The following is a 56,533-nucleotide window of genomic DNA, read 5'->3' on the forward strand; positions in this document are numbered from 1 at the left end:
ACGTATGTTCGAATATCAATGCTTCTACTGCTTCAAACTTTCTGGCAGGCAGTGGAGGAACTGTTGCGATGGCGCCGCGTCGGCGGGACCGAAGAGGGGTCAACGCGACACCGCCGGCCGATCAGCCCGCACACCCCTGCCAGACGACCTGACTGTGATTCACCCAGCCACTGCTGACCAGGTGTTGTAGCTTTCACACGAAACTGACACGCCAAGGAGTGCTGGGTGGAGCCGACACGATTCGGGCAGTACGAGCTGCGCGAACTGATAGGCCGCGGCGGCATGGGCGAGGTCTACGTCGCTTACGACACGAATACCCAGCGCACCGTCGCGCTCAAGGTGCTGCCGCCGCACCTCGCCAAGGACCCCGTGTTCCAGGAGCGGTTCAAGCGCGAGTCGCAGGCCGCCGCGGGCCTCAACGAGCCGCACGTCGTCCCCATTCATGGTTACGGCGAGATCGACAGCCAGCTCTACCTGGACATGCGGCTCATCGAAGGGCGCACCCTCGCCGAAATCCTGGCCGACACCGAGCATCGCCCGAGCCCCGACTTCTCCGTCCGAATCATCGAGCAGATCGCCGCGGCCCTGGACGCCGCGCACGGAACCGGGTTGATCCACCGGGACATCAAGCCCTCCAACATCCTGGTGACCGATCACGACTTCGCCTACCTGATCGACTTCGGCCTCGCCCGCACCGCCGGTGAGCACGGATTGACCACGGCCGGAAGCACTCTCGGCACCTTGGCGTACATGGCGCCCGAGCGATTCGAGGGCGGCCAGGCCGACCCCCGCTCGGACATCTACGCACTGACCTGTGTGCTGTACGAATGCCTCACCGGCCGGCGGCCGTATCCGGCCGACAGTCTCGAGCACCAGATCGCCGGGCACGTCAGCGCGCCCGCCCCGAAGCCGTCCGACGTCGATCGGCGACTCGTCGCATTCGACGACGTCATCGCCAAAGGCATGGCCAAGAAACCCGGCAAGCGCTACCAGCACGCCGGTGAACTCGCCGCGGACGCCCGCGCCGCACTGAGCGCGCAGGTCCGCGTCTCGGGCCGCACCGGCACGCGCACGGGCTCGGGACGCCATGCGGTGCAGACCGACGAACCGAAGCGCCGCACCCGGCAGATCGTCGTCGCCCTCGGCGCGGTGATCGTGCTGGCCGCCGGTGCGGGAACGGCATGGCTCTACTGGTCCCGGCAACACCAGGTCGGGCCGTCGGGTTCGGTGCCGTCGATCGCCGCCAAACTACCTGCCGATCTCAAGGATTCGGGCCGACTGGTCGTCGGAGTCAACATTCCGTATGCGCCAAATGAATTCAAGGCGCCCGACGGCAAGTTCACGGGTTTCGACGTCGACCTGATGACGGCGGTGAGCCGGGTCCTCGGGCTCGAGCCGGAGTTCCGGGAGATCGGCATCTCCAAGATCGTTGCTTCGGTGCATGACGGCCTCATTTCGGTCGGGGCGTCCTCGACCACCGACACCAAACAGCGGGAGAAGTCAGCCGACTTCGTGACGTACTTCAAGGCCGGCGTGCTGTGGGCCAGGCGGGCCGGATCGAGTGTGGATCCCAACGCGGCGTGCGGATTACGGGTGGGCGTGCACCTCGGCTCGGTCGAGGAGACCGACCATCTGCCGGCCCGCAGTGCGGCATGCGTGGCGGCCGGCGTGGCACCCATCGAGATCGTCCCGATCGCCGGCCAGGACGGCGTCACTGCCGCACTGCTTGCCGGCACCGTCGACGCCATGGCAGCCGACTCGCCCGTCACCGGCTACGCCATAAAACTCAGCAGCGGCAAGCTGGAAGCGGCCGGCGGCATCGTCGATGCGCAGCCCTACGGGTGGCCGGTGGCCAAGGGCTCGGCGCTCGCTGCCGCGTTGCAGGCGGCGCTCAAACATCTGATGCAGACCGGTGAATACCGGGAGATCGCCACCAAATGGGGTGTGGAGATGGGCATCATCGACAAGCCGGTCATTAACGGCGCACTGCGCTAGGCCGGCTACTTCGGCCCGATGTCCGCACCCAGCCACCTGCGGCTGACCGCCGCGTAGCTGCCATCACCTTGAATAGTGCTGAGCCACTTGTTGATTCACTGTTGCAGCGCCACGGCATCCTTGGGCATCAGGTAGGCCTTCTGCGCGACGGTGAACGGCTGGTCGGTCGACACTCCGCACAATTGCGGATGTTGTGTCACCTGCCAACGGATTTCGCTGCCGTCGGTGATCATGACGTCAGCCTTGCCCTCTATGACCTGATCGAAAATGGTGTTGTTGTCCGGATATTCGATGATGGTGGCCTGGTGCAGATTGGCGCGGTCGAATTGTTCATTGGTACCGCCGGGATTGGCGACCACTCGCACTCCCCCACGGTCGATGTCGGATAGCGAGCGGTACTTCGCGGCATCGGCGCACCGCACTATCGCAGCTTTACCGTCGCGCAGATACGGGTCGGAGAACAGCGCCTTGGCGGCCCGCTCTGCGGTGACGCTGATGCCGCCGACCGCCAGTTCACATTTCTGCCCCAAGTCGGCCATGAGCGTCGGCCAGGTGGTGGGCACCAGATGCAGCTCCGCTCCGGATTCTCGGGCGAAATCCCGGACCAGATCGATGTCCATGCCGCTCCACTCGCCGGCGGCGTCACGGTAGGTGAACGGGCGATAATCGCCGGTGCTGCACACCGTCAGCGCCTTCGGCGTGGATTTCTCCTGCGGCGAGCTGCATGCTGCCACCGCCGTCACGACCAGCACCGACGCCGCCGCGAACACTGTGCGTCTCATACAGCCAGACTCTCACGCGACCGCCAACTCGCCTACGCTGGCTATATGCGTCGAATCGCGGCACTCGCAGTGGCAGGCGTACTGCTCAGTGCCTGCACGCAGACCGTGCCGGGACAGGCAGGCGCGCCAGATGACCTCAAGTGGCAACGCCCCATCACCGATTCGGTTTCCAGCCTGGGAGGCACGCTCGGCACAGTCGGGGAAGCCATGACCGCGCACGACTTCGTCGCCATGTCGCGGGATTGCACGAAACTGCAAGGCACGTTGGACGATCTCGGCAAGAATCTGCCGACTCCCGACGCGGACGTCAACTCGTCGTTGCAGGACAGCATCGACAACTTCCGGTCGTTCGCCCGCGTCTGCACGATGATGACGCCGGGCACGGCGGACGCGTCGCTCGACCAGCTGAGCGGCTACCTGGACCGCGGCGACAGCTCCATGCGAAAAGCCTTGCAGCAGATGGGCATCGAGCTGCCGGCCGCCCGCTAGCCGGCCGGTTTGCAGGCAACCAGCCCAACGGCCGCCAGATGCGCGCGATGTCGTGCATAGGACACCCGCAACTGCCTGACCCGGCGACGGGCTTCCGGATGCCCCGCGAGCTTCGCGACGAAACGGATTGCGCCCCAGACACCTTCGTCGGCGATCTGGCGTCGCAGCGCCAGCGGTGAGGCGCGCGCGATCCGCACCCGCTCGACCGTCAGCCCCGCATCCGCCAGCAGTTGCTCCCACCCTGCCACCGTCAGCGGCCGGATCTTGGTCAGCGCGGCGCCGGCCAACTGACCCGCGATGTCGGCAGCCTCGGCGTGGGTGTCGGGCGCCATCGCCAATTCGTGCACCGCATAGCGACCACCCGGGCGCAGCAACCGCGCGGCTTCCGCGACGATCGCCTCTTTGGCGTCCGCGTCGTGCAGGGTGAGCAGCCACTCGCCGATCACCACATCCGCGCTGCCGTCGGGCAAGCCCGTATGTGCGGCATCGCCGACCCGCACATTGTCTTGCCCCGCCACCAGAGCGGCGGTGTCGGCGGCATCACGGTCCTGTTCCACACCCAGGTACGAACGCGGGGCACGGGCCAGAATCTCGGCCGCGGTACGCCCCATGCCGGGCGCGAATTCGACGACATCGGCATTGCTGACGTCCACATCGTCCAGCAACGCGCGCGTCAAATGCATGCCGCCGGGCCGCAATACCCGTTTCCCGAGTCTGGCAAGGAGCCAATGCCCGGCCACCGTGAAGTCGCCCCGGTCCGCTCTCGGCAGTGCCGGCGGGATCGGGTGCGGTGGGGCGTAATTGCCGTAGTGCCAATGGTTCATCGTTATTGCGATTCCCGCTCAGCCCGCCCGCAAACGTGTTCCGGCCAATGGCGTTCCACCGCAGGTCAACCCGTTGCCGCCCATAGTTCGTCAACTCCCAGTATGTTGGCCCTGTCGTTCGGTCCTACGTTGTGCCCGAAGGAGCCACATGACCATCGCGTCCCAGCGTCATCGCGTCGTCGTCATCGGATCGGGATTCGGTGGCCTGCAGGCCGCCAAGGCCCTCAAACGTGCCGACGTCGACATCACCTTGATCTCACGCACGACGACCCACCTCTTCCAGCCGTTGCTGTACCAGGTCGCCACCGGCATCCTGTCCGAAGGCGAGATTGCGCCCACGACGCGACTGGTCCTGCGCAAGCAGAAGAACGTCACGGTCCGCCTCGGCGAGGTCGAGCACATCGACCTGAAGGCACAGACCGTCACCTCCAAGCTCATGTCGCAAGTGACGGTCACGCCGTACGACAGCCTTATCGTCGCGGCCGGCGCCCAGCAGTCCTACTTCGGCAACGACCACTTCGCGACGTTCGCGCCCGGTATGAAGACCATCGACGACGCCCTCGAACTGCGCGGTCGCATCCTGGGGGCGTTCGAGGCCGCCGAGGTGGTCACCGACCCGGCGGAACGCGACCGCCGGCTGACGTTCGTCGTCGTGGGCGCCGGGCCGACCGGCGTCGAACTGGCCGGGCAGATCGCCGAGTTGGCGGAGCGCACCCTGGCCGGAGCGTTCCGCAGCATCAAGCCGCAGGACTGCCGCGTGATCCTGCTGGACGCCGCGCCCGCGGTACTGCCCCCGATGGGTCCCAAGCTCGGCGCCAAGGCGCAGAAACGCCTGGAGAAGCTCGGCGTCGAGATCCAGCTCAACGCGATGGTCAGCGACGTCGACTACAAGGGCATCACCGTCAAGGACAAGGACGGCACCGAGCGCCGCATCGACTGCGCCTGCAAGGTCTGGTCGGCCGGTGTGCAGGCGAGCCCGCTGGGCAAGCTCATCGCCGAGCAGTCCGACGGCACCGAGACCGACCGGGCCGGGCGCGTCGTGGTCGAACCCGACCTCACGGTCAAGGGGCACCCGAACGTCTTCGTCATCGGCGATCTCATGGCCGTCCCAGGCGTGCCGGGCATGGCGCAGGGTGCGATCCAGGGCGCCACCTACGCCGCCGACATCATCAAGCGGTCCCTGGCCGGCCAGGACGACCCGGCCAACCGCGAGCCCTTCAAGTACTGGGACAAGGGCAGCATGGCGACCGTGTCGCGGTTCGACGCGGTCGCCCAAGTGCCGGTGCCGTTGACCAAGAAGAAGCTGGAATTCGCCGGACCGTTCGCGTGGCTGTCGTGGCTGGTGCTGCACCTGGTCTATCTGGTGGGATACAAGAACCGCGTGACGACACTGTTCACCTGGTTCGTCACCTTCCTGGGCCGCGGGCGCGCGCAGATGGCGATCACCAGCCAGATGATCTACGCGCGCACCTCGATGCAGCTGCTGCAGAACCAGCTGAACGCATTGGCCGCAGCCGACAAGGTCGAGAAGAACGAATCCGCCTAGACGCGCATGGAGATCCGTTGGAACACAGACCATACGGAACGGCTTCGCCGCGTTGTGGTCGGCTGGGACGGCACCGAGGCCGGTGCGCCGTGCTTCCCGCCGGGCTGGGAACCTGAGCCCGACGATCTGCACCTGCTGCGGATTGCAGCTGCCCACGGCGGGTGCGCGACCGGCACGTATCGATATCGGCGACCCCCGGCCGATATCGGATATTCGCCGTTTGTCGCGCAGCTGACCGACGAAGCGGACTTCGACTTCACCGACCGACACCGCGCCCTACTCGCGCGAATGAGCTGGGAGCTGTCGGATCCCTACGACGACGAGGACATCCCCGGCGCCGACCCCAAACGGCCGTACGGCGACTTCACCTTCTACCAGATCGAAATGGCGCTGACGCTGGGCCTGATCCCGGCGCAGAAGCCGCCCGACCACGATCCGATGACGCCCGAGATCGCGCAAGCCATGACGGACCTGCATTTCCAGATGCAGCCGGCCCTGCAAATCTTCCTGCGGCACTTCGATATTGACGATGGTCGGGTGTTCCGCGGTGAGGAGTGGGGCGGCTGGGTGTCAGCCTGACCGTCAGTCGGCGTGATCGGGACTCCAGGTGCTCGGCAGCATCGGCGCACGCGCGCCGTCGCCGAACTGGTCGCCGGGCACCGCCGTCAATCCGGCCGGGGTCGTTCCCGCCCTCGATACGGCTCCGGTGAACCCCATAGGGCCGGCGCCGCTGTCCGATGCGCCGGATGCCCATTCCGGGGCGACGTCGAGGTCCATATATTCGACAGCGTCACCTTCTTGTTGGCGTCGGCGCGCCTGCCGGGCCGCCGCCGCAGCAGCCGAGGCTTCTCGGGCCGTCGCGGACTCCCGCGCCGACGCGGCGGCGTCGACACGCGTCTGACGCTGAAGCCACGCGCTCGCGCCGATTCCCGAACCGTCACCGACCGCATACGGGAAGCCGGGGTCGCCCACTGGCGGCGGTGCACTGGGTGCCGGTGTGGCGGGCGACGACACCGTGCCGGTCGGCGCCGGTGCAGAGGCACTTGCCGGGCCGGACGCGGGGGCGGCCGTTGACACCGGACTCGGCGTCGGGGCCGTGGCGATGGCGGGCATGGGCGTTTCCTGCGCCGCGGGCAGCGGCTCCGCACCGATCGCCGTCGGGGGCACCTGGATGCCCGCCAGCCCCGCGAAACCGGCCACCCAACCGAGGTTGGCGATCGCCAGGCCAAGTGCCGGCTGAATCAACGCCGGCGCGAACTGGCCCAGCACCGAAGCCAGTTGAGAGGCATGGAAAGTCACGTCCGCCAACACCATCGGCAGATTGGTCAGCAGCGCGGCGGGGTCGGTCAGCAAGTTGTTCCACAACAGTTCGAGGTGCTCGCCCATCTCGGCGCCGACGTCGAACCACCATTCCAGATCGGTCGGGTCCAGATCGCCGTGGCCATGGTCGTGGTCATGGTCATGGTCGTGGTCGTGATCGTGGTCGTCGTGCGCCACGATCTGCGGTGCGGGCGTGGAGTGCGGCGCGGATGTCGTTGCCACCTCAGAAACGGCTTCGTACGTCGCCATCGCGGTCGCGGCCTGTACCCACATGCGGACGTAGTCGGCTTCGGTGACCGCGATGGGAATCGTGTTGATACCAAAGAAGTTTGTGGCCACCAGTGCTGCCTGCGTGGCGTGGTTGGCGGCCAGTTCGGCGAGTGTGGGCATCGTGGCCAACGCGGCGCTGTAGGCGCCGGCGACGGCCTCATGTCGGGCTGCGCGGGCGTGGCTTTCCAGGCCGCTCTGGGTCAGCCACTCCAGATACGGAACGTGTGCGGCCACATATCTCTCGACGGTCGGCCCCTGCCACGCTCCCGCGTGCGTAGCCGCGAGGACGGCCCGAAGCTCCTCGGCGACTGCCGTGTAGGTCGCGCCGAGCGAGGACCATTCGGCGGCGGCCGCGAGCAATGGACCCGGACCCGGACCGCTGCTGAGCAGTGCCGAATGCACCTCCGGCGGCGACGCCATCCACACCGGCATTGCCATCACGCATCCCCCGCCCCGTTAACGATAATGAAAACTATATTCATTAAGGCTAGCAGGCGGGTGCCGCAGTCCGAGAAAATGCGTTGCCGATCGAGCGAAGGCTCTGAAAGATGCGACTTGTCCAGGTCAACCCGCCAGCGCCCCCGGGAGTTCAGCCGTGTCCGACTTCTCGCCGGTCATCACCGACTACTGGGCCGCCGCATTCAGCGGAAAAACGTTGCACACCAACGAACATCTGACGATCACCGTCAACCCCGACCGCGCCCACGACGATCGCGCCGCGATCCTGCGGACGGCCGACGACGACCTGGTGTCGATCGCCGTGAGCCCCGCTGTCGCCGACGCGCTGACCAATGACATTGCCGCACTCGGCAATCCGACCGAGGCCGACATCAGAGCCACACTGGCCACCCGGGGCGTCATGCTGAACGGCGCCGACAATGTGTTTTATCTCTCAGAATCGGCGGCCGACGACATTCTCCGCGACACCGGATCAGCAAACGTCCGCCCACTGACCGATCGCGACGCCGACATCTTTGCGTCGTTCAAAGCGGCTGTGCCGGAACGGGACTGGGACGAGGCGTACGTCGAGCTCGACCACTGGGCCGTGTTCGGCGCATTCGACGGACACGGGCGCCTCGCCAGCATCGGCAGCATGTACCCGTGGGACGACGTGGTTCCGCTGGCCGACATCGGAGTACTGACTCTGGACTCCGCACGAGGCCGAGGACACGCAAACACGTTGGTACGTGAGATGTTTCGCTACGCGCTCACGCAGGGATTCGAGCCGCAATACCGATGCCGGCTGGACAATGCCGCCTCGATCAAGCTGGCCGTCAGTGTGAATCTGCAGCAGTTCGGGCAATGGGAAACCGTCATGCCCGACGATGCGTGACGGTGGGATTGTGTGGTGGTCCCGACTGGGATCGAACCAGTGACCTTCCGCGTGTGAGGCGGACGCTCTCCCCCTGAGCTACGAGACCGGGGAATCTCACCGACCGGATCGGTGCGACGACAGACACTAACACGTCCCGCGACCCGAACGGGAATCGCGTCCCGCCGACGCCGGACCACGCCCGCCGGGACCGACCGAACCCACCACCACGCCGCCTCAGGAGTCACGGGACACAACGCCCGAAACACCGGCCAAGACGCCGTCACCTCTGCGAACCAGGCCGTTTACCAGCGGTTTTCACGCGATTTGTATCTGCTCGCATTCGTGCACTAATGTCTTGCATCGCAACGGACGAACAAAGTTCAACCGGAGCGAAACGCGGATGTAGCGCAGTTGGTAGCGCATCACCTTGCCAAGGTGAGGGTCGCGGGTTCGAATCCCGTCATCCGCTCGAAGGTGCGAATGGCATCAGCCCCAGTGGTGGAGTGGCCGAGTGGTGAGGCAACGGCCTGCAAAGCCGTGCACACGGGTTCGATTCCCGTCTCCACCTCCAAGAGTTTCAACCCGGCGCGATTAGCTCAGCGGGAGAGCGCTTCCCTGACACGGAAGAGGTCACTGGTTCAATCCCAGTATCGCGCACCAGAGTTTCACGACAGGCCCGGTTTTCGAATCGGGCCTTTCTTTTACCCGCACCCAGCAACCCGCAATATATTCGTACCATCGCGCTGTTTTTTCTCGAATCCACGTACAGGCCAGTGATGATGGCTGTAACGTCCAGCTCGCAATATCGGCATATTGCCGAACCGAGCTAACTCTCCGAGGTCGAAATGTTGCGTGCGTTGATCGTTGCTGCCCTGATCACCTCTGCCGGCGTGGCCATCGCCCCCGTCGCGCAGGCATCCGGATACAAGAACTGTTCGGCAGCTCATGCCGACGGTCGGTACAACATTCCGCAGGGCGATCCCGACTACAAGGCGTCCCAAGATCGCGACAACGACGGCATCGCCTGCGAGGGCTGAGCAGAGCCCGCCGCAGCGGGCTCAGACCGCGGCGGCCCGCCGGCCTTCATCCAGTTCTTCACGGACGTGTCGCTCGACAAGAAGTGGCACGAAATCCCGCACCGCGCAGGACGCGAAGGCTTCATGCGCGCGCCGAACCGCAATGGCAATCTGCGCGGGATCAAGGGCCGGATAGCGCGCCGCCAGGCGTGCCACGACATCGTCGATCGCTCGCTCTTCGCTGAACTCGCGCATCGACATATTCTCGCGCAGCGCTCCCCCACACGAGGCCGAAACGAGATAACAGAGTCCGGTCACCGACCGGCGGCCACCTCGTCGTAGAAGATGCCCAGCCGGTCGATCCGCCAGAGCTGACCGTACACCACCAGGACGGCGCCGAACACGGTCGGCCAGATGAGCAGCGCGCCGAGCCCCCACGTCAGCAACACGGCACCGGTCACCGCGCCGGCGACCCAAATTCTTTGGACGACAGCGAATCCCGCCGGCATCTGCGACCGGTCCTGCATCCACAGCCGCTCGCCGTAGATGCCGCGGGAGGACCAGGCGACCGGCTTGTCGACGGGCGCGAACGCGTGCGGGTTCCACCACAACCACGCGATGACCACGCCGACGGGCACCAGGGCCCACCAGCCGATCCAGACGCGACTCCAGATCGCGAGCATCATCAGCGGGATGGCGGCGAATCGCGTCCACACGCTCCATGGGTTGGCGTGGCGCCGCCAGGCCTCGTCGCTCATGCCCGCGGCGCGGGCGTACTTGTCCAAGAGCTTCATCGCAGCATTCCCCTCGCCAGAGTTCGGATGGTCGCCTCGAGCACGTCGTCGTAGCCGGCGCCGAACCGGTCACGGTTCATCACCAGCAGACCGACGGTCCGGATGACGCCCAGCAGGGTGTCCGGGGCGATGTCGTCGACCAAGACGCCATCCCGCTGGCCGGCCGCGAGGTAATCGAGCACCGGGCTGACGATCTGCGGCATGACGCGCGCGAGTTGCTCGGGCCCGACGCGGCGGCTGACCGCCGTCAGCTCGTCGGCATGCGTCAGCAGCCTCCGATAGAACGGATCGTCGACGAGCACATCAGTGATGGCACGCATGAGGCAGACGAGGTTCTCCTCGTCGACCGGCCGACCCAGCACCTCTCTGAGCCGAGCTCCCATCCGGGGCGCCCGCCGCAGCATCACCTCGAGATAGAGCGACTCCTTCGAGTCGAAGAACGCGTAGAAACTGCCCTTGGCGATCCCCGCCGGCCGGACGAGTTCATCCAGCGACGTCTTCTTCAGCCCTTGGGCGGCGAAGAGCTGCTCGGCCGTATCGACCAGGGTGCCCGCAATGCGCGCTTTCTCGTCGGAAGTGAACGCCACCGCCATAGCTATGACTCCTTTGGTCAGACAGTCATAGACTACGTGTTTGCGGCCGTCTCCGCCAGGGCATCCCACCACCACTCAACGCCCCGAAGGCGCTGCCACAGTGAACGCTGACGGATTTGCCTCAGCCGGTGCGTAACGATTTACTGCCGCACTCCGATGATCTGGTTCAGGACGGTGCTACCAATGGCCATCGGCCGATGTTGACGGGCCGGCCAGCTAATTCACCGCGCATACCTGCGCAGCCTCGCGCGCCGGTCGGCGGGCCGCCCACTCAATTGACGTAACGAAACCGGCATCGGCGCAGTTCAAATCACTTGCCGTCCAAATCTCCGCGATCGGCCGAGTGAGTCTGCCCCGTGCCACACCAGCCCCATCAGGCAACAGACGGGCCAACTCGCACTTTCAGTCAGCAAATCCGAATCTGTTACATGAACATTTCAGCAAAGTTCGCTCAATTGGTTGCACAACGCCCGAATGTGGACTACAAATGTTTGCTGTAAGCGAGTTTCGCTCCAGGAGGGACACCAACCATGGCTAACATCACCACTCGCATCGCAGGATCGATCGCTCTCGCTGGAGGCGCCGCGGTCATCGCGCTCGCCGGTGCGGGCTCAGCCGCCGCAGACACCACGCCCGACCAGCAGATCGGCCAGTTCGGCACGCAGATCAACCAGGCCCTCGGCCAGTTCGGCACCCAGAACTTGCAGGCCCTGGGCCAGGCCGGCACGTACTACAACCAGCAGGCCGGCACCGCGGGCACCTTCTACAACCAGGGCGCCGGCCAGCTCGGCACCTTCACCACCCAGCAGCTCGTCGGCCTCGTCGGCGGCGTCTTCGCACCGCAGCACTGATCTCGCGAGAGACATTTCAGGGCGTGGGCCACAGCGGCCCACGCCCTGCGCTGTTTTCTCCACCACTCAGCGCCCCACACACATTGCTAGAAGAGCTAAACTTTGTCGTCATGAGCTCAAAGACGTCGATCGCCGCCGCCGCGGCACTGGCCGTGGTGAGCTGGGGCGCATCGACGGCGGTTGCCGTGGCCGACCCCACGCCCGCTTCCCCGGGTCCCGCGGCTCCCGCCGCAGGCCCGAAGACCAGCATCGACGGTGACGGGCTGTTCATCGTGGGCAAGGACATCGCGCCCGGCACCTACGCCACCGCCGGACCGGTCGGCGACAAGCGCTGCTACTGGCGGCGGATGAACAACGTGGACCCGCACGCCAAGAACAACGTCATCGACAGCGCGATGACCGCCAAGGCGCAGGTCGTGCTGATCGATGAGACCGACAAGGCGTTCAAGACCAGCGGCTGCCAGCCGTGGCACGTCACCGATGCCGCGCCGGACTCCGCCGGACCGGGTCCCAACATTTCGCCGCAGGCGCGCGCCGCGATCGCGATTCTCGGCACCCTCGGCGGAGGCGGCGGCGCTCCGGCGCCGGCGCCCGCACCCGCACCGGCGGCGCCCGCACCTCCAGCTACGCCGTAGTAGTGCATCCTTAGCGGCATGGACGTCGACGCGCTGCTGCAATCGATCCCGCCGGTGGCGGTGTATCTCGTGGTCGGGCTCGTGATCGGGCTCGAAAGTCTGGGCATTCCCCTGCCGGGCGAGATCATTCTGGTCACGGCCGCCGTCATGTCGTCCCGCCACACGCTGGACATCGACCCGATGGGCGTCGGACTGTCCGCCGCGGCCGGCGCCATCATCGGCGACTCGATCGGCTACAGCATCGGCCGCCGGTTCGGCATGTCACTGTTCGAACGCCTGGGCCGGCGGTTTCCCAAACACTTCGGCCCCGGCCACGTCGCACTGGCCCGCCGACTCTTCAGCCGCTGGGGCGTCTGGGCCGTCTTCTTCGGCCGCTTCGTCGCACTGCTGCGCATCTTCGCCGGGCCGCTGGCCGGGGCGCTCAAGATGCACTACACGCGCTTCCTGGCCGCCAACGCGGCCGGCGGCATCGTGTGGGCCTGCGGCACCACGGCCGTCGTCTACTACCTGGGCGTGGCCGCCGAGAAATGGCTGGCCCGGTTCTCCTGGGTCGCACTGCTGGTCGGTGGCCTGCTCGCCCTGACCGTGACCATCGTGCTGAAAGAGCGCACCGCCAAGGCGATCGAGCAGTTGGAAACCGAGCACGACTGGGACACCCTGCGACAGTCGTAGCTTCCGTCAACTTGCGGTTGACGAATTCCATGCGTCAACCTACGGTTGACGCATGGCCACATCTGCTGAATCCGCGCACACCTCCACCCCCAATCCGATCGCCGGCACCATCCGCCTCGACGACCTCATCGAGGCAATCAAGAAGGTGCACACCGAACCGCTCGACCAACTCACCGACGCGATGCTCGCCGCCGAGCATCTCGGCGACATCGCCGACCATCTCATCGGCCACTTCGTCGACCAGGCCCGCCGCTCGGGAGCGTCGTGGACCGACATCGGCACCAGCATGGGCGTCACCAAACAAGCCGCCCAGAAACGCTTCGTCCCCAAGGAACCCCGATTCGACACCATGGATCCCAAGGACGGGTTCAGCCGCTTCACCCCGCGCGCCCGCACCGCTGTCGTCGAAGCCCAGCAGGCCGCGCACACGTCGCGCAGTGCCGAGATCACCACCGACCATCTGTTGCTCGGGCTGCTGACCGACCCGGGTTCACTGGCCATGGTGCTGCTGAGCAACCAAGGCGTCACCGCGGACCAGATCCGCACGGCCGCCGCCGTGCCCGTCGGCACTGCCGAGCCCAAGGCGCTGATCCCGTTCGACGGCGCCGCCAAGAAGGTCCTGGAACTGACGTTCCGCGAGGCACTTCGATTGGGGCACAACTACATCGGGACCGAACACATCCTGCTGGCTCTGCTCGAATCCGAGGACGCCGACGGCCCCCTGCACCGGCTCGGTGTCGACAAGGGTCGTCTCGAAACCGAGCTCGAGAAGATGCTCACCGACTTCGTTGCCGCCCAGCAGTCGGCCGGCGAGCAGTCCGGGCCCGCGTGAGTGTCCACTGACAGGGACAAAACGTCCCACTGGCCTCGGCCGAGTGGCGAGATCTACTCCATTCCGGCGAGGTCATGATGGCGGTATGCCATCATGCGATGCAGTCATAACGGAGAGGACGCGATGAGCACGGGCGTGAATGGCAACAGGACCTACCGCTGGCTGGCGGGTTTGCTCGGCGCGTTGACCCTGCTGGCGGCCACGCTGGCGCCCGCCGCGGCGGCCGAGACGAGCATCGGCAACCTCGGCCAGACGCTCCGCGTCGACTACAAGGGCCTCGTCGCGGACGTCACCGTCCACAACGTGCTGCCGTCGGACGAACCGCCGGGCTGGACCTGGAACGGCTCGCCGCGCTGGCGCGCCCAGGGCGGCCCGTGGAAGGCCGACGTCACCGTGCACGTCATCGCGACGCCCAATCCCCACTGGATGGCCACCGGGGTCACGTTCAGCGGCGTCACCCCCTACGCCGACGCCTACGCCTCCAAGCACACCGACGACCCCAACGCGCTGGAACTCAAGCTGCTGAGCGCGCCCGCGGGCTCGACCGTCGACGGCGTCGTCTACTGGGACGTCTACCGCGGCTTGGTGACCAACGTGGTCATGCTCAACCCGGCCACCGGTACCCATCTCGCGCAGTGGAACATCTGGCAGCCGGGCGACCAGCTGCCCTGAGACTCATACGTCCGGACATAAACTGCCCCTGCCCCGTGCGGACAGGGGCAGTTTTGTGTTTCCGGACAAGGAGATCCCGATGACGGTGCAGGTTCGGCAGGCGCAGACCGACGATCTCGTCGAACTCGCCGACGTGGCCGCCGCGACGTTCCCGTTGGCCTGCCCACCGTCGTCGACGCCGGAGAACATCGCGGCCTTCATCGCCGGCAACCTGTCCGCCGATCGGTTCGGCGACTACCTGCGCGATCCCGAGCGCGCGGTGTTCGTCGCGCACGACGAGGCGCGAATCCTGGGCTACACCATGCTGATTCGCGGGGTGGCCGATGACGCCGACGTGCAGCGCGCCGTGCCGGACCGGCCGGCCGTCGAACTGTCCAAGTGCTACGTGCTGCCCGACGCCCACGGCGGCGACGTCGCGGCGACGCTCATGGATGCGTCGGTCGCCTGCGCGCGGGAGCTCGGCGCCCGCTGCGTCTGGCTGGGCGTCAATCAGGAAAACGAACGCGCCCAACGCTTTTACCGCAAGCACGGGTTCGAGGTCACCGGCACCAAGACGTTTCAGCTCGGCGCCCGGACCGAGAGCGACTACGTGTTGGTGCGGCCGCTGTAGACCTCAGGCGTGCAGCTGCGTGCCCTCGTGGGTCAGCGCGAGCAGGCGCGACGTGGCGCGCAGGTACTTCTTGCGGAAGCCGCCGGCCAGCATCTCTTCGCTGAAGACGGTGTTCATCTTCTCCCCCGACGCCACGACGGGAATGCCCGCGTCGTACAGCCGGTCGATGAGCGACACCAGGCGCAGCGCGACGGACTGGTCGTACACCATGTGCACGCCCGTGATGAAGACCTGGTGCACGTCTTCGATCAACGCGTGATAGCGCGACGGGTGCATGGTGGCCAGGTGTGCGCACAGGGCATCGAACTCGTCGAGCGTGGCGCCGTCGACGCCGACCGCCCAGGTCCGCACGTCCTCTTCCGACGGCGGCACCGGGGCCGACGGCAGCGCCCGCTGCCGGTAGTCGGGTCCTTCGACGCGGACGGTGGTGAAAATGCTTGACAGCGTGTTGATCTCGCGCAGGAAGTCCTGCGCGGCGAAGCGGCCCTCACCCAGCTGTTCGGGCAGCGTGTTCGACGTCGCCGCAATCGAGACGCCGCGCTCGACGAGCGCCGAGAGCAGCCGGGAGATCAGCGTGGTGTTGCCGGGGTCGTCGAGCTCGAACTCATCGATGCAGACCACCACATAGTCGGACAGCAGGTCGATGCACTCGGTGAAGCCGAAGACGCCGGCCAGCTGCGTCAGCTCACCGAACGTGGCAAACGCGGCGGGGCCCGCGTTCGCGCCGGCCAGCGTGTAGTACGTCGAGGCCAGGAGGTGGGTCTTGCCGACACCGAAGCCGCCGTCGAGGTACATGCCGACCCCGGGCAGTGCTTCACGCTTGCCGAACAGCTTCTTCTTGCCGGCCCGCTGGCGGACCGCGTCCTCGCAGAACTTGCGCGCCGAGACCACCGCGGCGGCCTGCGACGGTTCATTGGGATCGGGCCGGTAGGAGTCGAAGCTGACGTCGGCGAATGTGGGCGGCGGCACCAGCTCGGCGATCAGTCTTTCCGGCGTGACGGTCGGATGACGATCGGTCAGGTGCGCGACTTCGCTGGCCCCAGGCATTAACGCACCATAGCGGCGTGTTGCAATGATTCACGTGTCCGATCCCGACGCTGCGACGCAGCTCACAGAGCTCAGCGCGGTAGGCGCTGCCTTCCCGGCCGGCGGCGAGACCGGCGACGACACGCTGCTGGCACCGTTCTACAGCTACCCCGCGAACCTGGACCGGCCGTGGGTGCGGGCCAACATGATCTCCAGCCTGGACGGCGGCGCCACCGACGACGGCCGCGCCGGCGGCCTGGCCGGCCCCGGAGACCGGGCACTGTTCGGCTATATGCGCCAGCAGGCCGACGTCATCCTGGTCGGTGCGGCGACCGTGCGCATCGAGAACTACTCCGGCGCCCAGATGTCCGCGCCGCAACGCCAGGCCCGCCAGCTGCGCGGCCAGGCCGAGGTGCCGCCCATCGCGGTCATCACGCACAGCGCCGACATCCCGCACGACGCCAAGTTCTTCACCCGCACCGAGGTACCGCCGCTGGTCCTGACGAGCCGCGACAGCATCGACGACACCTGCCGGCGATTCACCGGCCTCGCCGAGGTCATCGACGCCTCCGGCGCCGCACCCGACCGCGTCGACCCGCACGTCGTGCTCCGCATCCTCGACGAGCGCGGGCTGCGCCGGGTGCTCACCGAAGGCGGACCGTCAATCCTCAACATGCTCGTCGAGGAAGACCTGATCGACGAGATGTGCGTGACCATCGCGCCGATCCTGGTCGGTGGATTCGCCCGGCGGATCGCCTCGGGCCCCGGCGAGGCACACACCCGGCTACGCCGCAGCCACGTCCTCACCGATACCGCGGGCTACCTGTACACGCGCTACGTCCGCTGACCGGTCTCACCCACCGGCATCGCTACTGTGGTGGCCATGCGTCGCCGCCTGCTGCTCCCGGCCCTGAGCCTGTCGACCGTGGTGCTGTCTACGGTCGTCGCGGGATGCGCTCCGTTGCTGGCCGCCAACCCTCGCTACGTCACCGACTCCGGCGCCCGCCCGCAGGGCGCGGCGACCACCTCCAAGACGCCCGAGGGGCCGCCGCCGATCGCCGTGCCCAAGAAGGACATGACGTGGCATGAATGCACGTCCCGGGTGTTCGGCGACGCGACGGTGCCCGCCGTGCCCGGCGTCATCCTGGACTGCTCCGACTACGACGCCGATCTCGATTCCCTGGGCGGCTCCGCCGGGACCGTCAGCATCGGTGTAGTGCGGGCCCGGCTGGCGACGACCCCGGCCGATGCCGGACCGATCGTCATGACCACCGGATCGGACATCCCGACGTCGCACCAACTGCCGGTGTGGCTGCAGCGCGGCGGCGTCGACCTGTTGAAGGCGCGCCCGGTCGTGGCCGTCGACCGCCGCGGCATGGGCATGTCGGGCCCGCTGAGCTGTGTGTCGAGCAATGATCGCCAGGACCTGCTGGACCAGGCCCAGTTCCTGTCGGGCGACGACCAGGTGGCCAACCTGGCGAAGGTCGCGACCTCGGCCACCACCGACTGCACCGACAGCATCGCGCCGGGAGAGTCGGCCTACGACAACGCGCACTCGGCCGAGGATCTCGAGCGGCTGCGCAGCACCTGGGACGTGCCCGCACTGGCCGTTCTCGGCATCGGCAACGGCGCCCAGATCGCCCTGGCCTACGCGGCGTCGCACCCCACCAAGGTCGCCCGGCTCGTGCTGGACTCCCCCCTGCCACTGGGCATCTCGGCCGAAGCCACGGCCGAGCAGCGCGTCAAGGGCCAGCAGGCGGCGCTCGACGCGTTCGCCGCACAGTGCGTCGCCAACAACTGCCCGCTGGGCCCGGACCCCAAGGGCGCCATCGACGGCATGCTGGCCGACGCCCGCGCCGGACGCGGCGCCGGCGGCGCCTCGACGGCCGGCCTCGTCGAGTCGATCACCACGGCGCTGGGCTACCCGCGCGGCGACGGGCTGGCCAACACCCTGTCCCTGGCCGGTGCGCTGGCCGCGGCCCGCGGCGGCGACGCGACGGCGCTCAACGCGCTGAGTGCGACGGCCGAGGCGACGCGCCAGACCGACGGGCAGTTCGTCAACCGGTGCGACGACTCCGTCAACCGCCCCACGCCGGACCGTGTCCGCGAACTGCTGGTGGCCTGGCCCAAGAAGTACCCGCAGTTCGGCGCCGTCGGTGCGCTCAGCCTGGCGCCGTGCCTGAGCTGGCCCAGCAGCCCCGCGCCCGCGGCCCCCAAGGAACTGAAGGTGCCGATCCTGTTGCTGGGCACCCACAACGACGCGATCGTCGGCGGCGACGGCGTCGCCGCGGTGGCGGCCATGGCGATCAACGCGGGCAACAACAGCCGCCGTGTCATGTGGCAGGGCACCGGCCACGGCACCCTCGTCTACACGACGGCGTGTGCCCTACCCCCGGTGCAGGGCTACCTGACCACCGGCAAGCTGCCGGACACCGACACGTTCTGCCCGGCCTAGCAAGCCGGTCCGACACCCCGTTATAGGGTTCGGTGGTGACGCGCCCTCTATCGCTCCTGAGCGTCTTCGGTCCCCGCACCGGCCCACAGAGCACCGCGAATATCGTTCGCAATGCGCTGTGGCCCATCGCGATCGTGTCGATCATCCACCGCAGCTACGTGCTGACGACCAACGGTTACATCACCGATGACTTCGGTCCGGTGTACCGCGCGGTGTCGAACTTCCGGCGGCACTGGGCCATCTACAACGAGCACTTCAACTATGTCGACCCGCACTACCTGTACCCGCCCGGCGGCACCCTGCTGCTGTCGCCGTTCGGGTTCCTGCCGGAGTTCGCGTCGCGGTTCTGGTTCGTCGCGATCAACTCGATCGCGATCATCATCGCCGCCGGCCTTCTGGTACGGCTGTTCAAGTTCTCGTTGACGTCGGTGGCGTTGCCCGCCCTCCTGCTGGCCATGTACTGCACCGAATCGGTCACCAACACACTGGTTTTCACCAACGTCAACGGCTGCATCCTGCTGGCCGAGGTGCTGTTCTTCACCTGGCTGCTGGACGGCAAGAAGAACCACGAATGGCTGGCCGGAGCCGCCATCGGCCTGACGCTGGTGCTCAAGCCACTGCTGGGCGTCCTGCTGCTGCTGCCCCTGCTGAACCGGCAGTGGCGGGCCCTGGTCGCCGCGTTCGCGGTACCCCTGGTCTTCAACGCCGTGGCCTGGCCGCTGTCGGCCGACCCGATGGGCTTCGTGCGCAACACCGTGCCGTACATCTTCCAGACCCGCGACTACTTCAACAGCTCGGTGCTGGGCAACGGCATCTACTACGGCCTGCCGATGTGGCTGATCATGCTGCTGCGCATCGCCTTCGTGGTGCTGGCCGCCGCCAGCCTGTGGCTGTTGTACCGCTACTACCGCGAGCGCGACCAGCTGTTCTGGATGCTGACGTCGTCGGGTGTCCTGCTGATCACCTCGTGGCTGGTGCTGTCGTTGGCGCAGGGCTACTACTCGATGATGCTGTTCCCGTTCCTGATGACGGTGGTACTGCCGCGGTCGACGATCCGCAGCTGGCCGGCGTGGCTCGCGGTGTACGGCTTCCTCACCATGGACCGCTGGCTCATGTGGCGGTGGCCGACGACCGGCCGGTTCCTCGAGTACATCAAGATCACCTACGGCTGGTCGCTGATGCTCGTCGTGGTGTTCTGCGTGCTGTACTTCCGCTACCTCGACGCCAAGAAGGACGGCCGGCTGGACCAGGGCATCGACCCGTTGTGGTTGTCCAAGCCTCAGCCCGCTCCCCCGGGTAGCGTGAGCGCATGAGCATTCCGCCGCCGAAAGTTGAACTCACCGACTCTCAGTGGCGGGAGAAACTGACTCCCGCCGAGTTCCACGTGCTGCGCGAGGCCGGGACGGAACGCCCGTTCGTCGGCGAATACACCGACACCAAGACCGAGGGCGTCTACCAGTGCCGGGCCTGCGGCGCCGAGCTGTTCCGCAGCACCGAGAAGTTCGATTCCCATTGCGGCTGGCCGTCGTTCTTCGACCCGGCCGACTCGGACGCGGTGATCCTGCGGGCCGACAACAGCCTCGGCATGCGGCGCGTCGAGGTGCTGTGCGCCAACTGCCACAGTCACCTCGGACACGTCTTCGAGGGCGAGGGCTACCCGACCCCGACCGACCAGCGCTACTGCATCAACTCGATCTCGCTTCGCCTGGTTCCGGCCGAGAGCTGAGACGTGGTCGCGCAGCCCACCGACGCACAGTTGCGGCGGTGGCGGCAGCACCTGGCCAATGAACGTGCCGAAGCTGCCGTCTACCGCGATCTGGCGCAGCGCCGTCAGGGCGCCGAACGCGACATCCTGCTCGAACTCGCTCTCGCGGAGGGCCGGCACGAGAAGCACTGGCTGACGCTGCTCGGCGACCAGGTCGGCAAGCCGCATCGGCCCGACCTGCGGACCCGGGCCCTCGGGTTTCTCGCCCGGCACCTCGGCTCGGTGTTCACCCTCGCGCTGGCGCAACGGGCCGAAGCGCGCTCGGAGTACGAGACCGACGTCGACGCCACGCCGACCATGGCCGCCGACGAGCGCATCCACATGGAAGTTGTTCGCGCCCTTGCCAGTAGAGGCCGCGACCAGCTGTCGGGCAGCTTCCGCGCCGCGGTGTTCGGCGCCAACGACGGGCTCGTCAGCAACCTGGCGCTGGTCCTGGGCATCGGCGCCACCGGGGTGTCGAGCGCGACGATCCTGGCCACCGGACTCGCGGGGCTGATCGCCGGGGCCCTGTCGATGGGCGCCGGCGAGTACGTCTCGGTCAACTCGCAACTCGAACTGCTCGAGGCGTCGACACCCAGCGCCACGGCGGGCACCGCCGTACGGGCGCTCGACGTCGACGCCAACGAACTCGAGCTGGTGTACCGGGCCCGCGGGATGAGCCCCGAGGACGCGGCCGCCCGCGCCGCCGACGTCTTCGCGAGCCTGCGGGCGGGCGCGATGGCCGACTCGCCGCTGGGCGAGGTGTCGAGCGAGAAGCACGAAGCCGTCGGCACCGGTTTGCGCGCCGCGGTGTCCAGCTTTCTGTTCTTCGCGTCCGGCGCACTGATCCCCGTGCTCCCCTACCTGTTCGGGCTCACCGGCATCACCGCCGTCGTCGTCTCGGCGGTCCTGGTCGGGCTGGCGTTGCTATCCACGGGCATGATCGTCGGCCTACTCTCCGGCGGTCCGCCGCTGCGACGGGCGTTGCGCCAGTTGATGATCGGCTACGGCGCGGCCGCGGTGACGTACGTGCTGGGCCTGCTGTTCGGGACCGCGGTCGGCTGATGAAGCAGTCGGTGCAGGAACGCCGCGACGCCGGGCGAGCCGCCCGCGCCAGGCTGCCCCGAGCGGCGCTGGCCGACGTCCACATCACCGCCGACCGGCCCGACCCGGTGGCTCTGCTGCAGTCGCAGGCGACCTCCCGGATCGCCGACCTCGTCCCCATCCGATACGGCCGGATGCTGACCTCGGCACTGGCGTTCTATCGTGGCGCGGCCCTGATCATGGCCTCAGATTTGGCGGCCGGCCCACACACCGGACTGACCGCGCAACTGTGCGGCGATGCCCACCTGTGCAACTTCGGCCTGTTCGGCTCACCCGAACGCAATCTGGTGTTCGACGTCAACGACTTCGACGAGACCCTGCCCGGGCCGTGGGAATGGGACGTGAAGCGGTTGGTGGCGAGTCTGGCAATCGCCGGCCGGGACAACGGCTTTCAAGCAGACGCCCGCGCAGAGGTTGTCCGCAGCTGCGTCAGCGGCTACCGCACCCGCATGCAGGAGCTGGCCGGCATGGGCGAACTGGCGGCCTGGTACACCCAGACCACCGTGGACGCCGAGTTGCAGAACAGCGTCGACACCAAGTTCGCCCGCGAGATCCAGCAGACCGCGGCCAAGGCCCGCGCCCATGACAGTCTCCAGGCCGTCGCCAAGCTGACCGAAACGGTCGACGGCCAGAGCCGGCTCATCAGCCGACCGCCGTTGGTGGTCCCCATCGAAGAACTGGTCGGCGCCGACCGGGCCCGTCAGTACCAGCAGCAGATGACACCGTTCATGCAGCGCTACCGCGACAGCCTGGAAGACAGCCGGCGGGCCCTCATCGAGCGGTTCGACTACGTAACCATGGCGCGCAAGGTGGTCGGCGTCGGCAGCGTCGGTCTGCGGGCGTGGATCGTGTTGTTGACCGGGCGCGACAGCGGCGACCCGCTGCTGCTGCAGATGAAGGAGGCCCAGCCCTCGGTCCTGGAGCGTTTCGTCGGCGCCAGCGCGTATGCGAATGCCGCCCAACGGGTTTCGGTCGGGCAACGGCTGATGCAGGCCAGCAGCGACATCCTGCTCGGGTGGCTGCACGCCGTCGGGCCGGACGGCTACGAGGCCGACTATTACGTCCGCCAGCTCCACGACTGGAAGGGTGCGGTGTCGGTGCAGACATCGAGCCCGAAGCTGCTGGCCGACTACGGGCGGGCCTGCGCCCACGCGCTGGCCCGGGCCCACTCCCGTACCGGCGATCGCATCGCGATCGCCGCCTACCTCGGCAGCAGCGACGCTGCCGATACCGCATTGACCCGGTTCGCCGAGGCCTACGCCGACCAGAACGAGCGCGATTTCACCGCGCTGCGCGACGCTGTCGCCGCTGGGCGGGTGACCGCAGAGTCCGACCTCTGACTCGTTCAGGGCAGGTTGGCGACCAGCTGCTCGATGCCGACCCGCGGACCGGTGAAGAACGGCGTCTCCTCGCGGACGTGGCGACGCGCGTCGGTGTAGCGCAGCTTCCACATCAGCTCGACGATGCGGGCCAGGTCCGGACCCTCGAAGGCGAGAATCCACTCGTAGTCACCCAGCGCGAACGCCGGCACGGTGTTGGCGCGGACATCGGGGTACTCGCGGCCACCCATGCCGTGCTCGACCAGCATGCGGCGACGGTCGTCGTCGGGCAGCAGGTACCAATCCAGCGACCGCACGAACGGGTAGACGCAGATGTAGTCGCCCGGGTCCTCGCCCGCGATGAACGCCGGCAGATGGCTCTTGTTGAACTCGGCCGGACGGTGCAGCGCGACGGCGCTCCACACGGGCTCGGTGGCGGCACCGAGCGCGGTGCGACGGAAGCCGGTGTAGGTGGCCTGCAGGTCCTCGACGCGCTCGGCGTGGGTCCACATCATGAAGTCGGCGTCGGCCCGGAAGCCCGCCACGTCGTAGAGCCCGCGGACGACGACGCCCGCGTCTTCGCGCTTCTTGAGGTACGCGGCAGTCTCGGCGGCGATGCCGGCCCGCGACTTCTCGTCCGCCGGCAGCTCATCCGGCTGCACGGCGAAGACCGAGATCATCATGTACCGGGTCACCGCGTTGAGGGCGTCGTAGTCGAGCTTGGCCATGCGTCTATCGTGCCCTATCGCGGAACGCCGCCACCGACCACCTCCATGGCCGCGCGGGTTCCCGACGCCACACATGCGGGTACCCCGATACCGTCCAGATAGCCGCCCGCGACGGCCAGTCCCGTCGGCAGCCCGGCGCGCAGCTCGTCGACCAGTTCGAGGTGACCCGGACCGTACTGCGGCATGGCGTCGATCCAGCGCTGCACCAGGTAGTCCACCGGCTCGGCGGTGATCCCGAACAGCGCCCGCAGGTCCTCCAGCGACCACGCCAGTAGCCGGTCGTCGCCGACGTTGCGGGCCAGATCGTCACCGAACCGGCCGTACGACAACCGCAACAGCTCGACGTTGCCGCCGCGTCCCCACTTGCGCGACGTGAGGGTGATCGCCTTGGAATGCAACGCTTCTCCCGCGGCCATCAGAACGCCGGATTGCTGCGGCAGCGGTGTGCCGCCGGGCAGCGCGAGGGCAACGACTGCCGCGGACGCGATGGGGATCAACCGCGCCATGGCCGCACTGCCCGGGGCGATGTTCTCGAGCAGCTTGGCCACGCGCGGCGCCGGCAGCGCCAGCACCACGGCGTCGGCCGACCAATACTTGCTCTCGTCGTCACGCAGTTGCCAGGCCCGGCCCACTGAATCCAGTGCCTCGATACCGACCTGCGCCCACTGGGCGCCGGTCCTCCGGATCAGTTCGTCGAGGAGGACGCCGTACCCGCCGTCAACCGCGCCGAACACCGAGGCGCTCGTGGGTGGCGCCGCGGCCAGCACCGAGGCCACCGCGGCCGTCAGACTCGGGGCACCGCGATCGAGCGCGGCGGCCAGCGCGGGCACCGCACTGCGGATGCCGATGGTCTTGGCCGAACCGGCATAGACGCCGGCCAGCAGCGGGTCGACCGACCGGGTCACCACCTGGGCGCCGAACCGGTCACCGACCAACTGTGCGACGGTCGGGTCGGCATTCGGTTGCCAGCTGAGGGGTCGGTTCGGCTCGCTCGCGATCTGCGCCAGTGTCGCGTCGTCGACCAGGCCGCGCAGGTTCGCGCCGGGCCCTGGGATGCCCTGCATGGTGCCCTCGGGCATCGGGTGCAACCGGCCGCCGCTGTAGATCAACGGGCGCACGCCGGTGGTGCCGACCTGCCGCAGGCCCAGTTCTTTCAGCAGCGACGTGACCTCGGGCCGGCGGGCCACGAAGGCCTCGGCGCCGACGTCCAGGGTCTGACCGGCGAGCCGTTCGGTGCGCAGGACACCACCCAGCCGGTCGGCCGGATCGAAGATCGTGATGCGTGCCCCCGGGTCGGCCTGGCGCAACCGGTAGGCCGCGACCAGACCCGAAATGCCGCCGCCGACAACGCAATACGTCTTACTCATCTACAGACTCACAGCGAGTGGGCCAGCGCCACCGCTTCGGTGACCACACCGGGATCGGTCGACGGCAACACACCGTGGCCGAGGTTGAAGATGTGCCCGGCGGCACCGGCCTCGACGGCACGGCGCCCGTCCGCGACCACCTGGCGGACGGCGTCGTCGACCACGCGCCAGCCCGCCAGCAGCACGACCGGATCGAGGTTGCCCTGCAGCGCCTTGCCCGGACCGACCCGGTGCGCGGCGTCGACGAGATTGGTGCGCCAGTCGACGCCGACGACCGTCGCGCCGGCCTCGCCCATGGCACCGAGCAACTCGGCGGTGCCGACGCCGAAGTGCGTCATCGGGACGCCGTGGTCTTTCAGGGCGGCGAAGATGCGGGAGCTGTGCGGCAGCACGTAGTCCCGGTAGTCGGCGAGTGACAGGGTGCCGGCCCAGGAGTCGAACAGCTGGATCGCGTCGACGCCGGCGGCCAGCTGGGCGCTCAGGAACTCGATGGTGAGGTCGGTCAGCTTCTCCATCAGGTCATGCCACGTCGCCGATTCGCCGAGCATCATGGCCTTGGTCTTCTCATGGTTACGGCTCGGGCCGCCCTCCACGAGGTAGGACGCGAGCGTGAACGGCGCACCGGCGAAACCGATCAGCGGCACGTCGCCCAGTTCCCTGGTGAGCAGGCCGATGGCCTCCGCCACCGGCGCCACCTGATGCGGCTCGAGCGGCTTGATGCCCTCGACGTCATCCGGGGTGCGAATCGGGTGAGCGATCACCGGGCCGACGTCCGGCACGATGTCCAGATCGATCCCGGCGGCCTTGAGCGGCACCACGATGTCCGAGAACAAGATGGCGGCGTCGACGCCGTGACGGCGCACCGGCTGCATGGTGATCTCGCAGACCAGCTCGGGGTTGAAACACGCCGAGAGCATGGTGTGGGTGGCGCGCAGGGCGCGGTATTCGGGCAGGGACCGGCCGGCCTGCCGCATCATCCACACCGGGGTCCGGTCCGGGGTGCGGCCGGTGGCGGCAGCCAGATAGGGCGATTGCGGCAGTTCACGACGGGTGCTCATCACCGCTAATGCTGCCATGTCCGCATCGGCCGCTTATACCCTGTCGCGCGGCCAAATATCGGGCTATCGGCGCGCCTGCTTACGCGACCGGCCTGATCGGGCTAGCGTCCCAGAATGTGACCTCCGCCGAGCCGGCCCAATTCCGCACTGCTGTTGCGGCAATGAACGCCGCCACCGTGCGCCCGGAGATCGAACTCGGCCCGATCCGTCCGCCCCAGCGGCTGGCTCCCTTCAGCTACGCGCTGGGCGCAGAGGTGCGTCATCCCGACGCCTCCGTGGTCCCGGAAAGCTCGGAGGGCGACGCCTTCGGACGTCTGATCCTGCTGCACGATCCCGAAGGCGCTGAAGCCTGGGACGGCACCATGCGTCTCGTCGCCTACATCCAGGCTGATCTGGACTCCACCGAGGCCGTCGACCCACTGCTGCCCGAGGTGGCGTGGAGCTGGCTGGTCGATGCGCTCGAGTCGCACGCCGACGGCGTCACCGCGCTGGGCGGCACCGTCACTGCCACGACGTCGGTGCGCTACGGCGACATCTCCGGCCCGCCGCGCGCCCACCAGCTGGAGCTGCGGGCGTCGTGGACCGCGACGTCGCTCGAGTTGGGACCGCATGTGCAGGCGTTCTGTGAGGTGCTCGAGCACGCCGCCGGACTGCCGCCTGCGGGCGTGACCGATCTGGGTTCGCGCACCCGCGCGTGACCGCATGACTGACGCTGATCCGGTCGAGACGTCTGACGACGATCCCGACATCACTCCCCTGCTGGCACCTGCCGACGGCGTGCCACCCGTCGCCGTCTACGCGAGCGACATCGCCCGCGCCGGTGAGCTTCTGGCGTCCGGCCACGGCGCATTCGCGATCGATGCCGAGCGGGCTTCGGGCTTCCGCTACTCCAACCGGGCCTACCTGATCCAGATTCGCCGTGCGGGTGCCGGCACGGTGTTGATCGACCCCGTCAGCCACGGCATCGACCCGCTGAAGGCGCTGGCGCCGGTGGCCGAGGTCGTCAACACCGACGAGTGGATCCTGCACGCGGCCGACCAGGATCTGCCGTGCCTGGCCGAACTGGGCATGAGGCCGCCGTCGCTGTACGACACCGAGCTGGGCGGACGGCTCGCCGGCTACGACCGGGTGAACCTCGCGGCCATGGTGCAGCGGTTGCTGGGGCTGGGGTTGAAGAAGGGCCACGGCGCCGCCGACTGGTCGAAGCGCCCGCTGCCGGCGGACTGGCTGAACTACGCAGCACTGGACGTCGAGGTACTGCTGGAACTGCGGGCCGCAGTGGCCGCGGAACTCGAGGCGCAGGGCAAAACCGAATGGGCCGCACAGGAATTCGAGTACATGCGGACTGTCGAACCGAGCCCGACTCGGCGCGACCGCTGGCGGCGGACGTCGGGCATCCACAAGGTTCGCAACGGTCAGGCCCTGGCCGCGGTGCGCGAACTGTGGCAGACCCGCGACCTGATCGCGCAGCGGCGGGACATCGCGCCCGGCCGAATCCTGCCCGACGCGGCGATCATCTCCGCGGCCGTCGCCAATCCGGACACCATCGAAAAGCTCACGGCGCTACCGATTTTCGGCGGCTCGCGACAGAAGCGCAGCGCGCAGGTGTGGCTCGACGCGTTGGCCCGGGCCCGGGAGGCCGATCCGCCGGCGTCCGAACCGAACAATGGGCTGCCGCCACCGGCGCGGTGGTCGCGCCGCAAGCCCGAGGCGTTCGAACGGCTGGAGGCCTGCCGCAGCGGGCTGACGCTGCTGTCCGAGCGGGTGTCGGTACCGACCGAGAATCTGCTGACGCCGGAGACCGTGCGGCGGCTGTGCTGGGACTGGCAGCCGGTTCCCGACGTCGCCGCCGCGGTCGATGAGTTCCTGGCCGCGGCCGGCGCCCGGCCCTGGCAGCGGGAACTCTGCGGCCCGGTCCTGGTCGCTGCCCTGTCTTCCTAGCCTTTTCCCGCGAGCGGCCATTGCTCCTATGTCAAGCAGCGAGTGCTGTTTCGGGTTTTTGGTGTGATCGGTTGAGGTGCAGGTCGGTGTGGAGGCTGCGGTAGACGGTTCGGCTGAGGTGGCGTTTGAGGCATCGTAGGGCTTCTTTGGTGGCCTTGCCGTCGGCGATGCGACCGCGGTAGTACTGCTGGCCGGCGCTGCCGGGGATGCGCAGCTGGGTGATGGCGATGCGGTGTAAGGCCGCGTTGAGTTGGCGGTTGCCGGACCGGTTCAAGCGGACGCGTCCGGCGGTGTTGCCCGACCAGACTGGGATCGGTGCGGTGCCGTTGTGGCGGCTGAAGGCGGCTTCGCTGCGGAAGCGGCTGATGCCGGCGGTTTCGGCGATGATCTTGGCGGCGGTCAGTTCACCGCATCCGGGCACCGTCAGTAGCGTCGGGGCGATTTTTTGGACGCGTTCGCCGATGCGTGCGGCCAGGGTGTTGATGGCCTCGGTCAGGCGCATGACGTCGGCGAGTTCATCGCGGGCCAACTCGGCCAGCAGTCCGTGCTGGGTGTCGAGCCATTTTGCGAGCGCGGTGCAGGCCTTGGTGCGGTGTAGTGAGCCCGGTTTGGGTTCAGCAGCGGGGTCGAGTTCGTGGATCCGTTGACGTAGCCGGTTGATCGTCGAAGTGCGTTGTGCCACAAGGTCTTCACGACGATCAATCAATAGTTTCAGTTCGCGCGAACTCTGATCATGAGAGGCGACGGGCAGATCAGGATTGCGCAGCACAGCCTGAGCCACGGCCAGCGCATCGATGGGATCGGACTTACCGCGGGTCCGTGCCGAGGCCCGGGCCTGCGACATGAGTTTGGGGGCCACCCGTACCACGGACTGGCCGGCGGTGAGCAGATCGCGCTCCAGGCGAGCTGACAGGTTGCGACAGTCCTCGATACCCCACAGCAATTCTTCCCCGAACTGCTCGCGGGCCCAGGCCAACGCCTTGTGGTGTCCGATGGTGGTGGCTTTGACGACCTTCTCACCGAGCTTGCGGCCGACCTCGTCGACCGCAACAAAGGTGTGGGTGCGCTTGTGGACATCGGTTCCAACGACGACCATGAACGGTGCCTTCTTTCATCAGAGGTGGATGAGGCGAAGGTCGGGCCGGCCGGCAGGACACATCTCAGTGGGGGCGGTGCCACGCTCCTATCAAGTCACGCCGGTCGGTCCTTCCCGCCTGGTATCGGCACAACGGCCGAATGCCAGCCCGCAGGCGGCAGTGTTTGCAAGAGCCAAATACCAGGTGAGAAGTAACCCAACCACCGCAACAGCGGCAACTCGAGAATGACACTGAGTGTCTGCACACGGTCTCGCGGCGTGTCGCGTGCATTTTGCGCACCCTCACCGCCGACGAGCGGTCACGGACTCCCGATGGCCGGCACCGTGTCGCGCGGATGGGCGTCCTGATAGCCGGGGCACGCGGTCTGGATTTTGAACGTGTGCCACCCCGATTCACCGCGATTCGGCGGCATGCGCCCGCTGACGGTGTAGGTGTCGTCGACCTTGATGCCGGTGATCTCTGCTGGGTCGGCGACGAATCCCGTCGCGTCGCCGTCACGCAGCCCGACCTTCTGGACGACGATGCGGCCCACCTGTGTGAGTTGAATCCGCACCACCTGACCCGTCTTGCCCCGCGCCAGGATGACCAGGCCTCCCCCGGCCGGCTGGCGGGTGCAGACGACCGTGCCGGTGTTGATGGTGTGCGGTTCCCCGTCGAAGACGATCGAGGTGACGGTCGGCGTCCCGGACTCGCACGCACTGATCAACAGCACACCGAGCACCGCCACCAGATCCGGGCGGTGGACGCGCATGTCGCAAGTGAACCAGTTCGCTTCGCGTTGTGCGCGCAAAAGCGAGGGGTCAGCGCGCGCCGAACGGCCGCCACAACAGCGGCGTGACGAACTCCAGGAAGTGCTCGAGCACCGCGTCGGGCGCTTCGATCTGCGGCCAGTGCGCGATGTCGTCGGCCAGCATCACGATGTCGGGGTTCGGGATGACCTCGCGGTACCTGGCGGCCATGTGAGCGCCGGAGTTCGGATCCGACGGGCCGTCGATCAGTCGCATGGGGATCGTCGTCTCGCGCATCGCGCGCACCCAGCGGTTCCGGTGGACGTAGCGGTCATTGATGAAGCGGCCGACCTGGTGCATGACTTTCTTGCCGTCGTTGTAATCGAGGATTTCGTGGAACTTGTCCATCAGCTCCTTCGACGGTTTGGTGTTGACGCCGAACATCTCGTTGATGGTCGGGTCGGCCAGGCGCCGTGACAACGGACTGCCCTGCAGCGGGCGCATGAGGTCGCCCAGCGGGGTTTGCGACATCGCCTTCTGCAGCAGGCGCGGGGTGTAGGACTCGACGAACAGCCCGCCGTTGAGCCACGTGACCGATTCGATGTTCAGATTGCCGTATACCTGATCGCCGAAGTGGTTGCGCGCCAGCAGTTCCTGGCCCACCGAGTCACCGAGGTCGTGGGCCAGAATGTGGACGGTCTGTGCGCCCAGGTGGTCCAGCAGTGCCTCGTGCATGTCGGCGTGATCGTGAATCGAGTACTGATACGCGGACGGCTTGGTGGAGAACCCCATGCCGATCATGTCCGGCGCGATGACGGTGAACTTCTCGCTGAGCGTCGGCCAGATCAGGGACCAGTCCCAGGAATTGAACGGGTAGCCGTGGATGAGCAACAGCACTGGGCCGGTGCCGAGTTCCAACCCGTCGCGGCGGTAGAAGATGTCGAATCCGAGGTAGTCGAAATACTGGCCGGCGGACTTCCAGGCTTCGAGTTCGTCGTGCATGGGGTTGAGCGTAGGCCGCGGACAGTCTGACGTCTCCGCACCGCGTCAGCCAGGCAAGTTGGCGCGCCGAATTACCATTGAGAGCACTGGACAGAGAAGGACATCGGGATGATTCGGCTCCTGCTAGTGCTCGGCGTCGTCGCGGTCATTCTCGCTGTCATCATGATTCTCGGCGGCGCCGCGCTCGGGGCGGTCTTCACCTCCGATCGCAAGGCGCGCCGCCCCCTACCGGCCATGACGCGGGCGTGGCTGTTGTCCATCGCCGTGGTGATCCTGGTCGGTGTCGCGACAGAGGGCATTCTGCTGCTGCCCGCCATGGGCATTGCCGCCATCGGATTGTTGATCACGCACATCGTGATCGACAGTCGGGCCGGGTCTGCGCGTGAACCGTCATCTCAAGAGCTGGAACGTGCCCGGCTCGTCGAAGAATTCGGAGTCGACGGTGTCGAGCTGCTCGACGGTGCACAGGCCGCCATCGAGCAGATCGAACGGTCGGAAGCCGCGGTCGACGGATGGCTCGGTAATGACCTCGACTTCACTGGCGACCTGACGGCGATCCGCGAAAACTGCCGGGCCACACAGGAACTCAATGGCTTGATCACGGAGCTCGGCGGGATCGCCGAGCCCGATTCGGACGATCTGGCGATGCTGGAGGATGCCCGGGCGAAAGTGCGGGAGCTGGGGTCGCGGTCGTGGGCGCGGGTGTATGCCTTGCAGGGCTGCGCCGAGAAGGCCGAGGAGATCGACCGGTCGCTGCGCGACGACCGCGCCCAGGCACAGCTCGCGGAAAAGCGCGACGATGTCCGGAGCCGCATGGCTGCCAAGCTCTATGGGATTGACGCGACGCCTTCGCAGACGCCGTCATCGTCGGTCGACAAGATCACCGCGCTTGCCGCGGCGTTCGCGGAGATCCGGCGCCAGTCCGGAAGTGGCTGACGGAATAGCCCGCTACTCCGTCAGGTGCGACGGTCATCCCTTAGCGGCCGCTTAGCTCAACACATCGGCGTCACAGGTGGTCCTCATCGACCGCGTCGACCGCGACGCACTCCCTTTATGAGTTCGTCCGCACGGTCAGGTTCGACCGCCGGCTCGCAGAGCGGCTCCGATCGGGCCATCTGTAGCAGCTCATCGATGCGATCGGCTTCCTGCCAGACCCTCGATGCGCGGCCAGTCGCAAGCTCGATGATCCGGCCGTCGTCACCCAACGTCACCGTGGTGATCCCACGAGAGGCGAGCACGGCGCCATAGTTGGTGTGGGCGAGTTCTCCTCGACCGCCGCAGCGGTCTCGGCGTTGAACACCACACCTTCCTCGATATTGAGAGCATCGACGTCGATCTCGCCGGCCAGGGCAGCCTCCACGCGGCGCCGCGATGCGGTGTGCTGAGTCGATACCGCCCTACCGATGCGGGCCCAGTGGTCGAGTTGTGGCTTGGCGGAACGGCGCTGTCGGGCGCCCTCGACGGCTGCCGCCTCGAATAGGTCCGCGGCCACTCGAATGACCCGATCATCGGCGTCAGCCATCACACACCTCCGCGTAGCGAGTTACTACAAGGGAAGTAACTCGCTAGCAATAAGGCGTTACAACTGTTCAGGGCGTGGCGAGGGACCGACCCCGACACTCACAGCGCGGGTAGATCGGCTGTTGTCGGTGGACTCCTATATACAGTCCTGTTCAGGTTTGTATGGGGAGGAAAGGAGCGCCGTGATCACCGGTGAGTTGAAGAGCAAGGTCGACCGTGTCTGGGATGCCTTCTGGTCTGGCGGCATCTCCAACCCGATCGAGGTGATCGAGCAGATCACGTACCTGCTGTTCATCCGCCGTCTCGACGACCTGGAGACTCTCGCCGAGAATCGCGCGCGGCGAACTGGATCGTCCGAGGGACTGCGGTTCGGGCCCGACCAGCAGGACCTGCGCTGGTCGCGGTTCAAGAACGACGAGCCAGGTGTCATGTTCGGCCTGATCGCCGACGGTGTGTTCCCGTTCCTGCGGGCACTTGGCGGTGATGGGTCCACTTATTCCGAGCACATGCGCGACGCCCGCTTCACCATCCCGACCCCGGCGCTGCTGTCGAAGGTCGTCGACATGCTCGACGACATCCCCATGGCCGACCGCGACACCAACGGCGACCTGTACGAGTACCTGCTGTCCAAGATCGCCTCGGCCGGCGTGAATGGCCAGTTCCGCACCCCGCGCCACATCATCGAGCTGATGGTGAAGATGACCGCGCCCGGGCCGACGGACGAGATCTGCGACCCGGCATGCGGTACCGCTGGCTTCCTCGTGTCCGCCTCGGAGTACGTGCGTGACACACATGATTCAGTCTTGACCGACGCCGCCCAGCGGAAGCACTTCCACAACAGCATGTTTCACGGCTACGACTTCGACTCGACAATGCTGCGCATCGGGTCGATGAACATGCTGATGCACGGCATCGAGGCGCCGGATATCCGCTACCGCGACTCGCTGTCCGAGGGCGCCTCGGAGGACGCCGAGAAGTACACGCTGATCCTGGCCAATCCCCCGTTCGCCGGCTCACTGGACTACGAGGCGACGTCCAAAGACCTGCAGCGGGTGGTCAAGACCAAGAAGACCGAATTGCTTTTCGTAGCACTGTTTTTGAAGCTGCTGAAGCCCGGCGGACGGGCGGCAGTGATCGTGCCCGACGGTGTGCTGTTCGGATCGTCCAAGGCGCACAAAGACTTGCGACGAATGCTGATTGAAGACCAGAAACTCGACGGCATTGTGAAGCTGCCGTCGGGCGTATTCAAGCCATACGCTGGGGTCTCGACGGCGATTCTCTTGTTCACCAAGACCAATTCCGGTGGCACGGATCATGTTTGGTTCTACGACGTTTCGGCTGACGGTTTTTCGCTCGATGACAAGCGGAACCCTATCGAAGCCAACGATCTGCCGGATGCGTTGTCGCGGTGGGCTTCACGGGACTCGTCGGAGTTGGAGCGGGCGCGCACCGAGCAGTCGTTCTGCGTGCCGGTCGCCGACATTGTGGCGCAGGGCTATGACCTGTCGCTGAACCGGTACAAGGAGATTGTGCACGACGAGGTCGAGCATCGACCGCCGCTAGAGATCATTGCGGAGATCGAGAAGCTGGAAGGCGAAATCGCGAGTGGGCTGGCCGAGTTGAAGGCGATGTTGTCGTGATCAGCGTGGGAGACATGCTCTTCGAGTACAAGGAACTGCCCGGAAACTCGTCAGAACCTCCCGTGTTGACGTTGACTGAGAAGAACGGATTCGTTCTACAAAGCGATCGCTTCAACAAGAGACTCGCGACCAACGACGTGAGCAAGTACAAGGTTGTTCGGCGCAACGATGTCGCCTTCAATCCATACTTGCTTTGGGCTGGGGCCATCGCACAAAACACCATCGTCGACAAGGGCATCATCAGCCCCCTCTATCCGACATTCAAAGTGCGTGACGGATTCGATCCGCGTTATGTTGCGCGACTCTTGCTTAGCCCGCAGATGGTGGCGAGTTACGACACCATCGCGTTCGGCTCCGTGCCTCGACGCCGCCGCTCCTCCGTAAGCGATTTTCTCGCCCTGCAGATTTCCGATCAACCACCGCTCCACGAACAGCGTCGTGTCGCCGCCATGCTTGACCAAGCTGATAGCTTGCGGTCAAAGCTGCGACGATGCTTGGCCCACTTCAATCAACTCACGCAGTCGCTATTCCATGACGCGTTTGGCGACCCGGTGGCCAACAACCACGACCTTCCCGTCAAGTGCCTCCAAGACTGGATCGATCCTAACCGACCGATCACCTACGGCATTCTTAAACCTGGACCTGAAGTCGAGGAAGGAATCCCCTACATTCGCGTTGCCGACATGAAAAACGGTGGCATAGACGAAGAAACCGTGCGGAAGACTTCGCACGAAATTAGCGATCAATACCGACGGTCGATACTGCAAGCGGGGGATCTACTGATGTCCATTCGTGGTCATGTCGGTCGGTTTGCATTCATTCCCGAGTCCCTTGCTGGCTCGAATATCACGCAGGATTCGGCGCGGCTCGCGATTACGGAACCCGCATCTGCGACATATGTCCGCGCGGCGATGGAAATGCCCAGCTTTCAGCATTGGATGGCACGTCGCACCAAGGGTGCAGCCGTACAAGGAATTAACCTTGGCGATCTAAGGCAGGCACCGATTCCGTTGCCATCATTCGAACAACAACAGATATTTGCTGCGATGTTGCGTGAGGTTCGGGTGAACGCCAGTTCCGTGGAGAGGCAGCTGTGGCTTGCTGACGGCGCTTTCGCCTCCCTCCAATCCCGCGCCTTCCGAGGCGAACTCTGATGCCATTCGCTGTAATCGACTTCGAGACAACGGGTCTGGTCCCTGAGCGCACCGACCGCGTCGTGGAGATCGGCGTCGCCCTTACTGATGATTCCGGCCGGATCGAGCACGAATGGACCACCCTGGTCAACCCGCATCGTGATATCGGGGCTACTCACGTCCACGGCATCCAGGCCTGCGACGTCGTTGACGCACCTGACTTCGCCGCCATCAGCGATTACCTGCTCGAAATGCTCACTGGCCGTGTGGTTGTCGCGCACAACGCCAGTTTTGACATGCGGTTTCTGCATTGGGAGCTCCAGCGGGCCCAGTACGTCATCCCCGAACGACCAGCCGCGCTCTGCACACGAAAATGGGGCGGGCGCATGACGGGGGCCGCCAAGCTCGCACACTGCTGCGAAGCACTCGGAATCTCACTGATCAACGCACACTCAGCAATTGGTGACGCTCATGCAACCGCCGAACTCCTGCCACACCTGCTCGCCTTCCACAGCGGCTCCCCCGAGTGGCGCTCCGACCTGGATCACTCGGCGACCTTCGGCTGGCCAGCTGCCCGCACACGTGCATCGCAACCTGCGGTCGCTCATCGTGGGCAGTCATCTGCGGACCCGTACTCGTGGCTGCGGTCCGTCCTGGGAGCTGCCTGGGTCCCCGCCACTCCTGAAGACGAAGCGTCTTACATGGTGGTACTCGATAGCGCCTTGCTCGACCGGGAGATCTCGCGCAGCGAGGGCAAACAGCTGCTGGCCTCCGCCGAAGCGGCGGGCCTATCCCGGGGAACCGTAGCGCGGCTGCACCAGGACTACTTGCGTGCTGTAGCGAAGGAAGCGCTGGCCGACGGCGTAGTCACCGACGAGGAGCGGTCCGAGCTAAATGCTGTCGCCGCTGCCCTGGGTTTCGGCCCACCGTATGTCGATGAGGCGCTGGCGTGGGCAGCTTCCGCAACGCCGGAACTGGTAGACGAGTCGACTGCCTTCACGCTACGCCTGGGCGACCGGATCGTGTTCACCGGCGAGATGAATCGTGGTCGCGACGAATGGGTTTCAGCGATCTGTGCTGCGGGCCTCGCGTCCGGCGGCATCTCCAAATCGACGCGTCTGCTCGTCGCGGCCGATCCTGACTCGCAGAGCGGCAAAGCTGCCAAGGCGCGCCAGTACGGGATTCCGGTGGTCAGCGAAGCGGCGTTCGAGAAAATGTTCGCCACATATCGGGCGGCATCGTGAATCCCACAGCGGCACAGTAATTTTTAGGGGAGATCGTGTTCGACGAGCGATGGATGGTCCAATTCTTGGAAAGGGTGCGCGCGGACAACAGCGAGCAGGGCATCCATGTCCTATACCGAATCCTCCCAGGCTCGACACCGAAGTGGGACACCGTCACCCTTCCGGTACAGAACACACGCGACCCGCTCATTGGCTTGTCGCATGTCCCGACGGCCACCGTCGTTTACGCGCGGTACCGGCCGGCAAAATCAGGCGTCAACTTTCTCGCGTTCGTGTTCTGGCCAGACGGATCGCACTGTGCACTATTCGGGGACAACAGCGGACCAATCCAGTCCGTCGTCGACGGCGCATCCAACTTCCGAATGACGTATCTGGCGCTCAGCAGAATCGCCTGGGACACGCCGATGCTGCCAGATGGTCATTCACCGGATAACTGGATAGTGCGTGCCGCGTTGAAGGATTTCGTCGCGGAGGTCACATGCAGTGGCCTTGTCGATAGCGGCGCCACGTATTGGCAAGTCGACAAGAACCTGCGACTCGGCATCGCGAAACGCATCGCGACGCTGCGGCGAGCAGCGAATCCTCACATCGCAGTGGTGACCGAAGGGCAGGACGAGTGGTACAAGCTCCATGATTTCGCCCCGTTTCTCGGCCGGCTCGACTGGTCAGATTTGGACTCCGTAACGCTGGCAACTGATCTCGGCTACACCAACGACGCGGCCCGTTGGTGGACGTCCCAAGGCATCGGGTGCCTGGAGCTGGTAGACCTCCCAACCACGCAGCAGAGTCTGTCCGCACTCAAGGTCAGATATCCGATCGTCGAGGGCAACGTGTGGAGCATGCTCGGCGCTTTCGAACGGGCAGTTAGCAACCACTATGTGTCTCCGGCAGACCGCATGCGTGCTCGCTGGCAAGCCGACGATCCTCAGGCCCTGTTGCATCTGACGCGGGAAGTCGTTGCGAACAACGCGAATAGGCGGGGACAGATGCTTATCGGGTATGCACGCACCGATAGCGGTCGACTGCAACAACTCTCGCAAGTTGCCGTGGACTACGCAGCCAACTCCATTGGTTTGGATCTCGCGGCCGTCCCTGATGTCGACCAGGCCGACGGCGTTCTCCTGATCGGAGTCAATGAGTGCGGTTGGACCGCCCAAGCCGTGAACCGTGACGGCGAGCACGGCGCAGCGGTGAGTTCAGCCGACGACAACCTCCAGTTCGTCGCCCCAATCGCAGACGCAGACAGCGTCGCCGCGCTGCGGCGGACTTTTACCGGGCACGCGAGTTTCGACGTCGACTACACACCATTCGATTGGCTACGGCGACGCATCATGTTCGGCGTCACACGAGCGCTGGAGAAATTGCCAGTGCAGCGCGACGCCATCCGTCCCATCACCGATGCGCTCGCGACACTCCTCCCCTCGCTCGATGTGGACGCCGACACGCAAGATGAGTCGGCCTCAATCGAGAGAATGCTCGATTTGACACTGCTGCTACAAACGATCGCCCATGCGAAACCCATTGTGGCGGCATCGCTTCCAGCGGACTGGCTGGATGACGCCGAGTCGGGCAACCACGATCCTGCGGAGTTGTGGCAGCTCATCGCCGAAGGTCTTGCAGGAGTCCGACAACTTAGGTGGGACGACTTGGGCGTCGGACCTTTAGCCGAAGCGTGGGCGATTCCCACCGCAGAAGCAACATGGTGGGGGGCTAAAGGGCTGGGACAGCGACAGTTGCTCATGCTCCCGGACGAAACCGAGTCGATGATTCGCGCCGCCAACGTGATCGTACGATTGTCTGACTCCTCCGCACCCACGAAGCATCTGCGCCAGCGGCTGGAACTGCTTTTCGGCCAAGATGTTCCGGTGTTGTGGAGCTTGGTGCCCTAGCATTGTCTGTCCCGTCCGATATACATGCCGGTTAACTACATCGAAGGAGCCAGCATGTCGAACGACTTTCCTCTGAAACCCGGCGACACCGGAACTGTCGCCCAGTTGAGCCTGTGCGCCGGTGGGCTGGTGCGCACCTGGACCGATTCGTCCCGGTTGTGGTCGGTTCCCGACGACCAGTACCTGCGTTCCGTCATGGGATCCGGAACCATCGCCCGCACGGCGCGTGAAGAGCACCGCTTCCGCGAAGTGGCGATCCTCTCCGAGGACACCGGCACCCTGTGGCTCCAATCGCGATTCCCGTCACCAACCGACGATGGCACGTTGCAAGTCCAGGGCAGCATTATCGAACTGCAGCCCGCCCATGAACCGTCGGAATCCACCTACGACGATGTACGCGAACTTCTCACCCAAGCGATCGGCCATGCGCTGAACAACAACGAATATCTGCTGGTCGAGCAGGGCGGATGGGACGCGCCGCCGGAGCCATTTTGCCTTTTCATCGTCATTCCCGACGGCGATGGCTTTGTCAGCATCATCGAAACCGCCCCTGCGCCATCAGCTTCAGAAATTTGGGCACCGCACATTGTGGCCGGAAATGAGAGCACCACGCTGTCCGCTCCAGCCAATGCGGAAACCATCGAAGTCGCTCCCCTGATCATGCTGGATGCCATCGCCACGTGGGGTTTCGCGCCGTGGGACCTGGCGTTGACTTTCGGCACCCGGCAATCACCCGCCGTCTGACGTCACTCACATGGGACTCGATGCGCACGTGGCGTGCAACTGTTTTCGCGACGGACTGAGTACCGAACCGCCAGTTCCTCGAAGCATGCTCACAGTCAACGAATGCGGCGATGTTGAACTGATCGACGAGCAGAACTGCGACTTCGATATGGCGAACGACGTCTACGACTGGACGATTCACGCGTGCACGCACGAGGACATGAAGTTCGTCAGCGAGTGGGTCGGAAATATTTCTGGTGTGGCGTGGCTGCGAAGTGTGGCCGTCGGGTTGCCCGTCGACCGGTTCGGCAATCTGGCGATGATCCTGGCCGGACTCAGTGGACTGATGGACAGTTACACACCAGCGAGCGAGATACGCCGAGCCCTCCCCGAACTGGAATTGCTTCTACAGGAAGGTCATCTGGGGTCGACCCGCACAATCAGCACCCTGAACGGGTTCGTTGTTGAGAACAAACTGGACTGGGGACCAATCGCGTTGGACGAATTTCACTCGCTCGGTCCGTCGCCATACTACGAGTCCCCGTGGCCCGACCTTGTCGAGTTAGGGGTTATCGGTTACGAATTCGTTGTACGCAGCCGCGAACAGCCCGCCAATGAACTGCTGCGCACCCGAATCTTGGAACAGAAGTGGGACCCCGAATCTGTTGAGTTCCGCCAGGCGCCGGACGGCCGCCCGACGTCACGCATCACATTCACAAATCTGCAAACCATGGAATCGGTGACGGCGCGGTCGTTCGGCGTATCGGCGCGGCTACCTCGACTCGGCAGAGTACTGGCGATCGCCGACAAGGATGAGCCTGAACCTGCTCTGGTATATCCCGAGACTCTGATCGTCGGTGAGCGCAGGGTCATGCTCACGGAAGCATGGTGGACGCTCAAGCGCCTCCATCGCCTCTTCGCGGCATCGGCAGCCACAGGCAATCCCGTCGTATGGCATTGAGAATCATCTCGACCAGTTCGTGGTGATCAGTGGGCGCCGGTACCGTTTCGTCCCCGTCGACCTAGCTGGGTGGACGGCGGCGATCCGGGGGCGATCGGTATGTGTCGTCTAGGGAACAACTACGGGGCAGCGTAGGGCCCAATTGCGTGTGGAGACGTACCCGGCGCGTAGCTCCAGAGGCGGCGCCCCTCAGGAGTCAGATTGGTGAACTCGTTCACCCGGATCAGCAGTTCAAACCCGTCGATCCTTGGATCGCGCTTGCGGTAGGCGAATCCTCCTGTTGGTGCCACACCAGGTGTAGGCGGGATGTTCGGGTCGAACTCGAGTACATAGTCGTTCCGGCGCATCATCTTTAGCCAAGCCGCATGGCGTCCCCGCTTGAAGTCGGACATGTCTCGACCGCCCGTGGCGATAAACTCGCCGTGGTCACGCAGGCGTTGATACGCCGCAGACTTGCCGTGTGGGCCTTTGGTCTCCCACGGCCACGCCTGGTTGACGATCTGACGGGTCGATTTCTGTCCCCCGTATGTCGTTTTGTGCCACGAGACAGCCTGTCGTGACACACCGTGAAAATCCGCAATCTCGGTCTGGTTGAAACCCTTTCGCCTCAGCTCTTCGATTTCCCCGAAGACCAGCGGTTGACGGTGGGTTGCCGTCTTGTATTTCTTGCCGCTCATACGTACTCCACTACATGGTTCGGTTCCTGCACGGGCCAATCGCGTTAGGCGTCCGCTGGTGTCACGATCGACCCTCAACTCTCTCGGACAGCGGTGACAACCTCGCGCGCCATCGACAACGGATGGGCCGGAAACTGGTCGTCGAAATCGGGCAGCTCGCTCATGTTCATCACGAAGCCCGTCTTCAGTCCGGTGTAGGGGTCGCGGGCCCAGCCGCCCATCGGGTCGTCGGCAGTGGGCTGCTGGAGCCAATCATTCTGCCGCGCAATCTCATACACCGCAGCGTCGCGCATGCCGGTGGTGTGACCTTCGATGAAGAAACCCTGAACCTGTTGCACATGCTCGGCGTGTAGGTGCAACGTCAGGTTGTACTGCACACCGCCAGACTCCTGCTTGATCTTCATGAGGCTGTACACGTACGGCACCCCGCTCGCCGTCCGCTCGACGTCGACCTCGATCAGCCCGGCCTGTCCGGCAACAACGGCGGCGGCTTCGAGGAGGCCGTCGATCATCTGGTCCTTGTCCAGCGGCATCGCATACCTGGTCGGGTAGGGCCGCGTCGTCACGGTCCCCGTTGCGTCGTCACTGAACAGGTAGCCGAACGCCTGAGTTTCGGGCGGGTCGTCGGGCAGCAGCCCGCTCTGTTGCCAGTAATCAGCAAGTGCCAGCGTCGGTCCGCCACCCCACAGGTTGACGCGCATCATCTACTCCTTCTGAATTTGTCGCTCAAGTCATACACGCCGACTCCGACATTCAGACAGGTGACATCTCTTCGAGCCCGACTTGTCGGTGGCTCGTGCGACGCTATGCGGCTTTCGACCGAACCGATGCAGGAGATACCGCACATGCCCGCACCTCAGCAGCAGAACTTCCGAGTAGATCTCGGCGGAGTCATCTCACTGCTCAGCAAGAACCTCTATTCCAGCCCGGGCGTGTACGTCCGCGAATTGATTCAGAACGCCTTCGACGCCACCCTCGCCCGCGACGCGCTCAGCGACACACCGACCCCGCGGACTATCACCATCTCGCCATTCGGCGTCACCTCTCCGGACTCCCCGGCCAACGAGTTCGCGATCACCGATGCCGGCATCGGCGTCACCGCCGATCAAGTCGAGCAGTTCCTGGCCACCGTCGGCGCGAGTTCCAAGCGTGACGAGTTGGCCCGTAGCAGGCGGACCTACATCGGGCAGTTCGGTATCGGTCTTCTGAGCTGCTTTCTGGCCGCCGACGAGATCACGGTCGTGTCCCGCAGCGCCACCGGCGCCGACCCGATTCAGTGGATAGGCAAAAGCGACGGCACCTACACGGTGCAGACCCTCGCCGATGAGATTGCCGTCGGGACCACTGTGCGACTCCGTCCACGACCGGACATGATCGGCTGGACCCGTGCCGAGCAGGTCATCCCACTGGCGCGCAAGTACGCCGAGTTTCTGCCGGCACAGCTAAGTGTGCTGACAAACACCGGTGCACAAGATGTTTCGCGACCCTGGCGAATCGACTTCGGCACCCATCGTGCAGAGATCGTGCGAGGGGTTCCACCGATCTTCGGCGGTCTCGGTGTCGGCAAGCAGTTCGACGCCATCGAGGTCCACGACACCGCTCTCGGGCTCGACGGCGCCGTCTACATCGGCGCGACATACGGTCGCTCGAAAGCCGCCGGGCGGAACCGCATCTACATCAACAACATGCTCGTCGACGACGCCGACAGCTCGCTGCTGCCCCCATGGGCGTTCTTCGCCTGGGCGGCAATCAATTCCACCACGTTGGAGCCGACCGCCAGCCGCGAATCGGTCATGAACAACCAGGCGTTGGCCTTGACCCGAAGCAAACTCGGCCGGGCAGCGTTGGGCTGGCTGCGAACGCTGGCCGACACCGACCCGCAACGATTTGCCGAGTTCGTCGTCGAGAACAACCTCGAACTGCGTTCCGCGGCAACGCAAGGTACCGATTCCGACAATCTGGAACTCGCCGAGGTCGTGCTGCCACAACTGACCATGCAGACGACCGAGGGCGCACTGCGATTGATCGACGTGGTCCAACGAAACCCGAATGTTCTGTACGCGCTGTCTGACAACGAGTTCCGTACCATCGCCAGTTTCAATTCCGGCGGCAGGATCGTCGTCAACGCCGGCCACACCCTGGACCAGGAGGTGCTGCTCCTGCTGCCGCAGGTGATGCCTGGCGTGACCGTCACCCGCGCATACCCAGCGTCCGAGGTCGCGGCGCTGGCCGATGCCCCGGCCGACACTGAGGCGGTGCCGGCGCTGGAATTGCGGGGTGCCGCGGCGCTGGCCGCATCTGGCTGCCGAGTGGCGGTGCGGCGGTTCCCGTCGACTGCGTTGCCCGCGGTGTTCGTCGGCCACGGTCAGATCGACGTAGCCTCGCCCGGGTACGGCAACATCACGCACCTTGTGCTGAATTGGAGTAACCGCGCCGTGCAAGCCCTCACACGCACCACCGATGACCTGGTGTTCGACCGGCTCATGCAACTGCTGTACGTCCAGGCTCGCATGGCCGCCCAATGCGACGGCACGGAGGACCGAGCGCTGCTATCGGAGGCCCTCGACGACGTCATTCTGCTCGCCGCGGGCGTGGACGGAACGGAGGTCGGGAGATGAGCGGGCAGGCAACAGCCGACGAATACGAGTTTCTCGGCGATGAGGCAGCCGGGGCAGGACGGTTGGAGAAGGCGCTGGATCACTACAGCAAGGCGCGACGATTGCGTTGCGATGCCCTGACGATGGCGTTGGCGGGCGACGATCTCGACTCGCAGTCGATGTCTACTTATGGCACCGATAGCGCCCGGTTGAATCAGAAGATCCGCACGATCGTGGACGAGTTGAATCCACCAAAGACGCTGAGTGAGCGGATCGCGGACCTGCAGGCCGAGATGAACGAGCATCTGACTTCGGGTCGGCTCGATCTCGCCGCTCACCTCAGCACCCAACTCGGCGCTGCGCAGGAGGAATTTGGCGACCTGGACGAGGCCGAGTCAGCATATCGATCCGCCGTGGTGCTCGCCCGGCAGGTCAACGCTCGTGATCCCGAGTTGTTGCTGCACACTTTTTGGGCGTTGATCGACTTCCTGCCGCCTTCCGAGGAATCGGTGGCGCTGGCCACGGAAATGGCTTCGAATCTGATCGACCGCCGCGAAATGTACCACCCGATGCGAGCAGCTGATGCGGCGTACCGGCTCGCGCTGGCAGAGCTGGATTTCGCCGAAATCGCGCCGCAGCATGTGGATTCCGCGATCGACGGCAGCACGCGGGAGGCAATCGAGATGCTCGACGGTGTCTGCTTCCACGACAAAAGCCAGGAGCTCCAGCGATGGGCCGCCGCAGTGCTGCGGGCCGTCGGCCGCGACACCGACGCCGACCGTTGGCGGGCCACGGCCGACCGCTACGAAGACTGGGAATGGTTCACGGACCAGCAGATTCCCGGGCACGTGCACCTATGGGACATTCGGTAGTGATCCCACGACCTCGCTAGACTGGCCCTGAAGTCAGCGAAGGGGGTCGCATGGCGGACTTGGGGGGCGCACGGCTGCGCATCGAGACCGAGCCGGTCAAAGCAGCTGCAGACGAGTTTCGAACCATCGCCGATGAGTTGCGTGAAGAACTGCGCCAGCTTGTCGCGTCGGTCGATGACGTAGTCGAAGGTTCGTGGCGCGGCGAGGCCGCTCGGATGTTCGGCCGCGATTGGGATGAGTTTCGCGCCGCCGCAACGAAGATCGTCGACGACGCCGACGAGATCGCCATCCGGGTCGTCCAAAGCGTGGAGGCCTACGCAGCACAGGATGAGCGCGGCGGATCGATCGTTCGCAGCGCGTGGGATGAGCGGTAGGTGGCAATGACTGGGTACACCGTCGACGTCGACGCGCTCAATGAACTGCGGTCGAAAATGCAGGCCTACCTGGCGCACTGCGAGACATCGTTGAGCCGGGTGGAATCGCTTATCGGTCAGGTGTCACAGTCGTGGGACGGTGCAGCCGCCGAAGCATACGAGGCTCGCCACCGCGACTGGGTGCGGTCAGCGCACGACATGCGCACTGCGCTCGCGGACTTCACCGCGTGGTCCACCCAGGCCGAAGACGCCTACCGGACCGTCATGGCGATGAATCTGCGCATGGCCGGCCAGTAGCGAACATCCATGGGTACTTGGGTTGTCGATTCAGACTGGTATTTCCTGACCGCGGCGATACTCGGCCGTGCGGGATCGAAGGTGGCTGGTGCTGCCGGCCTGGTCTCAGGCGCGTCGCACGGCTCCGGCCACATGGCCGGCAACGACCCGGTCGGGACGAAATGGGGATCGCGGTATGACAGCGCCGCGCGCGACGCTCTCGGTGGCGCCGATTCGCTGGCACAAGCCTGGTCCTCGCTGGCTGGACGCGTCTACCAAGCCGGAGTCAACCATGCGTGGGCTGAGTTCCACGCCGGCCGTCGCAAGATTCCCGTCCCGGCGAATCTGCCACCCCGACCGGCGATCTCTGAACCGTCGTCGACGATCTCCAGTTCCGTGGGCGCCAATGGCGTCGGCCTGACCGACATCATCCCCGGCTTGGTCGAGGCGGTCGGCAAGGAGACTCCGAACGCAGACACGAAGGGCCTCGACGCCGCTTCGGACATGTGGCAACGGTTCGCAACGACGGTCGCTGAAGCTGTCAGCGACGTGGTGAATCAGGTCAGACGACCGGACCACGACATGCCCGACGCCACCGCGTTCTACGAGACAATCGCCAATCTGAGCGCTCCCGCGGATGCCGTCGCCGCCGACGGCCGCACACTGAGTGCCCTAACGCACAGCTTCTCTGCAGCCACCAGCGCGATGCGCGCGAACATCGCCAGTGAGGTCAACAGCACCGCCATGTGGATGGGCGGGGCCGCGTCAGTCGTGGTGCTGTCGTCGGAAGTCACTGGCGGCGCGTCATTCCGGGCCGTGCCCGCGGCCATGCGCTGGAGGCTCAACCAGGCCGGCACCAACATCCGGAGCTACATCGCCGCGGTAGAAGCCGCTGCGACAGCCATTGACTCACTCACAGTTGCACTCGACCCGGCCAAAAAAGGTCTGCTTGACAACCAAAAGTTCGTCGACATCGAGATCTACGATCCCGACGGCACCAAGACCCATCACTACCGTATTCCCCTGTCCAAGTGGCTGGCCTGGCAGAACTACCTGCACCGCGGCGGCCAAGAGTGGGACTGGAATCGTTGGAGCTCCAACTACGACCAGCTTCAAGAGAACTCTGCAAACGGCTGGTGGTTCGACAAATACGCGGCCGAAGTGATGGGCTACAGCAAAAATGACGGGTGGACCGACCAGTTCGGCAGCCGCAAGTCGGATCTGGAGAAAGTGCCTGTAACAGGTCGGGTCTGGGACTGGGCCAATCCCGAATTGAAGCAGGTTGTGGAGAACAAGAGCGGACGGCTCGACATGGACCAACTGGCTATAGACGAGGACGCACTTGAAGCCGGCTGGGATGTCACCTACAACATCAACGCTAAACACCCGTACACCGCGGGAGAACTCGCAGCGTTACAGCGGCTACAAGACAAGTACCCAGACCAGTTCACAGTGAACCGACTGTGACCGACAGGAAGACCACCATGGGCTCTACCTTCGACTATGTCCCCACACAACTCACTAAGGCCTTCCGCGATGCACAGTCCAACGAGCAGTTCCTGGGCTGGCTGAAGATGCAGGAAGCCGTCATGGAGATCGAATTCCCGTACTACGACCTCCCCGAGATACGCGAGCAGATGTACACCGAAGCGAGCTTGGCGATAGTCGAACAGAAGCTCCTCGACCTGTACGACAACCATCGAAGCGCCTTCTCGCTCGACAACGTCCACACGACCATGAGGTACGTCTACTACGTTGGCGAAACGTTTCGCCGTGCTTGTGAAGGGACATGGGTGGCCCTCCCCGTCGCCGACGCATACCTACCTGCGATTGACTTTCCGATGCGCGAAACCATGACTAAGCCAACAGACCTCGTAGAGGGGGCAGTCAACCGACGCGACGGGAAACACCTGACGAAGGTCTTCGGACACGCCGTGCGCAGCTATCGCGAGTGGACTGAAGCAGGCAAGCCCGAACGGACCTTCCGCGGCACCCTGCGCGAAGCCGACGAATAGGCGGGCCGTCCTAGTTTTGAACCGAGCTATCAATCAGTCACAACTTGTCGGCTCGACATGCAACACTGCTCGGTTCGCCCGCCAGCAAAGGAATTCGCATCGTGACAACACCTCGACCATTGACCGGCAGAAATTGACGATCATGTTGCTCACTACCAGTACAGTGACCCTGTGAGTCCGACTATGTTCGTGAATGAACATTCCGGCTGAGCGCGCATGAGCAATTTCGCATTCATCGGTGCCGCTGAATGGCCCGACATCCAATCCGACTGCGCCCGCGCCGAGAGCTACCTGGCCTCCGATCCGCGCTCGGCCTGCATCTACGGCCGGCGCGCCATCGAACAACTCGTCGGCCTGCTCTACGACGTGATGGATCTGCCGCTGCCCTACAAGGACGACCTCGCCGCCCGGATCAACGAACGTCCGTTCAGTACCCAGGTGCCGCCGGCAATCGTTCACAAACTCAATCTGATTCGCAAAGCCGGCAATGCGGCGGTGCACGAACGGCGCGCCATCGCACCGAACATCGCGCTCGCGGTCCTGCGGGAGCTCCACCACGTCACGGTGTGGGCCGTCTACCACCACTCGGCCTACCCGAAGGCCGCACCGCTGAAGTTGCCGTTCGATCCGAAGCTCGCGGCCAAGGCTGCTCCCCTCAGCCGTGACGAGGTCGCCCAGCTGGCCACGAAGTTCAAGGCCCAGGACGAAGCTCACGCCAAAGCCCTGGCGGAAAAAGACGAGCTTGCCGCGGCCAAAGACGCCGAGATCGCTGCGCTGCGTGAGCAGATCAAGGCCGCCCAGGCCGCGAAGCAGCAGCCCGACGATCGCGACTACAACGAAGCGCAGACTCGCACCGAGTACATCGACCTCGATCTCGCCGAGGCAGGTTGGACGCTCGACCAACCACGGGACCGCGAGTTCGAAGTCACGGGAATGCCCAGCGGCGGGATGGGTTACGTCGACTATGTGCTGTGGGGTGCTGACGGCCTGCCGCTCGCCGTCGTCGAAGCGAAGCGAACCAGCAAGAGCCCGCACGTCGGCCAGGAACAGGCCAAGCAGTACGCCGACTGCCTAGAGCAGATGACCGGCCGGCGTCCGATCATCTTCTACACGAACGGCTATGAGCACTGGATGTGGGATGACGCCGGCGGCTACCCGCCCCGTCAGGTCCAGGGCTTCTTCACGGCCGACGAACTGGCCCTGATGATTTCGCGACGCACGTCCCGTAAGCCGCTGCTTGGCGCCGAGATCGACTCCGCGATAGTCGGGCGCCATTATCAGATTCACGCGATCCGCCGCGTCGGTGAGGAGTTCACCGCGCACAAGCGCGAGGCGCTGCTGGTGATGGCGACCGGGTCGGGCAAGACCCGCACCGTCATCGCACTGGTCAAGCAGCTGATGGAGGCCGGCTGGGTCAAGCGGGTGCTGTTTCTGGCCGACCGGACGGCGCTGGTCAACCAGGCCGTCGGCGCATTCAAGGAACACCTGCCGAACGCCACCACCGTGAACCTGGTGACCGAGAAGATCACCGACGGCCGGGTGTACGTCAGCACCTACCCCACGATGCTGAACCTGATCAATTCCGTCGACGACGGTCTGCGCCCCTTCGGCCCCGGCTATTTCGACCTGATCGTCATCGACGAGGCACACCGATCGGTCTATCAGAAATACCGCGCCATCTTCGAGTGGTTTGATTCCCTGCTCGTCGGCCTCACCGCCACGCCCAAAGACGAGGTGGACCACAACACCTACCGGCTCTTCAACCTCGAAGACGGCATACCGACAGACGCCTACAGCCTCGACGATGCCGTCAAAGAGGGCTTTCTCGTTCCCGCCGTGGGAATTTCGGTGGGCACCAAATTCCTGCGCCAAGGCCTTCGCTACGACGAGCTGACCGAAGCGCAGAAGGACGAATGGGATTCATTGGATTGGGGTGACAACGACACCCCGGACGCGATGTCCGCAGAAGAGTTGGGGCGCTTCTGGTTCAACGCCGACACCGTGGACAAGATCCTGGCGCAGCTGATGTCACAGGGGCACAAAGTCGCCGGCGGCGACCGACTCGGCAAAACGATCATCTTCGCCAAAAACCAGGCCCACGCACAGTTCATCGCCCAACGGTTCGACATCCAATATCCCGAGTACGCGGGCACATTCGCACGCGTCATCACCCACAGCACCGAACGTGCGCAGAGCCTCATCGACGACTTCTCGATCACCGACAAGGCGCCCCACATCGCCATCTCCGTGGACATGCTGGACACCGGCATCGATGTACCGGACGTGGTGAATCTGGTGTTCTTCAAAGACGTCCGATCCAAGAGCAAGTTCTGGCAGATGATCGGCCGCGGAACTCGCTTGCGTCCCAACCTGTTCGGGCCCGGACAGGACAAGGAGAACTTCTACGTCTTCGACTGCTGCAGAAACCTGGAGTTCTTCAATCAAGACCTGCCCGGTACGCAGGGCTCGCTACAGAAATCGCTGAACCAGCGACTCTTCGAAACCCGCCTCGGGCTGGTGACTGCGCTGGATTCCGCTGTTCCCGGGACGAATCCGCCTGAGGGTCATGGCACGGAATCTGAACGCGGCCTTCGCGTCGATACCGCATGGAGCCTGCACAAGATCGTCGTCGGCATGAGCCTTGACAACGTGTTGGTCCGGCCCCACCGCCGACTCGTCGAACAGTACGCGCAATGGCCGGCGTGGTCGTCGTTGACGCAAGAGGCTGCGAGCGACGTCGCCACCCAACTCGCCGGCCTGCCTTCCTCGGAACTGGACAACGACGAGCAGGCCAAGCGGTTCGACCTGCTGATCCTGCGCCGCCAACTGGCGCAACTCGACGGTGATGCTGTTGCCGCTGAACGGATCCGGACAAAAGTTCAGGACATCGCCGAGGAACTGCTCACCAAGACCTCGATCCCGTCGGTGGCCGCGCAACAGGCTCTCCTTGCCGACATCTGCGCCGACGAGTGGTGGGTCGACGTCACCTTGCCCATGCTCGAACTCGTCCGACTGCGGGTGCGGGCGCTGGTCCGCTTCCTGGACCCCGCTCAAAAGACTGTTGTATACACCGACTTTCAGGACGAACTCGGTGAGACGACATTGATCGATCTGCCCAACGTCACGCCAGGGACCAACTGGGACCGGTTCAAAGCGAAAGCACGGGCGTACCTCAGGTCCCATCTCGACCACATCACGCTGCAACGCCTGTACCGCAACAAGCCGCTGACGCCCGACGACCTGATCGCTCTGGAGCGCATGCTGCTCGACAGCGGCGTGGGCGATCCGGCCGACATCGACTTGGCGAAAGTAGAGGGCCTCGGACTGTTCGTGAGGTCGCTCGTCGGTCTGGATCGTGCCGCAGCGATAGAAGCGTTCGGGGCGTACCTCGACGGATCGCGCTTCACTGCGGACCAGATTCGGTTCATCAATCTCATCGTCAGCGAGCTGACGGCAACGGGCGTCGTCGCCGTCGCGCGACTCTACGATTCCCCCTACACCGACAAAGCGCCGACCGGCCCTGAAGAGGTGTTTACGGAAGCTGATGTCGACAACATCGTGTCGATACTGAACACCGTGCGAGCCAACGCAGCGCCCGAGGGTGGCGTCGCCTAGGTCGCAGAAGACCAGTCCAGAACAGCTGCGTCAGAGGCGGTGAGATGCGTTACCTCACCGCCGCCGAGCGGCCCCAAAATGCACGCGACACACCGCGAATCCGTGTACAAACACGGCCGCTCGCGGGAAGTGAGCTACTACTGGGAGGCGATGTCGACCGAGCTGCCGAGGGCGGCGACCCAGCCGGTGACCTGGCGGGCGATGTCCTGGTCGGTCAGGCCGATGGACATCAGCACCTCGCTGCGGCTGGCGTGGTCCTGGAACTCCTGGGGCACGCCGACGTCGCGGCATGGCACGTCGATCTCGGCGCGACGCAGCGACGCCGACACCGCAGAGCCGATGCCGCCGGCGACACCGTTGTCCTCAAGCGTCACAACGAGTTTGTGGGCCCGGGCCAGGTCGGCGATGGCCGCCGGGACCGGCAGCACCCAGCGGGGGTCGACGACCGTCACACCGATGCCCTGCTTGCGCAACCGGTCGGCGACGACGAGCGCCATGCGGGCGAACGCGCCGACGGCGACCAGCAGCACATCGTCGGACAGGCCGTCGGCGGGCTCGGTCAGGATGTCGACGCCGTGCTGGCGGCGGACGGCCGGAATATCTTCGCCGACAGCGCCTTTCGGGAACCGCACCGCGGTGGGTCCGTCAGAGACCGCAAGCGCCTCGCCGAGTTCCTCACGCAGCCGGGCGGCATCGCGCGGTGCGGCGACCTGCATGCCGGGCACGATGCCGAGCATCGACATGTCCCACATGCCGTTGTGGCTGGCACCGTCGTTGCCGGTGATGCCGGCCCGGTCGAGAACCATGGTGACGGGCAGCTCGTGCAGCGCCACGTCCATCATGATCTGGTCGAACGCCCGGTTCAGGAATGTCGAGTAGATGGCGACGACGGGGTGCATGCCGCCCATCGCCAGACCCGCGGCCGACGTCATCGCGTGCTGCTCGGCGATACCGACGTCGAAGAACCGGTCCGGGAAACGCTGCCGGAACGCCGACAGGCCCGTCGGCCCCGGCATGGCCGCGGTGATCGCGACGATGTCGCGCCGCTTGGTGGCCTGCTTGATCAGCTCCTCGGAGAACACCGACGTCCAGCCCAGCACCGACTCGGCCGTGGACCGCCCGGTGTGCGGGTCGATGATGCCGGTCGAGTGCATCTGCTCGGCTTCGTCGTTCTCCGCGTGCGAGTAACCCATGCCCTTGCGGGTGACGACGTGCACGATCACCGGCGCGTTGAACCCGCGGGCATGCCGCAGCGCCGCCTCGACGGCGTGCTCGTCGTGCCCGTCGATGGGCCCGACGTACTTGAGCCCCAGATCGGTGAACAGCGCCTGCGGTGCCAGCGCGTCCTTGATGCCGGCCTTGATGCTGTGCACGCACTGGTAGCAGAACTCGCCGACGACGGGCACGCCGCGCAGCGCGTGCTTGCCCCGCTCCAGCGCCTTCTCGTAGCCGGGCTGCAGGCGCAGTGCCGCGAAGTGGTCGGCCAGGCCGCCGATGGTCGGCGCGTAGCTGCGGCCGTTGTCGTTGACGACGATGACGATGGGCCGGTTCGCGGCCGCGATGTTGTTGAGCGCCTCCCAGCACATACCGCCGGTGAGCGCGCCGTCACCGACGACGGCGACGACGTGCCGGTTCCGGTAGCCGGAGAGTTCGAAGGCCTTGGCCAGGCCGTCAGCGTAGGACAGCGCGGTGCTGGCATGGCTCGACTCGACCCAGTCGTGTTCGCTCTCGGCGCGGCACGGGTAGCCGGACAGGCCGCCCTTCATGCGCAGGGTCTCGAAGTCCGGGCACCGTCCGGTCAGCATCTTGTGGACATAGGCCTGGTGACCGGTGTCGAAGATGATCGGGTCGTGCGGCGAATCGAAGACGCGGTGCAGGGCGAGCGTCAGCTCCACGACGCCCAGGTTGGGGCCCAGATGCCCGCCGGTGGCGGCCACCTTGTGCACCAGGAATTCCCTGATCTCGGCGGCAAGTTCCGTCAGCTGAGGCTGCGACAGGTGCGCCAGATCAGCTGGGCCGCGGACCTGTTCAAGCATTCCGACAGTCTACGCACGCACCCCGGGTAGAGCCGGTCAAGGCTGATAGATGTCCGGCACACCGTCACCGTCGTCGTCGGCGGTCTCACGTTCGTGGATGCGGCGGTAGGCGGCGTTGCGCGACAGCAGCACGACCGCGGCCAGCATCCCGGCGATCACCGACCCGGCAAGCACGCCGATCTTGGCATCGGCGCCGGTGGCCGTGCCGGTGCCGAACGCCAGCTCACCGATCAGCAGCGAGACCGTGAAGCCGATCCCGGCCAGCATCGCCACCCCGGCGACGTCCAGCCAGCCCAGGCCCTCGTCGAGTTCGGCGCCGGTGAATCGCGCCAGCAGGAATGTGGTGCTGAACACACCGATGGCTTTGCCGAACACCAACCCCAGCAGGACGCCGCCCGTCACCGGATGGGTGATCGCGTCCACCAGGCCGGGCCAGCCGCCGACGCTGACGCCCGCCGCGAAGAACGCGAAGACCGGCACCGCCACCCCGGCGGACAGCGGCCGCAGCGCGTGCTCGAACGTCTCGGCCGAGGCGTGCCTGCCCAGAACGGGTACCCCGAACCCGAGGAGCACGCCGGCCACCGTGGCATGGATGCCGCTCGCGTGCACCAGCGCCCAGGTCGCCACCGCCAGCGGCAACAGCAGCCACCAGTGCCGGATGCCGCGCTGCACGGCCGCGACGAACAACCCACCGGGGATGACGGCCAGCGCCAGCGCCGTGGGATTGAGGTGATCGGTGTAGAAGCACGCGATGACGATGATGGCCAGCAGGTCGTCGACCACGGCGAGCGTCAGCAGGAAGGTGCGCAGCGCGGTCGGCAGGTGCGTGGAGATGACGGCCAGCACGGCGAGGGCGAAGGCGATGTCGGTCGCGATCGGCACCGCCCAGCCGTCCAGATTCTCGGGGTGCCCCAGCGCCAGGTTGAGGCCCACGAAGATGGCGGCGGGCGCCAGCATGCCGCCGACGGCGGCGGCGATGGGCAGCGCCGCACGCGCCGGGTCCCGCAGGTCGCCCGCGACGAACTCGCGTTTGAGTTCGACGCCGACGACGAAGAAGAAGATCGCCAGGAGCCCGTCGGCCGCCCAGGCCGACAGGCTCAGGTGCAGATGCCACGAATCCGGGCCGACCGCGAATTCGGACAGTGCGCGATAGCTGTGCGCGGCAGGCGAATTGGCCCACACCAGGGCGACGCCCGCCGCCAGCAACAGCAGGATGCCGCCGACGGTCTCCTTGCGGAGGATTTCGGTGAACCGCTGGGCTTCGGGCCAGCTGCCCCGGGTCAGCAGGCGCCGGCGCGTGTTGCGGTTGGTCATCGGGACTCTCCTGGGCAGCGTTGAACGGCGCCGACCAGGCTTCCCGGCACACCTGCCCGCTAACCTACCGGGTCAGCAGCGCCACACACTCGACGTGGTGCGTCAGCGGGAACGAGTCGAAAACCCGCAGGTTCGCCACCTCGTAACCGTGTCCACGGTAGAGACCGATGTCGCGCGCGAAAGAGGCTGCCTCACAACCGATGTGGATCACGCGGGGCACCCCTGCAGCGGCCAGCTGATCGATGACCTCGTGTCCGGCGCCGGTCCGGGGCGGGTCCAGCACCGCGACGTCGGCCGCCACCCGCTGGGTGCCCAGCGCCCGGCGCACCGAATCGGTCAGCACCTCGACGCTGCCCAGGTCGCCCAGCGCGGCCCGGGCGGCGCGCGCCGATCCGCGCGACGTGTCGACCGTCAGCACGCGACCCGACTCCCCCACCGCGCCGGCCAGTGCCGCCGCGAAAACGCCTGCGCCGCCGTACAAATCCCATGCCGTCTGGCCCTCGGACAGCTCCGCCCACTCGGCGACCAGGGCACTGTAGGTGGTGGCGGCGTCACGATGGGACTGCCAGAACGCCGTCACGGGCACGCGCCATTCCCTATCGCCGACGCGCTGCACGGCCTCGTACTCACCCGAGACCACCTCGGTCAGGCCGCGTTTGGCGTTCTTGCCCGCGCCCTTCTTGCTGTGCGGAACGGACCGCACGACGTGCCGGTGTCCGGCGTCGTCGAGCACGACATGCAGGTGCGCGCCGGGCGGTTGCAACGGCAGATCGTCCAACATCCCGGCCGGCACCTGGGCACACGACAGGTCGGTCACCAGTTCGTCGCTGTGATACCGGTGGAACCCGGCGCGGCCGTCCGCGCCGACCTCCAGACGCACCCGGGTACGCCACCCGGTCGGGCCGACGGTGCCGACCTCTTCGGCGACGAGGTCGCCCGCCTCATAGCCGCCCAGGCGCGCCAGCTGATTGGCCACCACCTCGCCCTTGAGCCGCCGCGCCGCGGCGGGATCGACGAAAGCCAGGTCGCAGCAACCGGATCCCTGCGCACCGGCGATCGCGCACAGTGATGCCACCCGGTCGGGCGAAGACTCGAGCACCTCGACAGCGTCGGCGTGCCAGTACGACCCGCGCTCGGAGGTCACCTCGGCGCGCACCACCTCGCCCGGCAGGGCATGGCGGACGAAGATCACGCGGCCGTCGTGGCGCGCGACGCAGCTGCCACCGTTGGCCGGCGGGCCCACGGTCAGTGTTACTTCACTCACTCGATGATGCCTCGTCGGGTGTCACCGGGCGCCGAGCCCGGCGTCATGGTCACCTTCACGCGCTCGGACGAATTCAGCTGCCACGGAACGGAAGTCACCATCACATTCGGGATGAACAGCAGCCTGCCCTTGAGGCGCAGCGCGCTCTGGTTGTGCAGGATGTGCTCCCACCAGTGGCCCACCACATACTCCGGGATGAACACCGTCACGACGGTGCGCTTCGACTCGGCCGTGATGCGCTTGACGTAATCGAGGATGGGCCTGGTGATCTCGCGGTACGGCGAGGCGATGACCTTGAGCGGTACCGACACGTCGCTGTCTTCCCACTTGTGCACCAGCTCGCGGGTCTCGGCGTCGTCGACGCTGACGGTGATGGCCTCCAGGACATCCGGGCGGGTCGCCTTCGCGTAGGCCAGGGCCCGCAGCGTCGGCAGGTGCAGATTGGACACCAGCACGACGGCGTGGTTTCGGCTGGGCAGCACGACATCCTCGTCCGGCCCCGATTGGGAGCGCAGCTCCTGGGCGACGGTGTCGTAGTGCTTGTGGATCGCCTTCATGAGGACGAACAGCAGGCTCATCGCCAGGATCGCGATCCACGCGCCGGCCAGGAACTTCGTCACGATGACCACCAGCAGCACGGCGCCCGTGCAGATGAATCCGATGGTGTTGACGACCCGCGCGCGCTGCATGCGGCGACGCTCGGACGCTTCGGTCTCGGTGCGCAGCAACCGGTTCCAGTGCCGCACCATGCCGATCTGGCTCAGTGTGAACGACACGAACACGCCGACGATGTACAGCTGGATCAGCGCCGTGACCTCGGCGTTGAACGCCACCACGAAGGCGATGGCGGCGAACGCGAGGAACAGGATGCCGTTGGAGAACGCGAGCCGGTCACCGCGGGTGTGCAGCTGCCGCGGCAGGTAGCGGTCCTGCGCCAGGATCGAGCCCAGCACCGGGAAACCGTTGAACGCGGTGTTGGCGGCCAGCACCAGGATCAGCGCCGTGACACCGGCGATCAGATAGAGCCCCACCGGGAAGCCCTGGAACACCGCCTCGGCCAGCTGGGTGACGACCGTCTTCTGGTGGTAGTCGGCGGGCGCGCCCTCCAGCTGATCGACGCTGTCGGCCATCTTCAGGCCGATCTGCTTCGCCAGCACGATGATGCCCATGAACAACGACACCGCGATGGCGCCGAGCAGCAGCAGCGTCGTTGCGGCGTTGCGCGACTTGGGCTTCTGGAACGCCGGGACGCCGTTGCTGATGGCTTCCACACCCGTGAGGGCGGCACAGCCCGACGAGAACGCCCGGGCCACGAGGAAGACCATCGCGAAGCCCAGCACGTCGCCGTGCTCGGACTTGATGGTGAAACCGGCGGACTCGGCCCGCAGCGGGTGGCCCAGCACGAAGATCTGGATGAAGCCCCAGGCCAACATGATGTACATGCCGATCATGAAGGCGTAGGTGGGAATCGCGAAGGCAGTACCCGATTCCCGGATGCCGCGCAGGTTCAGCGACGCCAGGATCAGGATCGCCAGGACCGACAGCAACACCTTGTTCTGGGCGATGAACGGTACGGCCGACCCGATGTTGGACATCG

Annotated in this window: 53 protein-coding genes, 4 tRNA genes and 1 pseudogene (1 of these 58 cut by a window edge); 37 read left to right on the forward strand and 21 right to left on the reverse strand. The window is 65.8% G+C overall.

Annotated elements, in window-relative coordinates; all coding sequences use genetic code 11:
* Positions 1–225 precede the first annotated feature (225 nt).
* The gene (locus tag ACJH7A_RS16575; protein WP_212811643.1) at positions 226–1,995 is read left to right on the forward strand and encodes a serine/threonine-protein kinase; all 1,770 of its coding nucleotides are present in this window, start codon (positions 226–228) and stop codon (positions 1,993–1,995) included.
* A gap of 95 nt (positions 1,996–2,090) precedes the next feature.
* On the opposite strand, the gene ACJH7A_RS16580 is transcribed toward ACJH7A_RS16575, so the two are convergent.
* Positions 2,091–2,777 carry a transporter substrate-binding domain-containing protein gene (locus tag ACJH7A_RS16580; protein WP_244872571.1) on the reverse strand — a complete coding sequence of 229 codons (687 nt, stop codon included), beginning with the start codon at positions 2,775–2,777 and terminating at the stop codon, positions 2,091–2,093.
* A 45-nt stretch (positions 2,778–2,822) separates the two neighbouring features.
* Between ACJH7A_RS16580 and ACJH7A_RS16585 the strand changes: the two genes are divergently transcribed.
* The gene (locus ACJH7A_RS16585) at positions 2,823–3,266 is read left to right on the forward strand and encodes a hypothetical protein (RefSeq protein ID WP_212811644.1); all 444 of its coding nucleotides are present in this window, start codon (positions 2,823–2,825) and stop codon (positions 3,264–3,266) included.
* Here the strand turns inward: ACJH7A_RS16585 and ACJH7A_RS16590 are convergent.
* Entirely contained in the window at positions 3,263–4,090 is an 828-nt protein-coding gene (locus ACJH7A_RS16590; protein ID WP_406802367.1) for a class I SAM-dependent methyltransferase, read from the reverse strand. The two genes, ACJH7A_RS16585 and ACJH7A_RS16590, sit on opposite strands and share 4 nt — an antisense overlap.
* Before the next feature lie 148 nt (positions 4,091–4,238).
* Between ACJH7A_RS16590 and ACJH7A_RS16595 the strand changes: the two genes are divergently transcribed.
* The gene (locus ACJH7A_RS16595) at positions 4,239–5,636 is read left to right on the forward strand and encodes an NAD(P)/FAD-dependent oxidoreductase (protein WP_135356921.1); all 1,398 of its coding nucleotides are present in this window, start codon (positions 4,239–4,241) and stop codon (positions 5,634–5,636) included.
* A gap of 6 nt (positions 5,637–5,642) precedes the next feature.
* Positions 5,643–6,215: a hypothetical protein gene (locus ACJH7A_RS16600; RefSeq protein ID WP_406802368.1), complete on the forward strand. Its 573-nt coding sequence runs from the start codon at positions 5,643–5,645 to the stop codon at positions 6,213–6,215.
* 3 nt (positions 6,216–6,218) lie between these two features.
* Here ACJH7A_RS16600 and ACJH7A_RS16605 read toward each other — a convergent pair whose 3' ends face one another.
* Positions 6,219–7,667 (reverse strand): PPE family protein, encoded by a 1,449-nt coding sequence (locus ACJH7A_RS16605; RefSeq protein ID WP_406802369.1) that lies wholly within the window; start codon positions 7,665–7,667, stop codon positions 6,219–6,221.
* Between the two features lie 154 nt (positions 7,668–7,821).
* Between ACJH7A_RS16605 and ACJH7A_RS16610 the strand changes: the two genes are divergently transcribed.
* Entirely contained in the window at positions 7,822–8,559 is a 738-nt protein-coding gene (locus tag ACJH7A_RS16610; protein WP_135356919.1) for a GNAT family N-acetyltransferase, read from the forward strand.
* A 13-nt stretch (positions 8,560–8,572) separates the two neighbouring features.
* On the opposite strand, the gene ACJH7A_RS16615 is transcribed toward ACJH7A_RS16610, so the two are convergent.
* Positions 8,573–8,647 (reverse strand) — tRNA-Val (locus ACJH7A_RS16615).
* 290 nt (positions 8,648–8,937) lie between these two features.
* On the opposite strand from ACJH7A_RS16615, the gene ACJH7A_RS16620 reads away from it, so the two are divergent.
* From ACJH7A_RS16620 to ACJH7A_RS16635, 4 genes are all read left to right on the forward strand, one after another.
* Positions 8,938–9,010 (forward strand) — tRNA-Gly (locus ACJH7A_RS16620).
* 28 nt (positions 9,011–9,038) lie between these two features.
* A tRNA-Cys gene (locus ACJH7A_RS16625) sits at positions 9,039–9,112 on the forward strand.
* Positions 9,113–9,126: 14 nt separating this feature from the next.
* Positions 9,127–9,201, forward strand: a tRNA-Val gene (locus ACJH7A_RS16630).
* Between the two features lie 185 nt (positions 9,202–9,386).
* Positions 9,387–9,578: an excalibur calcium-binding domain-containing protein gene (locus tag ACJH7A_RS16635; protein ID WP_135356918.1), complete on the forward strand. Its 192-nt coding sequence runs from the start codon at positions 9,387–9,389 to the stop codon at positions 9,576–9,578.
* Between the two features lie 21 nt (positions 9,579–9,599).
* Here the strand turns inward: ACJH7A_RS16635 and ACJH7A_RS16640 are convergent, their stop codons facing one another.
* The 3 genes from ACJH7A_RS16640 to ACJH7A_RS16650 are packed head-to-tail and all read right to left on the reverse strand — an operon-like array spanning position 9,600 to position 10,944.
* Entirely contained in the window at positions 9,600–9,812 is a 213-nt protein-coding gene (locus tag ACJH7A_RS16640; RefSeq protein WP_212811650.1) for a three-helix bundle dimerization domain-containing protein, read from the reverse strand.
* Positions 9,813–9,871: 59 nt separating this feature from the next.
* Positions 9,872–10,351 (reverse strand): DUF6653 family protein, encoded by a 480-nt coding sequence (locus ACJH7A_RS16645; protein ID WP_135356916.1) that lies wholly within the window; start codon positions 10,349–10,351, stop codon positions 9,872–9,874.
* A complete protein-coding gene (locus ACJH7A_RS16650) occupies positions 10,348–10,944 on the reverse strand; it encodes a TetR/AcrR family transcriptional regulator (protein WP_212811651.1) in 597 nt (198 codons plus the stop codon). The genes ACJH7A_RS16645 and ACJH7A_RS16650 overlap by 4 nt, the downstream gene beginning before the upstream one ends.
* A 530-nt stretch (positions 10,945–11,474) precedes the next feature.
* Between ACJH7A_RS16650 and ACJH7A_RS16655 the strand changes: the two genes are divergently transcribed.
* The 6 genes from ACJH7A_RS16655 (at position 11,475) to ACJH7A_RS16680 (ending at position 15,216) form a co-directional block, all read left to right on the forward strand.
* Positions 11,475–11,795: a hypothetical protein gene (locus tag ACJH7A_RS16655; RefSeq protein ID WP_212811652.1), complete on the forward strand. Its 321-nt coding sequence runs from the start codon at positions 11,475–11,477 to the stop codon at positions 11,793–11,795.
* 110 nt (positions 11,796–11,905) lie between these two features.
* Complete coding sequence (locus tag ACJH7A_RS16660; protein WP_135356913.1) at positions 11,906–12,430, forward strand: hypothetical protein; 525 nt, start codon at positions 11,906–11,908, stop codon at positions 12,428–12,430.
* A gap of 18 nt (positions 12,431–12,448) precedes the next feature.
* A complete protein-coding gene (locus ACJH7A_RS16665) occupies positions 12,449–13,102 on the forward strand; it encodes a DedA family protein (RefSeq protein ID WP_135356912.1) in 654 nt (217 codons plus the stop codon).
* Positions 13,103–13,154: 52 nt separating this feature from the next.
* Positions 13,155–13,934: a Clp protease N-terminal domain-containing protein gene (locus ACJH7A_RS16670; protein WP_135356911.1), complete on the forward strand. Its 780-nt coding sequence runs from the start codon at positions 13,155–13,157 to the stop codon at positions 13,932–13,934.
* A gap of 123 nt (positions 13,935–14,057) precedes the next feature.
* Positions 14,058–14,606 (forward strand): hypothetical protein, encoded by a 549-nt coding sequence (locus ACJH7A_RS16675; RefSeq protein ID WP_135356910.1) that lies wholly within the window; start codon positions 14,058–14,060, stop codon positions 14,604–14,606.
* A gap of 79 nt (positions 14,607–14,685) precedes the next feature.
* Positions 14,686–15,216 (forward strand): GNAT family N-acetyltransferase, encoded by a 531-nt coding sequence (locus ACJH7A_RS16680; protein ID WP_135356909.1) that lies wholly within the window; start codon positions 14,686–14,688, stop codon positions 15,214–15,216.
* 3 nt (positions 15,217–15,219) lie between these two features.
* Here ACJH7A_RS16680 and zapE read toward each other — a convergent pair whose 3' ends face one another.
* Positions 15,220–16,263, reverse strand: a complete 1,044-nt coding sequence (zapE, locus tag ACJH7A_RS16685) for a cell division protein ZapE (protein WP_406802370.1) — start codon at positions 16,261–16,263, stop codon at positions 15,220–15,222.
* A 34-nt stretch (positions 16,264–16,297) separates the two neighbouring features.
* Between zapE and ACJH7A_RS16690 the strand changes: the two genes are divergently transcribed.
* Genes ACJH7A_RS16690 through ACJH7A_RS16715 form a run of 6 tightly spaced genes read left to right on the forward strand, consistent with a single transcriptional unit; the run spans position 16,298 to position 22,885 of the window.
* Positions 16,298–17,089, forward strand: coding sequence for a pyrimidine reductase family protein (locus tag ACJH7A_RS16690; protein WP_406802371.1), 792 nt, complete (start codon positions 16,298–16,300; stop codon positions 17,087–17,089).
* 36 nt (positions 17,090–17,125) lie between these two features.
* Positions 17,126–18,697, forward strand: a complete 1,572-nt coding sequence (locus ACJH7A_RS16695; RefSeq protein WP_406802372.1) for an alpha/beta fold hydrolase — start codon at positions 17,126–17,128, stop codon at positions 18,695–18,697.
* Positions 18,698–18,732: 35 nt separating this feature from the next.
* Positions 18,733–20,010 (forward strand): arabinofuranan 3-O-arabinosyltransferase, encoded by a 1,278-nt coding sequence (gene aftC, locus ACJH7A_RS16700; protein ID WP_406802373.1) that lies wholly within the window; start codon positions 18,733–18,735, stop codon positions 20,008–20,010.
* Positions 20,007–20,423 (forward strand): peptide-methionine (R)-S-oxide reductase MsrB, encoded by a 417-nt coding sequence (gene msrB / locus ACJH7A_RS16705; RefSeq protein ID WP_212811659.1) that lies wholly within the window; start codon positions 20,007–20,009, stop codon positions 20,421–20,423. The genes aftC and msrB overlap by 4 nt, the downstream gene beginning before the upstream one ends.
* Before the next feature lie 3 nt (positions 20,424–20,426).
* Positions 20,427–21,506: a VIT1/CCC1 transporter family protein gene (locus ACJH7A_RS16710; protein WP_212811661.1), complete on the forward strand. Its 1,080-nt coding sequence runs from the start codon at positions 20,427–20,429 to the stop codon at positions 21,504–21,506.
* Entirely contained in the window at positions 21,506–22,885 is a 1,380-nt protein-coding gene (locus ACJH7A_RS16715; RefSeq protein ID WP_212811663.1) for a DUF2252 domain-containing protein, read from the forward strand. The genes ACJH7A_RS16710 and ACJH7A_RS16715 overlap by 1 nt, the downstream gene beginning before the upstream one ends.
* A 5-nt stretch (positions 22,886–22,890) precedes the next feature.
* Here the strand turns inward: ACJH7A_RS16715 and hemQ are convergent, their stop codons facing one another.
* Genes hemQ through hemE form a run of 3 tightly spaced genes read right to left on the reverse strand, consistent with a single transcriptional unit; the run spans position 22,891 to position 26,017 of the window.
* The gene (gene hemQ / locus ACJH7A_RS16720) at positions 22,891–23,592 is read right to left on the reverse strand and encodes a hydrogen peroxide-dependent heme synthase (protein ID WP_020101812.1); all 702 of its coding nucleotides are present in this window, start codon (positions 23,590–23,592) and stop codon (positions 22,891–22,893) included.
* A 14-nt stretch (positions 23,593–23,606) separates the two neighbouring features.
* Positions 23,607–24,959, reverse strand: coding sequence for a protoporphyrinogen oxidase (locus ACJH7A_RS16725; protein WP_212811665.1), 1,353 nt, complete (start codon positions 24,957–24,959; stop codon positions 23,607–23,609).
* Positions 24,960–24,967: 8 nt separating this feature from the next.
* Entirely contained in the window at positions 24,968–26,017 is a 1,050-nt protein-coding gene (hemE, locus tag ACJH7A_RS16730; RefSeq protein ID WP_212811667.1) for a uroporphyrinogen decarboxylase, read from the reverse strand.
* 161 nt (positions 26,018–26,178) lie between these two features.
* Here hemE and ACJH7A_RS16735 point away from each other — a divergent pair, with 161 nt between their 5' ends.
* Together ACJH7A_RS16735 and ACJH7A_RS16740 are read left to right on the forward strand one after the other, a co-directional pair.
* Complete coding sequence (locus ACJH7A_RS16735) at positions 26,179–26,715, forward strand: DUF3000 domain-containing protein (protein WP_020101815.1); 537 nt, start codon at positions 26,179–26,181, stop codon at positions 26,713–26,715.
* Positions 26,716–26,719: 4 nt separating this feature from the next.
* The gene (locus tag ACJH7A_RS16740; protein ID WP_212811669.1) at positions 26,720–27,958 is read left to right on the forward strand and encodes a ribonuclease D; all 1,239 of its coding nucleotides are present in this window, start codon (positions 26,720–26,722) and stop codon (positions 27,956–27,958) included.
* A 31-nt stretch (positions 27,959–27,989) separates the two neighbouring features.
* Here the strand turns inward: ACJH7A_RS16740 and ACJH7A_RS16745 are convergent, their stop codons facing one another.
* From ACJH7A_RS16745 to ACJH7A_RS16755, 3 genes are all read right to left on the reverse strand, one after another.
* On the reverse strand, positions 27,990–29,054 hold the full coding sequence (locus ACJH7A_RS16745; RefSeq protein ID WP_212812777.1) for an IS110 family transposase: 1,065 nt from the start codon (positions 29,052–29,054) through the stop codon (positions 27,990–27,992).
* A gap of 299 nt (positions 29,055–29,353) precedes the next feature.
* Positions 29,354–29,806 (reverse strand): lipoprotein LpqH, encoded by a 453-nt coding sequence (locus ACJH7A_RS16750; RefSeq protein WP_212811671.1) that lies wholly within the window; start codon positions 29,804–29,806, stop codon positions 29,354–29,356.
* 49 nt (positions 29,807–29,855) lie between these two features.
* Positions 29,856–30,785 (reverse strand): alpha/beta fold hydrolase, encoded by a 930-nt coding sequence (locus ACJH7A_RS16755; protein WP_212811676.1) that lies wholly within the window; start codon positions 30,783–30,785, stop codon positions 29,856–29,858.
* A gap of 108 nt (positions 30,786–30,893) precedes the next feature.
* On the opposite strand from ACJH7A_RS16755, the gene ACJH7A_RS16760 reads away from it, so the two are divergent.
* On the forward strand, positions 30,894–31,721 hold the full coding sequence (locus ACJH7A_RS16760) for a hypothetical protein (protein ID WP_212811678.1): 828 nt from the start codon (positions 30,894–30,896) through the stop codon (positions 31,719–31,721).
* 242 nt (positions 31,722–31,963) lie between these two features.
* Here the strand turns inward: ACJH7A_RS16760 and ACJH7A_RS16765 are convergent.
* Positions 31,964–32,307, reverse strand: a pseudogene (locus ACJH7A_RS16765) (TA system antitoxin ParD family protein); the annotation flags it as partial.
* A 181-nt stretch (positions 32,308–32,488) separates the two neighbouring features.
* On the opposite strand from ACJH7A_RS16765, the gene ACJH7A_RS16770 reads away from it, so the two are divergent.
* From ACJH7A_RS16770 to ACJH7A_RS16795, 6 genes are all read left to right on the forward strand, one after another.
* Entirely contained in the window at positions 32,489–33,946 is a 1,458-nt protein-coding gene (locus ACJH7A_RS16770; RefSeq protein WP_212811680.1) for a class I SAM-dependent DNA methyltransferase, read from the forward strand.
* Between the two features lie 14 nt (positions 33,947–33,960).
* On the forward strand, positions 33,961–35,100 hold the full coding sequence (locus ACJH7A_RS16775; RefSeq protein WP_212811682.1) for a restriction endonuclease subunit S: 1,140 nt from the start codon (positions 33,961–33,963) through the stop codon (positions 35,098–35,100).
* Complete coding sequence (locus tag ACJH7A_RS16780) at positions 35,100–36,323, forward strand: exonuclease domain-containing protein (protein ID WP_212811684.1); 1,224 nt, start codon at positions 35,100–35,102, stop codon at positions 36,321–36,323. Before ACJH7A_RS16775 ends, ACJH7A_RS16780 begins: the two co-directional genes overlap by 1 nt.
* A 35-nt stretch (positions 36,324–36,358) precedes the next feature.
* On the forward strand, positions 36,359–38,212 hold the full coding sequence (locus ACJH7A_RS16785) for a hypothetical protein (protein WP_212811686.1): 1,854 nt from the start codon (positions 36,359–36,361) through the stop codon (positions 38,210–38,212).
* A gap of 54 nt (positions 38,213–38,266) precedes the next feature.
* A complete protein-coding gene (locus ACJH7A_RS16790) occupies positions 38,267–38,956 on the forward strand; it encodes a hypothetical protein (RefSeq protein WP_212811687.1) in 690 nt (229 codons plus the stop codon).
* An 85-nt stretch (positions 38,957–39,041) separates the two neighbouring features.
* Positions 39,042–39,896, forward strand: coding sequence for a hypothetical protein (locus tag ACJH7A_RS16795; RefSeq protein WP_212811688.1), 855 nt, complete (start codon positions 39,042–39,044; stop codon positions 39,894–39,896).
* Between the two features lie 119 nt (positions 39,897–40,015).
* Here the strand turns inward: ACJH7A_RS16795 and ACJH7A_RS16800 are convergent, their stop codons facing one another.
* Both ACJH7A_RS16800 and ACJH7A_RS16805 read right to left on the reverse strand, forming a co-directional pair.
* Positions 40,016–40,573: an XRE family transcriptional regulator gene (locus ACJH7A_RS16800; protein ID WP_346415549.1), complete on the reverse strand. Its 558-nt coding sequence runs from the start codon at positions 40,571–40,573 to the stop codon at positions 40,016–40,018.
* A gap of 74 nt (positions 40,574–40,647) precedes the next feature.
* On the reverse strand, positions 40,648–41,274 hold the full coding sequence (locus ACJH7A_RS16805) for a hypothetical protein (protein WP_346415548.1): 627 nt from the start codon (positions 41,272–41,274) through the stop codon (positions 40,648–40,650).
* 144 nt (positions 41,275–41,418) lie between these two features.
* On the opposite strand from ACJH7A_RS16805, the gene ACJH7A_RS16810 reads away from it, so the two are divergent.
* From ACJH7A_RS16810 to ACJH7A_RS16840, 7 genes are all read left to right on the forward strand, one after another.
* On the forward strand, positions 41,419–43,191 hold the full coding sequence (locus ACJH7A_RS16810; protein WP_346415547.1) for an ATP-binding protein: 1,773 nt from the start codon (positions 41,419–41,421) through the stop codon (positions 43,189–43,191).
* Complete coding sequence (locus ACJH7A_RS16815) at positions 43,188–44,042, forward strand: hypothetical protein (protein ID WP_406802374.1); 855 nt, start codon at positions 43,188–43,190, stop codon at positions 44,040–44,042. Before ACJH7A_RS16810 ends, ACJH7A_RS16815 begins: the two co-directional genes overlap by 4 nt.
* A 59-nt stretch (positions 44,043–44,101) precedes the next feature.
* Positions 44,102–44,416: a WXG100 family type VII secretion target gene (locus ACJH7A_RS16820; protein ID WP_406802375.1), complete on the forward strand. Its 315-nt coding sequence runs from the start codon at positions 44,102–44,104 to the stop codon at positions 44,414–44,416.
* A gap of 6 nt (positions 44,417–44,422) precedes the next feature.
* A complete protein-coding gene (locus ACJH7A_RS16825) occupies positions 44,423–44,713 on the forward strand; it encodes a WXG100 family type VII secretion target (RefSeq protein ID WP_064859600.1) in 291 nt (96 codons plus the stop codon).
* Positions 44,714–44,722: 9 nt separating this feature from the next.
* Complete coding sequence (locus ACJH7A_RS16830; RefSeq protein ID WP_406802376.1) at positions 44,723–46,159, forward strand: hypothetical protein; 1,437 nt, start codon at positions 44,723–44,725, stop codon at positions 46,157–46,159.
* Positions 46,156–46,707 carry a hypothetical protein gene (locus tag ACJH7A_RS16835; RefSeq protein ID WP_244872573.1) on the forward strand — a complete coding sequence of 184 codons (552 nt, stop codon included), beginning with the start codon at positions 46,156–46,158 and terminating at the stop codon, positions 46,705–46,707. The genes ACJH7A_RS16830 and ACJH7A_RS16835 overlap by 4 nt, the downstream gene beginning before the upstream one ends.
* Positions 46,708–46,923: 216 nt before the next feature.
* A complete protein-coding gene (locus ACJH7A_RS16840; RefSeq protein ID WP_212811694.1) occupies positions 46,924–50,322 on the forward strand; it encodes a DEAD/DEAH box helicase family protein in 3,399 nt (1,132 codons plus the stop codon).
* A gap of 137 nt (positions 50,323–50,459) precedes the next feature.
* Here the strand turns inward: ACJH7A_RS16840 and dxs are convergent, their stop codons facing one another.
* The 4 genes from dxs to ACJH7A_RS16860 form a co-directional block, all read right to left on the reverse strand.
* Complete coding sequence (gene dxs, locus ACJH7A_RS16845; protein WP_406802377.1) at positions 50,460–52,358, reverse strand: 1-deoxy-D-xylulose-5-phosphate synthase; 1,899 nt, start codon at positions 52,356–52,358, stop codon at positions 50,460–50,462.
* Positions 52,359–52,394: 36 nt separating this feature from the next.
* A complete protein-coding gene (gene nhaA / locus ACJH7A_RS16850) occupies positions 52,395–53,672 on the reverse strand; it encodes a Na+/H+ antiporter NhaA (RefSeq protein ID WP_406802378.1) in 1,278 nt (425 codons plus the stop codon).
* A gap of 64 nt (positions 53,673–53,736) precedes the next feature.
* Positions 53,737–54,936: a class I SAM-dependent RNA methyltransferase gene (locus tag ACJH7A_RS16855; RefSeq protein ID WP_406802379.1), complete on the reverse strand. Its 1,200-nt coding sequence runs from the start codon at positions 54,934–54,936 to the stop codon at positions 53,737–53,739.
* Positions 54,933–56,533 carry the 3' portion of an APC family permease gene (locus tag ACJH7A_RS16860; RefSeq protein ID WP_212811699.1) on the reverse strand. Its footprint extends 394 nt past the window's final position, so 1,601 of the gene's 1,995 nt are visible here — the last part of the coding sequence; its start codon lies beyond the right edge, outside the window; its stop codon occupies positions 54,933–54,935. Before ACJH7A_RS16860 ends, ACJH7A_RS16855 begins: the two co-directional genes overlap by 4 nt.

It is taken from the genome of Mycobacterium sp. SMC-17, from assembly GCF_045310915.1.
GTDB lineage: Bacteria > Actinomycetota > Actinomycetes > Mycobacteriales > Mycobacteriaceae > Mycobacterium.

Excerpts from the sequence above, each read along its gene's own strand:
- zapE (WP_406802370.1), bottom strand. The coding sequence starts at position 16,263 with ATGCCTGGGGCCAGCGAAGTCGCGCACCTGACCGATCGTCATCCGACC.
- dxs (WP_406802377.1), bottom strand. The coding sequence starts at position 52,358 with ATGCTTGAACAGGTCCGCGGCCCAGCTGATCTGGCGCACCTGTCGCAG.
- ACJH7A_RS16750 (WP_212811671.1), bottom strand. The coding sequence starts at position 29,806 with ATGCGCGTCCACCGCCCGGATCTGGTGGCGGTGCTCGGTGTGCTGTTG.
- ACJH7A_RS16735 (WP_020101815.1), top strand. The coding sequence starts at position 26,179 with ATGAACGCCGCCACCGTGCGCCCGGAGATCGAACTCGGCCCGATCCGT.
- ACJH7A_RS16655 (WP_212811652.1), top strand. The coding sequence starts at position 11,475 with ATGGCTAACATCACCACTCGCATCGCAGGATCGATCGCTCTCGCTGGA.
- ACJH7A_RS16585 (WP_212811644.1), top strand. The coding sequence starts at position 2,823 with ATGCGTCGAATCGCGGCACTCGCAGTGGCAGGCGTACTGCTCAGTGCC.
- ACJH7A_RS16840 (WP_212811694.1), top strand. The coding sequence starts at position 46,924 with ATGAGCAATTTCGCATTCATCGGTGCCGCTGAATGGCCCGACATCCAA.
- ACJH7A_RS16590 (WP_406802367.1), bottom strand. The coding sequence starts at position 4,090 with ATGAACCATTGGCACTACGGCAATTACGCCCCACCGCACCCGATCCCG.
- ACJH7A_RS16830 (WP_406802376.1), top strand. The coding sequence starts at position 44,723 with ATGGGTACTTGGGTTGTCGATTCAGACTGGTATTTCCTGACCGCGGCG.
- ACJH7A_RS16780 (WP_212811684.1), top strand. The coding sequence starts at position 35,100 with ATGCCATTCGCTGTAATCGACTTCGAGACAACGGGTCTGGTCCCTGAG.
- ACJH7A_RS16670 (WP_135356911.1), top strand. The coding sequence starts at position 13,155 with ATGGCCACATCTGCTGAATCCGCGCACACCTCCACCCCCAATCCGATC.
- hemQ (WP_020101812.1), bottom strand. The coding sequence starts at position 23,592 with ATGGCCAAGCTCGACTACGACGCCCTCAACGCGGTGACCCGGTACATG.
- nhaA (WP_406802378.1), bottom strand. The coding sequence starts at position 53,672 with ATGACCAACCGCAACACGCGCCGGCGCCTGCTGACCCGGGGCAGCTGG.
- ACJH7A_RS16580 (WP_244872571.1), bottom strand. The coding sequence starts at position 2,777 with ATGAGACGCACAGTGTTCGCGGCGGCGTCGGTGCTGGTCGTGACGGCG.
- msrB (WP_212811659.1), top strand. The coding sequence starts at position 20,007 with ATGAGCATTCCGCCGCCGAAAGTTGAACTCACCGACTCTCAGTGGCGG.
- ACJH7A_RS16795 (WP_212811688.1), top strand. The coding sequence starts at position 39,042 with ATGCTCACAGTCAACGAATGCGGCGATGTTGAACTGATCGACGAGCAG.
- ACJH7A_RS16810 (WP_346415547.1), top strand. The coding sequence starts at position 41,419 with ATGCCCGCACCTCAGCAGCAGAACTTCCGAGTAGATCTCGGCGGAGTC.
- ACJH7A_RS16760 (WP_212811678.1), top strand. The coding sequence starts at position 30,894 with ATGATTCGGCTCCTGCTAGTGCTCGGCGTCGTCGCGGTCATTCTCGCT.
- ACJH7A_RS16775 (WP_212811682.1), top strand. The coding sequence starts at position 33,961 with ATGCTCTTCGAGTACAAGGAACTGCCCGGAAACTCGTCAGAACCTCCC.
- ACJH7A_RS16725 (WP_212811665.1), bottom strand. The coding sequence starts at position 24,959 with ATGAGTAAGACGTATTGCGTTGTCGGCGGCGGCATTTCGGGTCTGGTC.
- ACJH7A_RS16595 (WP_135356921.1), top strand. The coding sequence starts at position 4,239 with ATGACCATCGCGTCCCAGCGTCATCGCGTCGTCGTCATCGGATCGGGA.
- ACJH7A_RS16805 (WP_346415548.1), bottom strand. The coding sequence starts at position 41,274 with ATGCGCGTCAACCTGTGGGGTGGCGGACCGACGCTGGCACTTGCTGAT.
- ACJH7A_RS16650 (WP_212811651.1), bottom strand. The coding sequence starts at position 10,944 with ATGGCGGTGGCGTTCACTTCCGACGAGAAAGCGCGCATTGCGGGCACC.
- ACJH7A_RS16635 (WP_135356918.1), top strand. The coding sequence starts at position 9,387 with ATGTTGCGTGCGTTGATCGTTGCTGCCCTGATCACCTCTGCCGGCGTG.
- ACJH7A_RS16695 (WP_406802372.1), top strand. The coding sequence starts at position 17,126 with ATGCGTCGCCGCCTGCTGCTCCCGGCCCTGAGCCTGTCGACCGTGGTG.
- ACJH7A_RS16800 (WP_346415549.1), bottom strand. The coding sequence starts at position 40,573 with ATGAGCGGCAAGAAATACAAGACGGCAACCCACCGTCAACCGCTGGTC.
- ACJH7A_RS16745 (WP_212812777.1), bottom strand. The coding sequence starts at position 29,054 with ATGGTCGTCGTTGGAACCGATGTCCACAAGCGCACCCACACCTTTGTT.
- ACJH7A_RS16740 (WP_212811669.1), top strand. The coding sequence starts at position 26,720 with ATGACTGACGCTGATCCGGTCGAGACGTCTGACGACGATCCCGACATC.
- ACJH7A_RS16660 (WP_135356913.1), top strand. The coding sequence starts at position 11,906 with ATGAGCTCAAAGACGTCGATCGCCGCCGCCGCGGCACTGGCCGTGGTG.
- ACJH7A_RS16825 (WP_064859600.1), top strand. The coding sequence starts at position 44,423 with ATGACTGGGTACACCGTCGACGTCGACGCGCTCAATGAACTGCGGTCG.
- ACJH7A_RS16815 (WP_406802374.1), top strand. The coding sequence starts at position 43,188 with ATGAGCGGGCAGGCAACAGCCGACGAATACGAGTTTCTCGGCGATGAG.
- ACJH7A_RS16790 (WP_212811687.1), top strand. The coding sequence starts at position 38,267 with ATGTCGAACGACTTTCCTCTGAAACCCGGCGACACCGGAACTGTCGCC.
- ACJH7A_RS16680 (WP_135356909.1), top strand. The coding sequence starts at position 14,686 with ATGACGGTGCAGGTTCGGCAGGCGCAGACCGACGATCTCGTCGAACTC.
- ACJH7A_RS16665 (WP_135356912.1), top strand. The coding sequence starts at position 12,449 with ATGGACGTCGACGCGCTGCTGCAATCGATCCCGCCGGTGGCGGTGTAT.
- ACJH7A_RS16755 (WP_212811676.1), bottom strand. The coding sequence starts at position 30,785 with ATGCACGACGAACTCGAAGCCTGGAAGTCCGCCGGCCAGTATTTCGAC.
- hemE (WP_212811667.1), bottom strand. The coding sequence starts at position 26,017 with ATGAGCACCCGTCGTGAACTGCCGCAATCGCCCTATCTGGCTGCCGCC.
- ACJH7A_RS16645 (WP_135356916.1), bottom strand. The coding sequence starts at position 10,351 with ATGAAGCTCTTGGACAAGTACGCCCGCGCCGCGGGCATGAGCGACGAG.
- ACJH7A_RS16675 (WP_135356910.1), top strand. The coding sequence starts at position 14,058 with ATGAGCACGGGCGTGAATGGCAACAGGACCTACCGCTGGCTGGCGGGT.
- ACJH7A_RS16640 (WP_212811650.1), bottom strand. The coding sequence starts at position 9,812 with ATGCGCGAGTTCAGCGAAGAGCGAGCGATCGACGATGTCGTGGCACGC.
- ACJH7A_RS16600 (WP_406802368.1), top strand. The coding sequence starts at position 5,643 with ATGGAGATCCGTTGGAACACAGACCATACGGAACGGCTTCGCCGCGTT.
- ACJH7A_RS16715 (WP_212811663.1), top strand. The coding sequence starts at position 21,506 with ATGAAGCAGTCGGTGCAGGAACGCCGCGACGCCGGGCGAGCCGCCCGC.